Raw genomic sequence first — 57,671 nt, forward strand, 5'->3', positions numbered from 1 at the left:
AAGCAATACCGGACAAAGTGGATGGCACGAACGTGTTCCAAGCTTGAGACCCGTCTTCTTTATGCAAGACCCTACTCCCCTGAATCAAAAGGTAATGAGAAGTCCGATGTAATGAGAAGCCAATTTGCAATTGCTGCAGTTTAACGGCAATCTATGCAAATTAACTTCTCATTATTCTGCCATTCATCTACCCAGGTTTTTAAGCCAGTTCCTCAACCCGGCATTGCTTTGCCATTCCGGAAGTTTGCCCGAGACGACGTTATTCGTGCTTTTCTCCAGCGCTTTTCTTTTCATTTCTCCATCAATGCGTGCATAAATTTCGGTGGTCTGGATATCCACATGACCAAGAAAATCGCGGATGTAGATCAGATTCACACCAGACTGCAACAAATGAACGGCCTTACTGTGCCGGAGACAATGAGGGGACAACGGATTCGGAAACAATGCGGGAGTGCGTGCTCTGGCAGCTTCCGCATATTTTTTCACAATGTAAGCTATCCCTTCGCGAGTAAGTTTGTTTTTTGAGCGGTTTTGAAATAATGGATACGCTTGCGCATGCGGCTCTTTCCAATTATTTTCGTCCAGATACTGGTTTAAAAGCACTGCCATCGGCTTCATGAGGGGAACCATTCTGCTTTTTAAAGATGTGGGCACAGGTTGAAGCGACTTGACGAATCAGTTCAGGGTAAGCTTCTACAGTGAGCCGCAGATAATGCTGAGTAGCAGCGACGGAGGTATGCCCGAGATAAGTGGATAGAATCGGAAGTGCGCAATAAATGTCGATGCCGTTTTGGGTTTGGCTGGCTAGCGTATGCACACAGAACGTATGACGCAGGTCATGCAATCGAGGTCCGTTTCCTTTGCCGCCATGGGAGATCCCGGCTTTCCATAAAAGTGTCCTGAACGTTTTGTAAACCTGGTCGCGCGACAAGGGAGTGCCTCGTTTGTTTCGGAAAAAATAATCGTTTGGCGACGTATTGTTGTTAAACCGGGCATCATAATCGGCAAACATTTGCCAAAGGCGCTCCGACAGGGGAATCAAGCGATCCTGGTTGAATTTGGAGGCACGAATAAATACCACGCCGGCAAGCAGATCCACATCGGATTTTTTGAGATGGATCGCCTCTGAAATCCGCAGTCCACAACTGTACAACAGGCGCAGCAACAAAGGGAAGACCTCTTTTTTACTCGAAAGACGATGTGCCGACATACCATCGCATGCATGAAAGAGACGGTTGATTTCGTCGTGAGTAAAGATATAGGGAATAAAGTCGCCGCGGCTCACTTTACGCTTTCCCGGTGGAATAAACGCATCATATCCGTTATCTTGCATATACAAAGCAAATTGACGAAGGTCACTGGCGCGATGCTCCCATGTTCGTACACTCTCATTCTTTCTTCTTTCCGTCCAATCCAGCACTAATCGTTTGGTCAGGGATGGCGTCTTCATCGCATACGGTATCGAAAATTCTGAAAACCTGCGGAGATTTTCGCTGGTTGTCTCGTATTTGTAGCCCAAGCTCATTTTAAGCCGGACAAAATCCTGTAGAAGCGCTGCAAACGGGCCGGAAAATCGGGCTTCTTTCTTCACGATCAGAACACCTCCTCGCCCTTGTTCCAATCGAACGGTGGCGGAGTCAAGGCACAGTTTCTGAGTTGTTGAATATCTATTTGCAAATACACGGAAGTGGAGGCGGTTCGGGTATGTCCCAGTATCTCTGAAATGACGGGCAGCGGCGTCTTTTCTTCCAATAAAGCACTGGCCAAACTGTGGCGTAGGGCATGAGGCCCGTGCCGCTTGCCATCCACAATCTTGATCCCGGCTTTCCTTAAATAATGGGTCACAATGCTGTGCAGCGTAGGCGCTTCTAATTTCCCTATAGGTGGAATAAGGCGAAGAAAAATCGCATTCGTTGTTGTGCAGTCCGGTCTTGCGTATTTGAGATAATCAATGAGCGCCAGTCCGATGTCCTCCAGCAAGGGAAGAATCATTGGCTTTTCGGTTTTGGCCTGAATGATTTCAATCGTGTTCTTCTCCCACTTCACGTGTTCAAACGTGAGGTCACAAATGTCCTGAGCTCGCAGCCCTAGCCTGGCCGCAAGCAGCAGGATAGCATAATCACGTTTGCCCTTTGGATTTCCGCGATCAACACACTGCAATAACTTTTGTACATCTTCTTTGGGATAGGCAGAGGGCACTTTGGTTCTGCTTCTGTAACCGTCCCGCGGGACGATATAGGCGTAATCCTTTGGCGTAAGCCTCTGTTGAAACAGATAATGAAAAAATGTCCGCAGAGCGCAGAGCGTACAGTGGATCACGGCGGGAGAATAATTCGTGAATGTCTGGATGAAGCCGAGAACCAGATTATCATGTAAGTCTTGTATTCGCTGTATGCCGCGGCTATGGAGATAGTCGGAGAAACGATCCAGATAGATGGCAGCGGACTGGATTGTATCGGCAGCAAACCCTTCTGCCTGTCGCTGATCCAGATAGTTTTGAAACACCGTCTGAAATTGAGGATGAAAAACGTGTACTTTTCGCTTTGCTTTCGCGAGGATGATGCCGTGCTGCTGGTAGTCTGTCAGTACATTCACGGCTCGGGCGCAAATGGCCAAATTGCGGGGCAAGTTGCGAAAGGCCGTAATCTCGTAGACTTCTTCCAAAAAATCAAGTCCCATTTTGGCGTTGAGGAATTCTGATGGAGCGATCGATGAAATACATCGTTTTTCTGGAGGAGCCGCAAGGCTGATTAACAAGCTGTGCACGCACTGTTTACTTTATGGAGCACAGAACGGGCATCGCATCATAGATGACCATATGGTCAAACGGGTGGTTGAGGGAGAATTGTCATGATTCTCCCTTTCTTTCAAATAAGATTTGGACAAGATTTCCGTCAAAGCTCGGACAACAAACGCCGTCAAGTTATGGACAATATAGTATGTCATTAACACTTGAATCCGATCCTTTGTCACACCAGGAACCATGCGTGCAAAGTGAATTAAATTTTTATACCCGCTCAAAAATTTATACATTTCTGGATTTTCAACAATTGCTCCGACCTGGACGATAGCCTTCTCATAATTTTCTTTTATGCTTTGTCCGCCAATTAAAACATCTCCTTCAGTAATACTCATTAAGCCAACCATCATTCGGATGGTTGTTGTTTTTCCCGCTCCGTTCGGACCTAACAATCCGAATACCTCACCTTTTGGCACTTCAAAACTTAAATGATTAATTATTACTTTATTTCCAATACGTTTAGTCAGATTACGAACTTGCAGAATCGGCGTCGACATGTGTTCTCCTCCTTTATATATCCAAATCATCATACACACGATTTATTATAAAAACGAAAACTCTTTCTTAACTTTTTCTTAACTTTATACAAGTCCTCCTGTTTTAAATACTGTTTTAAAAGTTAATTTATTACAATTAAGGAAAATGAACCAATTAATCCTCAATCAAATAACTCGATAGGTCAAAACTGAGTAATCTAGAGAGGAGGCTAACGCATTCTTCAGGTGGTATCTACCCTCTAGCAACCCAGCGCTTTTTTCTCATCGGCTTCCACTTCCGTGCGTCCTATAATTGGAAATACACCAGACATGATCATGTATGTTTTTATGCATTTAATTTTACCTCAATCGGTATGGCTTTACTCTCCACTGAGGACCACTGTATAAAAGCGAATACTTCCCTATGTAAGTTAATGGGTTATACGGAATGTTAATATTGCCCAAACAAAAAGAAAAAAAGACACTAACGATTATGTTAATGCCTGATTATACTTTGTAACTACAATGTGTAAAAACCTAATTTGTAGTCCACAAAGATGAATTTAATATTCTTGAAAATTACAGCTCATCTTAACCAATCTCAATTAGCTCTAATTTAAAATCACCAACTGAGTTTTCCTTATAAAGGTTTGTAAAAGAAGTCGAATAGTTATTTATTGTTCCTCTAAATTTCAGGTTACTCTCAGGAACTTTAACATCAAAAGTGTTCTCATATAATAGCGTTGTTATCATATGATACTCTTCACCACTTCTTACTTTAAAATCAAAGGCGATTTTATGTAATTCCTTGCCGGTTTTTCCATCATTTATAACTCCCTCTTGATATCCAGTTACTTTTATATTAACATCATTCAAAATTACCTCAGTGACCATATCAACACCTCCTCTAATGCCTCATACAGCAAATCATAGCAGTAATTTTTATTATTCACAAATAGGGCGTCCAATTTTTTTAGAAGGCGATGCGTTCTAAAATAAATGATACTGTATTGAAATTACCTTTATTTTTATACACCTATTTGGGAGTGAACAAAAATAAGATACTCGTTGTATTAATATATCGGAAATTATCGATATAATAAATTTTGTGGTACAAAAGTGAACTTTTATAGCATTGTTATTGATGGCCGTTGAACTGACAGACGAATTCGACATTTGAATACCCCTGCTACATCCATGCCGAGCTTCCGCGCACAAACTGCGACTCATGCAACCGAATCATGCGGGTGCATGTACCATGGGCATTGAATAAACCGAAGCATTATTTTACGCTTCACTTTGACGCGCTGATCATGCTTTTGTCTAAAGATGTGACGATCTTTATGGATCCTGAGCAGAAGAACGTCATATGCGTGACCAAAGAGAAACACTCCAGTACCTGGAACGAATGCAGAAAACAGCTAGAAGCGCACGGAGACAAGGCCGAGCAAGTAACGGAAGTATGCATGGATATGTCGCCTGCCTTCATCAAAGGTGCTGGGGAGCATTTCCTGAATGCGGCGACACGTTTGACAAGTTCCACGTCATTCAGGCGGCCAACGAAGCCGTCGATGAGGTACGGCGGTCCGAGAGTAAAAGTAGCACTGAACTCAAGAATACACGCTATATGTGACTATTCGGTGTGCCTTGTTGGGTGTTGCCCTCTGCTTCCCATTGTTTCAGCTTCCGATCCGACGGCAAGAAAATCGTGAGTATTCCTATAACGGGTAAAAAACTGCATAGCATCATCGTAAAATTCAGGCCATAAACATCAGCCAGTTTTCCGAGAAGGACGGAACCGATAGCTCCCATTCCAAACGCCAAACCAACAATCAACCCTGAAACGGTGCCAATCTTGCCCGGTATCAATTCTTGAGCATAAACGACTGTAACAGAGAAGCTCGACAAAATAATAAAACCTAGAATAAGAAAAATTGGATAAACCCAAAACAAACTAACATGCGGAAGTAAAAGCGCGAAGGGCGCTGCACCAAGCATAGAAAATAAAATCATAGTCCTTTTTCCGAAACGGTCCGCCAACGGTCCCCCTAAGAAGGTACCAAGTACCCCGGAAGCCAAAAATACAAAAATATAATATTGCGCATTTTTAATGGATAATCCATAGTGATTAATTAAATAAAATTGATAATAGTTTGAAATTCCAGCGGAGTACCATGATCGGGCAAATACGAGAAAAATAAGGAGAAGAATAGCAAAGGTGATTTTCTTTTGTTTCTCCCCATTAAATTCTTTTGTTTGTTTTGTTTTGCTTACTTTTGGAAAGTAAACAAGCTGTTGACTATACCAAGCAGAAACATATAGCAGCACAAGGACAGCCAAAGCAGCGACAAAGGTAAACCAGATGGAACCGAATTGCCCCAATGGAACGAAAATTAAGGCTGTCATAATTGGTGCTAAGGACTGTCCGGCGTTTCCCCCCACTTGATAAATCGATTGCGCAAGTCCTCTCTTTACGCCTGCCGCCATATAAGCAACCCGGGATCCCTCCGGATGAAAAGACGCAGATCCTAAACCAATAAAAACTACTGATAATAAAACAGAAGGAAAGCTAGGGGCATAGGCTAAGCCTAGCATTCCGATCAAGGATAATCCCATTCCAAATGGCAGCATATAAGGCGAGCTCCGCTTATCAGTATACCAGCCAACAACCGGCTGCATGATGGAAGACGTCATACTTAAGGCAAAAGCAATCCACCCAAGTTGGACATAAGATAAATGCATGCTTTTCGCTAAAATTGGGAAAATAGCCGGTACAACCGATTGCATTGAATCGTTTAATAAATGAACGAAACTAATTGCAAATAAAATTCGATATACAGTAGATTGAACCATCGAACTTGATTTTACAACCACTTGCATATTTAATTCACCTCTCCAAAATGATTTCTGTCTACAATTTCAATTCCCATGCAACTTTTTCTCAATTAAATTAAAATTACAATATTTATTATTGTACTCTACTTTGATCCCCAAATAAAACCGGTTATCTACGTAGGAGTTATTTTACTGGCGGAACGTTATCGGACATCGCCTTAGTTTTATGCATCAAGACAATAAAGAAGCTTTCCCAGGTTGAACTAGGTCGGCTGCCTCCGTTTGGTTTTCATAATTTCAATTAGAGTCCGTTTCCCCATCAGAGATGAATACGGATAAAAATTCTTAATGCTTTTTATTGGATACTCATCTTTCACAAAAGATGGGATATACCCATGCATCGCAGCAATGCCTTTAATGGAATCGCCCAGCACTAATACTCGACCGACTCGTTTATATCCATGACTCTAAGTTCAGCTCTTCCAATCCGCATGATTCCCATTAAGATCACCCTCTTAGTTAATTTATAACCGTATACATATCATAAAATATTTTAAATTCTGAATCTATCATCTATCATGCTGTATTTTCTGTTCGATTTTTCCTTATTTTCGTATGGATAATATCAAACATGTAAATAATGTTAATATAATCGCTTAAAACGATGAGAATAAATGAGAAAAACTCGCGGGCGTTGCCGCTCGTCCTTTTTCTGCAGGGAAGCGAAACGGCCGCTTAGTGACCGGAAGGTCGGACCGACAAAACATCCGGGTATCTCAAGGATGGACAATTGTCGGTCTGATCGCCCTTCCGGCCACACGCTCCACATCGAAAAAGCAACGTTCGGCACACTCCCGCGAGTTTTTCTCAGGTGACCAATGGAAGAAAGTATATGTTGCTTTAACACTGTAAAGCAACATATACTTTCTTTAACGGCAAAAAAATATGGGCTACTGAAAAGACAATAGCCCATACTATTTCCATCAAAAAGATGTCTGATTTATCATTATCCTTGTAAGCGTCGAATGCGATCCTCGAGATCAGGGTGACTGGCAAATAATCCAAGCCATCCTTTTTTTCCATTAATTTTAAAAGCGGCAATAGATTTCTGAGCAGTGTCCACCGGCTCAGTCGTTTGTTTAAGAGATTGCAAGGCGTGGATCATCTTCTCTTTTCCAGCCAGGTGAGCACCACCATCATCTGCACGATATTCGCGATAACGGGAGTAAGCCATTACAACGATGCTTCCCAGAATCGAGAACAAAATGTCAAACACAACCACCGCGATGAACTGAACAAGAGGTGCGACATCTTCTTTTACAAATCGTGAAGCAATAAACGCACAAATTCGCGACAAGAAAACGACAAAGGTGTTGATAACTCCCTGCACAAGGGTCATCGTAACCATATCCCCATTTGCAATATGGGCTACTTCATGAGCTAATACCCCTGTAATAGCCACACTATCCGTTCGTTCCAATAAACCTCGTGATACTGCAACCATGGAACGGTTTTTTGTTGGTCCTGTCGCAAAGGCATTAACTTCGGGTGAATCATAAATTCCTACCTCAGGCATTACCTTTAACCCTGCTTTATTAGACAAGCGGTATACTTCATCTAGCAGCGCACGCTCATACGGATGTATAGCACCGTTTGGATCAATGACGTGAATACCCATTACCCATTTTGCCATTAATCGTGAAAGAGCAAGAGAGATTATCGCTCCTGAGAAACCTACCACAGCACTAAAGACTAATAATGTATTAAAATTAATACCCTGGGCCGTAGCATATCTTTGCACACCCAGAATACTTGTCACAATGCTGATGGTTACAATGACAAGCACGTTGACCAATAAAAATAAACCAATTCGTTTAAACATCTCTTCTCCCTTTCTTTTATCTTTTTCTATCATGTTGTTTTATACTGTTTTTATACGTAAGAAACATACAAAGGGATTCACTTTTTATTAAAATTAAATCCCCGCCTATACACGCGGGGATAGCATCACTTTGCTCTTAGTTGTTCCTATGGAGAAGTTTTTCAATCTCTTCAGATGGAAGTGGTTTGCTGAATAAGAATCCCTGTCCCTCCTGGCAGCCTTCCTGGTGTAAAAAACTCCACTGTTTTTCCGTTTCTATTCCCTCGGCCAATACTTTAAGATTTAGAGCCTGTGCCATGGATATGATAGCTTTAACAATAGCTTCATCATTCGAATTAGGAAGTTCACTTACAAATGAGCGATCGATCTTTACAATATCTATTGGGAGATTCTTTATATGATTAAATGACGAATAGCCTGTTCCAAAATCATCAATGGAAATATGTACTCCCATAGCTTTTAGCTGATTTAGCTTATCGATCACTTCACTCCCGTAATTAATCAGTACACTTTCTGTAATTTCAATTTCAATCCATTTAGCGTCTAAATCTGATTCCCGTAAGGCATCTGCTACCATTTCCACAAGATTCTGTTGTTTAAATTGTAAAGTAGACAAGTTAATAGACATAATGAAAGGTGCGTAGCCTTCATTCTGCCATTCCTTATTTTGTTTGCACGCTGTTCGAATTACCCATTCACCAAGAGGAATTATAAATCCGGAGTTTTCAGCAATAGGAATGAATTTATCAGGCGGAATAAAGCCCCATTCAGGATGATTCCATCTAAGTAGTGCTTCAACCCCCACCATTTTTTTGTTTTGTATATTTATTTTAGGTTGGTAGTACAATTGTAGTTTATTTGACTTTAAAGCGATACGCAGTTCCTGTTCGAGCGTTGTCCGGTTAACAAAATCGTTTTCCATTTCTTCCGTATAAATTTCATAATGATTCTCGCCACTTTCTTTCGCATAGTACATAGCCGTATCAGCCCGGCGTAGCAAGCTCTCGGAATCCTCGCCATGAGTTGGATAAATAGAAACTCCCAGACTTGGAGTAATGGAAATTTGATAGCCCTTTATATCAAACGGTTCCTCAAATATGTGCAATATTTTAGCGGCAGTCGCTTTTACGTCCTCTATACTTTGTATGTTTGACCAAACGACCGTAAACTCATCTCCCCCAATTCTAAACATAGTAGTTAGTTTGGAGTCCAGGCGCTCATTCATACGACAGGCTATCGCTTCTAACAATCCATCCCCTACTTTATGACCCAGTGTATCATTTACCAGCTTAAAACGGTCCAGATCAATAAATATGGTTGCAAACATTGATTGCTCATGTCTGGCATTCTCAATTTCTTGTTCTATGTATTCATGAAAACCTCGACGATTACGTAAATGGGTTAGTGGATCATAATAGGCAAGTTCATATATTTGACGCTCGATTTCTTTTTGTTTGGTAATATCTCTCCGGATAGAAACATAACTGATTGGATTTGGGGAGCCTTTTGGAAACGGTACAATGATTGTATCTACCCAAAAGAAAGAACCATCTTTCGCCCGATTTCTAATACACCCTTCCCAAATGTCTCCTTTACGTATTGTCGTCCACATCTCCTTGAAAAAATCTTGTTTGTGATAACCGGAGTTTATCATCTGGTGTGTACTTCCCAGTAACTCTTCTTCCCTGTATTTAGATATCTCACAAAATTTTTCATTAGCATAGGTTATGACGCCTTTTTCATCTGTGATGACTAAAATTGAACTTTGATCAAGCGCATATTTAATGCTTTCAATGGCTTCCAAAAGCTTATGCTCAATTTGTAACATATGGCTCCCTTCCTTTTTGTTACTTAATACTGTGTTCCCTAGGCATTTTAGCGAGAATTTTTATACGACTAGTATTACATAAAAAGTAGAATCATGAAATTAATTTATTGATAGTGTATATTAAAAAGCCGATCACGTAAGAGATCGGCTTCACTCACCAGCGATAACATTAAAATTGATACGTCCAAAATCGTTCCTTAGTAAATCTCTCCCTTACTTTAGGATCTTTCTCAGCCTTTTTACTGATAGCGTGAAATTGAGATTGGTGTGAAGCAATGGCGGCAAGTTTTTGGTCCAGGTATTCGGCTACATCATTCGTTACATCCGGTTCTCCTAATACCTCAACCGAATTTTTCGCAACGGCCACGCAATACACGGTGGGGCGATTTTTCTGAGCTACGGTTTCTACTGCCCTGATCACGGCCGCTGCGCAAGCATTATGGTCCGGATGGACGCCGTAACCCGGGTAAAATGTGAGGATGAGCGATGGCTTAATTTCCTCTATCACATCTTTTATCCGAATCGCCAGTTCTTCTTCGTCTTCAAATTCAACCGTTTTATCACGAATGCCAAAAAGCCGTAAATCATTTATTCCCATGTGCTCACATGCGTTTTCAAGTTCTTTTTTTCGAATCGCCGGCAGCGTTTCCCGGTTTGCAAAAAAAGGATTTCCCATGTTTCTCCCCATCTCACCTAACGTGAGGCAGACATAGGTAACCGGAATCCCCCTGCTTGTATACGATGCAATCGTTCCTGAACAACCCAATGCCTCATCATCAGGATGCGGAAAAATAACCAATAAATGTTCCTTCATCATACATTCTCCTTTAGAACGGTTTAGTGCTCAGTTGAAGAGCTACGCCAAGCTTCCCATCATTGTCGTAGCCTGCTAACAGCAATCTGCCCTTCTCGTCCACTTCCCAATGTGTGAGCCCTTCCGCATAAATCCAACCCAACTCGATTTTTAACCCTGCACGATAAGGTCCATTTCCCGTAATTTTGCCACGTGTAATTTGCACCTGCCCATTTCGGATATACGCACCTGTTGAGAAAAAATTTTCATTTTGATGAGCCGCATAGGCTCCATTTGTCGTTTCTAAATGTATGTAAACCGCTTTGTTAAAAAAACCTTCTACCTGCTTTTGAACATCCTCAATGTGAATTGGCTTCAATTCGATATCCCCCATTTTTTCCAGTTACCTTTATATTTTAGCCAATTGATGCTGGATAAACCAGCTATTTTTTTAAAAAAGTAAGTTTATACCTATAGGTAAGTTAATAATCTCTACGGTTCTTCGAATACATTTCAATTGTTGTGATTAGAATCGAAAGAGGCAGTGGAAAAGGCATCTATCTAAAATGCATAAGAAAGGTGTTTTACAAATCATGTTGTGACCTGCGGAAATTTTTTAAAGGGAGAAGCGAATGAGAAAAAATCAACACTTTTCTTAAACAAAAAAAGCGCTTCCCCCCTTTGTCTACTGCAATCATTATAGTAAAAACAACAGTAATTTCCTCCACTTCTTTCTGTTTTTACGCGAAATCAGCAAAACAAAATTCGATTTTTAGGTTATAATAATCATGAAAAAGGTAAAAAAAGGAGCTGTTAAACATGTATGATATTGCTATTATAGGGGCTGGCCCTGCCGGCGCCAGTGCCGCTCTGTTTGCCGCAAAAGCCGGTAAAAAAACGTTGGTACTCGATAACGATAAAAGCATGACCAAACGGGCGTGGATGGAAAATCACTACAGTGTGATGGAAATTTCCGGTCCTGACATGCTGGAAACAGGAAAGAAACAGGCGAGTAAATTCGGGGCGGAAATCATTGAAGAAAAAGCTGTAAACATTGTGAAACTGGACACCGGCCTGCGGATTGAAACCGAAAATAGCTCGTATGAAGCAAAACATGTCATCCTCGCAACAGGAGCACTCGTTGACCTCGCGGAAAATGCTGGGTTGAAAACCAAGCCTGGAACTGAGCCGAGAATTAAAACAGTCATTGATGTAGACTCTAACGGGAAAACAAGTATTGATGGAATCTGGGCAGCAGGTACGGTAGCCGGGGTCAGTGTCCACACGATTGTCACAGCGGGAGACGGAGCGAAAGTGGCCATTAATGTCATCAGTGAGTTAAATGGTGAACGTTACGTTGACCACGATGTGCTGAAGGGATAAAAAAGAGCCTTGAAGTATAACGTCAGGTACTTTTAAAGTACATAAAAGGGGAGCCTTGAATGATCTTGAATGATTATCAAGGCTTTCTTTTTACTTAACCGGTTGTAGTTCTATAAATGAACTAACATAAAAAAGATGAGTGCCATTTCTCTTTATCCATAACGCACGTATACAACTCCTCAATCGCCGGCTGGCAATTTTCATTCAATGCCATCATAAATACATAGGAAACATGTACTTCATCTGTCCATTTAACAGGGTAATGGAGCTTTGCTATTGCAATAGCAGGTTTTAACGTCTGACTTAAATCGGCATGCGGGATGGCAAACATGTCATTTATATAGGTAGGCCCTAACTCTTCCCTTTCCCATACCTTTTGCAGAAACGTATCTTTTACATAACCTTGTTCGATAAGAAGAGCTCCAAGTTTTTCAATAATTTCTTTTTTAGTAAGACGAGCTTTTTCCTCAAGCATCAAAGAAGAAGAACATAAATCCGAGAGACCCAGCCCTTTGGCTTTTTTCTGTTCATACACCGAATATCCCCGGATTTTTAGCAACCTTTCAATAAAGGTAAATCCGGTCCCATCGATAACTTCCTTCATTGATATAAACGGGATACCCCCTAACAACGGATCGACTGTGCCGATTGTAGCAATAATATCGTACTTTTCATTCCATTCTTCAAATTGGCTGCGGATAGAGAGAGAAGTACCTAAAAGGTACGTAAGTCCTTCATCCTCAGAACCAAACCTCTCCTTCATTACTTTCTCAATATTCCTTGCTGCCCCTTCACCGGTAAGGCAAACAGAAATAACAGCCGGTCTTTTACTATTGTCTATGTAAGGGGAAGAAAGAGATGCTTCTTTTTGCCTTTTCATAGCCGCTGCAATTTGCTCCAAAGATAAATCGGTATATACGCATTTTCGTAACACCTCTACGACTAAAGGCGTGGAAACAGGAGCTAATATTGTAACCTTTATATTAAACTTTTCCAGCCAGTCTTTCTCCCGCAAAAATAATGTCCCCATATCTCCTAACAGGAGTACGCCGTTCCCTTCGTCAGCTTTCTGAAGAGCAGTACCTATCCGGCTAATTGCCTGCTCTATTTTGTCATCCCAGTGAAGTTCAACGGCAATTGCATGGTTAACATGCAAGAGACGGTTAGCAACATCGGCCATACTGCGTGCAATTTGCCCATAGGAAGCAATAACAACACCTATTTTCGTATGATTTATTGTATTAGCCGGAAATAGCGCTTGATTTATATACATTGCAATAAGCCCAACCTCTTCTTCCGGAAGTGTTATACTCCAGGTAGTTTCAATCACTTCGCACATTTCACGCGCTATTTTCGTCTCAAACAAATAGTGATTGTCATTTGAATTGTACATATTTTTTCTCCCAAACAGGTTTCCTTCCTCCAGGCGGCCAATAATTCCCTTAATATGAATCGCCAGCACATAAAAGATTTGATGATAGTTTAACTTAACGTATTTGTTAGCAATCCAAAGCATTTGCTCAACAACACTGACAATTTTCTCACCCACAATTTTTATTAATTGCTGATGACCGCCATCTGTTTTCCCATACGATTCTCCAAGAATGTCTTCCAATCTCGAATCGAGTTCTTTGCTTACAATTAGCTGAACGAGTTCCTTTTTCTTTTCCTGTTCCTGTAAATTCCGATATCTTTCTTTAATCCAATCATACAGTTGGGGAACTTTTTTTTCCCATTCCGTTATTTCTGTCTGCATATGATACTCTCCAGGTAAAAATGAGTAATAATCCTTTTTTAATAAGCTTGAAGAGGCTGCACTTTCCCTGAAAGGAAATAGAGCAGCAATGTGCGGAGGAAGATCATGCCTATTTATAACAACTTTATCTTCCTCATCCTGGCTCATGTATTGAAGAAATCCCTTTGCGAAAGATACACGTATATCACTGTGCAACTGTCCGGCATTTCCCGGACAATCATACGATAACAGAGCAGAAATGACTTCTCTGTCCACCTCCACCTCCTTACAAATGCGGTTTGTCTCCTCATGAAAAAAGTGAAAAATAAGATCCAGGCGTTCTTTCTCCTTCCATTCTGAAAGAGAAGGAAGTTCAATTGTCATCGGAATTCTTCTCCGAAGCGTTAACAGCAAACTAGATTCCGGGTGTTCTGTGGTTGCCCCAATAAGCAATATATTTGCTCTACGATCAAAGTCAGTCTCTCCCAACCTTCTGTATAACCCCTTATCAATCAAATAAAATAAATTTTCTTGCCCTTCCGGAGAAAGCCTATGGATTTCATCGAGAAAGAGAATGCCGTCGTTTGCCTTATCTACTAATCCTACTTTTTCATTCTCTGCTCCAGTGAAAGCCCCCTTAACATAACCAAACAATTGAGCCATGAGAAGATGAGAATTTTTAGCGTAATCGGCGCAGTTAAAAACGATAAACGGAGCATCATCCCCCAGTCTTTTTTTCTCCTTTGCAAAATGGTACATTGTTTCTGCCATTCTGCTTTTCCCAACGCCTGAGGGCCCAAATAAAAGAGTGTGAAGACCTCGCGGTGGATATAAAACAGCTGCTTGCGCCTGCAATATTGCATTTTTCAGGCTTTCCTGCACTCCAACAATCCCTGAAAAGGAAAGAGGATGATTTTTGTTCATATTTTTTCCCGGTATTTGACTATTGTTTATTTGTTTCGATGAGAACGCTTCCAATTCTTTTCTCAAATTAAGAATGGTAAATCGAGAAACATTAAAGCCTTTTTCCTGCAAACGATAGGTTACATCTCGATTTGATATGGAAGGATTGTTTTTCAAAAGGTATGCTAATTCTTTTTTTAATAGGGGAATACGCCTTTTTCTTGAATCAGGGATGTTAGCCTTCTTCCGCAACAAAGTCACTGCATCTCTTCTTACATTAAGCATATGGGAAATTTCCTCATCAGTAAGCGGATTCTTTTTGTCTTCTTTATCAATAATTTCTCGAATACGCAGCAGCACTTTTTCATCCACCACACTCACTCCCAACCCTTTATTTCGAAGTGTTTTTTGTGGACTAGTGTACCACATTTTTTGAATAGATACATTATTTTATTAAAACAAAATTTTTTTTGATGCAGCTGAATAGTTTACGCTCCACATTTTATGCCACATAAACTGTTTTCACAATTTTTGTTGTCTTAACACTCCTTGCTTCTTTTCTTTTTTCATTTCACACATTTACTGCCACACTGTTGGTATAATATTTGCATAATTTTTAATATAATCCAGACCATTTAATAAATTGGAGGTGAATTATCTTTGACAATAGTATTTACTTGTAGTTAGTTACTCACTTTACACCTTTGTAAAGAACGGAGGTAGAAAACTATGGAAACTATAGATCAGGATATCGTTATTAATGAAAACTTTGTTATTCTTAACATGGAAGAAAAAACAGTAGAAGGCGTGCTTTCTTTGATGGCCGCCACTCTGTTTGAGAGCGGTTATGTAAAAGATACTTTTAAAGATGCGCTTCTAGCCCGGGAAGAGATTTATCCTACGGGCCTTCCAGCTAGCTGCTGCGGTGTTGCCATTCCTCATACCGATGAACACCATGTAATAAATCCAGCTATATGTATTGGAACGATAAAGAACCCTGTTTCTTTTAAAATGATGGGAAGCCCGGATGTTAGTGTAAACGTACAGCTTGTATTCGTATTAGCTATAAAAGGTGCAAGCAACCAACTGAACTTACTGCAAAAATTAATGGGGATATTTTCCGACGAATCTCTACTCTCCGCATTTAAAGAAGCAACCAGTAAACAACAAATACTAGAACATTTACAAAAGATTCTTTCACTTGGAACTAACTAATCAAGAGAGGCGTGATAATGTATGAGTAAAAAAATTGCCGTTATCTGTGGTACAGGAGTAGCCACTTCTACTGTTGTTATGACAAAAATGAAAGCGTTTTTTCAAGAAAAAAATATCCCTGTTAATCTTGTACAGTCCAAAGTGTCAGATATTCTCAACCGTGCAGATGACTATGATTTAATCATCTCAACAACTACCGTTCCCGCCAGCCTGTCGGCAAAAGTAATCAATGCAGTACCACTACTTACTGGAATGGGGAAGGAAAAATTTTTCCAGGATATTGAAGCAGCTCTAAAAAAGTAAGCGCTTTATATTTAAAAATAAGAGGAGGTTTCATAAATGAACGTTCTCCAGTACTTTATCGATTTAGGTCCGTCAGTCGTATTGCCTATTATTATTTTTCTGTTTGCTATTATTCTTAAAACGAAGCCGAGCACCGCTTTTCGAGCAGGATTAACAGTTGGTATCGGCTTCATCGGTATCAATCTTGTAATTGGATTGCTAATGGACAGCCTCGGACCCGCTGCAAAGGATATGGTTACCAGGCTGGGCGTCCATTTGAGTGTAATTGATGTAGGTTGGCCCGCCACCTCTGCTATTGCTTTTGGTTCCACTGTGGGAGCGCTGGCTATCCCAATTGGTCTAATACTGAATGTTGTTTTCTTAATTTTCGGACTCACAAAAACGCTTAACGTCGATATATGGAATCTGTGGCACATCGCGTTCACAGGCGCTCTCGTCAATATTATAACAGGAAGTTTTACGCTGGGAATTTTGACTGTAATTATTCATGCTATGTCTCTCCTCGTCTTATCTGATCTGACGGCAAAGCATGTGGAAAAGTTTTACGGATACCCAAATATCACATTCCCTCATGGTACTTCCTGCGCCTATTACCTGTTTGCCTTACCGCTTGAAAAATTATTTAATATTTTACCTGGTATTAAAAATTGGAAAGCTGATTCCGAGTCTATCCAAAAACGCTTTGGTATACTCGGAGAATCAACAGTTTTAGGGTTAATTCTGGGAATTATTATTGGTTTTTTAGCCGGATGGAGTGTAAAAGATTCCCTTCAATTAGGTGTTAAAACAGCAGCTGTTATGCTTGTTCTTCCCCGTATGGTTGCAATTTTAATGGAAGGGTTAATGCCAATTTCAGAAGCTGCAGGAGAATTTGTAAGGAATAGATTTCCTGATCGCGATGTATATATTGGAATGGACTCTGCCCTTGCAGTTGGTCATCCTGCAGTCATCGCTTCTTCCCTCATTTTAGTCCCTATTGCACTGGGACTCGCTGTCCTGGTTCCCGGTAATCAGGTATTACCTTTCGGGGATTTGGCAACGATTCCTTTTATTATCTGCCTAATGGTCCCTATCTTCAGAGGAAATATTATTCGTACAGTGATAGCAGGTGCAATAGCCATCGGGTTTGGTCTGCTGCTTGCAACGTATATTTCTCCGCTCTTTACTCAGGCCGCAAAAAATGCAGGCTTCCATTTCCCACAGGGAGCAAACGCGATCTCCTCTCTCGTTGATGGGGCTGTGCCGACAACTGCAATTTTTGTATTCGCTGCTAAATTAGGATACATTGGAATACTGGCTATTGGCGGTCTATCCCTGGGAACAGCAATTTACCTGCGTAAAAGAAACAAATCAGATGGAAGAAATTCCAATATCGAATCAATTGAAAAGATAAGCGTGTAACAAAAAGCCGTGGAACAATTATAAGAAACTGTTCCACGGCTTTTTAGGCGTAAGGGAGGTTCCAATTATTCAAGAATTTTCTTCTCTGATAAAACGTCGAGTAGAGCCTGTACAAATTTAAATCCTTTCTGAACCGCGGGGTCTTTTAACAATTTCAGCATTCCAAAAATCGATACGTTGGTTTGGTTTCGTTCAGCCCTTGCTTTCGCTTCTTTCACGATGGATATTCCTTCCTGAACGCGTTCCGTCACTGGTTCGGTCACCAGTTTAGCGGTATCGGTAACAACGGCCAGAGAATTCTTGTCTGTAATGATCGGTTCAACAACGGAAGCAATCCGATTAAGAAGCAGCATCATATCCGCAATTCTCGGCAGGTTTTCTATGATTACGGCGAGCGATTCCAGATTTTTTTTGTTAAGGGCAAGTTCTGAGAACCGTTCAAAACGCTCGGCCAAATAATTGATCGACTCTGTATCTCTCGCAAAAGATGAAACGATCTCAACACCCTGTTCCACTTTGCCCATAGCTTCCTGAATTTGAGGCAGCTTTTGGATGAGTGCCGTTAAAGCTTCCTGAACTTGCGGATCAGATAGTTCATTCAGCCATGTCAAGTTCTGTTCCGGAATTTGCTGTTTTGTTTCTATTTCCATTTATCTTCGTCCTTTCATCGGCCGCATTTTACAAGTAAGCAAGTAAGCAGGTAAGTACATGGTTGCTGTAATACAAAATGGTAAAATTTATTTATTAGGGTGCTGCAAATTTTCACATTTCATTCATAGTTAGTGGTCAGATGATGAATCTTTTTCTACCACGGATGCTTATTGTAAAATAGCCTGCTTTCAGTTGCGTACAAATTACTTTATCTATTTAACTATATTAGAATTATGCTTATGTTGCAAGATATATACAGCAACAGCCACCCAGCTGAGCGGGTGGCTGCAACTTCGATAGATACGTTCCTATGCGCTGGTGTCTTCACGTAACGGCTGATTTTTTATCCGTCTCACTCGCAGAGTGGCAGCGACACTATAGATAAGCAGGAATAAAACCATAAATAATGCAGACGTCCGATACATGATGGTGTAACTCGTTTCCATAGCCACGCTGCCAAGCAGCATCGCACCGATGGCAACACCTAAATCAAGCGAATTAAAAAACATTCCATTCGCCATCCCACGCATTTCCGGAGAAACTTCCTTAATCATCCACGCCTGGATAGAAGGCTGGATCATTCCATACCCGAGCCCATAAAATACAGCGGAAACCATTAACGAGAGCGTTGTTGTCGAAAAAGACAGGTTAGTAAGACCTAGAACGACTAGTAACGCTCCTGGAATAAGTACAGCCATCGGTCCTTTACTGTCAAAAATCTTCCCGGAGAACGGACGAATGACAAAGATGGCAATCGCGTTGACCAAAAAAAAGTTTCCCACATGAGAAATGTGCATTTCTTTTCCAAACAAAGCCAAAAAGCTGAGCAGCCCGCCGTATGTCACGGAAAGAAGTAAGTTTAAAAAACAGGGCAAAAGCAGTTTTCTGTCCATGATTTTGGTTTTACTGCCCACGCCTTCGGCTTTTGCGGCATTTTTTGTTTGTGGGGCATTTGTGGTTTGGGCGGGACGATTCAAGATGGCTAACGGAAAAATACAGGCGATAATAATCGTAGCAACCGCTGACAGAGTGCCGAATCCATACCCGCTTAATAGCGACAGTCCGATCATCGGTCCCATGGACATGGAAAGGCTGGTCGATAGTCCGAAATAGCCTATCCCCTCTCCTATTCGTTTCGCCGGAATGATATCGGACACCATTGTAGGGAGGATCGTACTGACCATTCCAAATCCTATGCCGAATCCAATCCGCATCAAAAGAAGGGAAGAAATGGTTCCACACCAGTAATACCCGGCTGTGGAGAGAGTTGCGATACTTAACCCGATAAAAAGAAGGACATTCCGCTTTCCTTTTTGTAACGCTTCTGCCGTAAGAAAACGCGTAACAATCGCCGCCAGGGCAAATAAACTGGTCACCAGACTGACGGTGAAATCACTTGCATGGAATGCTTCCTTCACATAAGGGGAAAAGGAAGGGAGAAGCATTTGCAAATTTAAAAATAAAAACAAGTTACAAATCGTTAATAATAAAAAGCTTTTCGTCCATAATCTCTCTTGCTGCTGTCCCAATCTTCACACCAATCCTCTCATCATGTTGGTTATATTCTGATCTATTTGTGAAATGAGTGTTTTGAAGAGTTCCAGTTCAGCCGGTTCGATTCCACGAACGGCCTCTTCCAATGTACTCTTCTCGATCGGAATGGTCTGTTCCACCAGTGCCTTCCCTTTATCCGTTAGATAAACAAGGAATGCTCTTCGATCTGTCTCACTCATTTGTTTTTGAATCAAAGCTTTCTTATAAAGAACATCTAAGATACGGGTAGTGGTTGGCTGGTCCTTTGCTGTGCGAATTGCAATCTCCTTCTGATTAATTCCATCCTGCTGGCTGAGGCGATGGAGTATCACCCACTGCTCCGGAGTGATATCATATTCCTTAAAACGCTGAAATAATAAATGCGTTAACTTTCTGTATGTTCGACCCATAAAGAAGCCAATGGATTCATTAGACTGAGAACTATTCAACGAAGTATTCACAGAAGCATTCAAAGTAATTTTTTTCCTCCTGAAATTAATTTCTATAGCAATTATATGTTAGTCATATATTATCGTCAATGGGTGCAGCCGAGCAACGACGAAAGATGAGGGTCGTGCGCATCGGCTTAAAAACAGCAAACCAGCTGCGTAAAACAAAGAAAAAATCGGCTGTTGACTTCCGCTGCCTTTTTTGTTCTTCCTCCCCCTTGTTGGTGAGGAACCAGATACCATTGGAATCAAGCAGCCGAAAAGCGTGTTCCATTATTTTGAAGGGCTTGTATTCTCCCAAAGGAAGCCCCCGCTTAAGGAGCGGCCTCTCCCACAAAAAAAGGCAAAAACATGGTAATCATATTGATCTTCCTATTGTAGTAAAGAAAATTCATTGGAAAATAATCGGTATTTTTAAGCCCTTTCATGTATGCTTTCGCATAATCCAGCCGGCAATAAAAATCCGTATACCTTCGATAGGCATCAATCTCGATTCCGTGCAGGAACGTAACGGAACCCCTGGTCCATAAAAACTGATGCAAGGCTTCTCAAAAAACAGAAAACCGGATTCATACCTGCATAAAACCACTTTTCAAATCTATTCATATTTTCCCCTTTTGTTTTCACACACGTATCCTTTTTCCCTCTATTTAACACAGTACAATTTAGTTGGTAAACATTCAATCCTTTATCAGCAAATCTATTTTTTGAATTTTTCGTTAACTTAAAGCGGTAGGAAAATGGAACGATATTGGAACCATTAAGTAATACAAAAATGAAACATGCATAGGAATTAGAAAAGTTGCAACCGTTAACCATAAAAAATTTTCTTGCAACACGAAAGGAGAAATGATGAAATATTTTAAACGATTAACTTTACTTTTGCTAGGGATAACGTTAGTGCCATTATTGATTCCGGCAAAAAACACGGATACCTTGGGCTCAGAAGTTAATTCGAAATCTTCAAATGTTACGCATGCCTCTGCTCCGTCATCACCAAACGCTGCGCATCGTCCAACTGTCTATACATTAGCCGATGCTGTACATGCTCCGGTTGCCATTACACCAGTCGATTCCCTGCATGCTTCCCATACTTCTACATCTGAAATCAAGAAGAGCGCGCTCTTTACACATACATCCGCTGTTAAGGCGGTTCCACAAAAAATTGCCGGAAAGAAAACAACGTCCGGGAAAATAAGCCGCAAGAAAAAAGTCAACAGACCGCTTAAGAAGAAAACCCCTGTTCATGTAACGAAAGAAAAGAAACGTAACTTTAGGTATATTAAAAAATTCAGAGGAAACATATCAGCCTATACAGACCGTGAATCAGGATTGACGTCACGGGACGGTGATTATGGACTGACCGCTTCAGGCTATCGGACAAGAGCGGGCTGTACCGTCGCCGCTGACCGTTCGATTCCTTTTGGTACCATCCTTTATATCGAAGGCATCGGATATCGAACGGTACATGATCGGGGCGGGGCAATTCGGGGTAACAAACTCGATGTTTATATGCCTAGTTTAAAAGCAGTAAACAAATTTGGCCGCCAACACCTCGATGTCTATATCATCAAATGGGGGAATGGCAAGCGAGCCAGGCATGGAGTTTAAGTGCCGATCGTTTGTAAATGTTTTCCGAAACTGCGCATCACCCAAAGGTGAAACAGCGCCTGGGTTGAAAGATATAGGTACCACGGTAAAGCAGGAACAAAATCATGGATAGCGACGTGTATATATTTTTGATGTAAGATTTCACGGAATTCCAGGCGTCCGTTATGCGGACCACTCGTTTGGGCAAGCAACCCACCTGTGATAAAGTACAGCACTCGATTTTTTGAGCTGTGTTCAGGTGAAAACGTTAATTCCAATATTGGTTTGGGAAAGAATCGAACAAAAATATACAGGTTGTTCTGCGAATCCATATGTACTTTGATAAACGGATAAAGAAAATGAGGCAGCTACTTGGCATAATAGCGGGCTGCCCAATAAGCGGCCCGGTCAGGCGGCAAAGCTGTTTGCTTCAGAATTTACGACTTTTGGTTGGTCTCCATTTGTGTGATTGTCTTCATTTTTTTGTGTGTCTTCATGGTCTTTTGCCATAAGTTTCCCACGCTCTTCAAAAGAATCATGAAACGTATAAACTCTTCCTTTATAGTTAAAAGAGCCAAACCCGTGGAAATATGGATTTCGGCTCGCGTAGAAATACGTTAAGTTTTTGATATCTCAAAGCAACGAAAGCCCTGCCTCTCTTTCATCCTTACGGCTCCGATGACCGCGCCAGTGTGAATTGGGCTAACAAAAATATATAACGACGTAACCTTTCTTGCTCAATTTTCTGTGTTTTTACATGGAATAAACGAAGAAATAGAATCGAAAAAGGAAGGTATTTTTTATGGAGGAATGATTACTTCTGAAGCAACTAATTTATTGTATACCACTATGTTTATAAAAGCAATAGAACATTTTATAAACCCTGCACATTAATCGCTAAGGCTGATTTTCAATTAATTTTAGAACAAGAAAAAGGCTGCTGAAATGACTGAACAGCAGCCTGACATAGTACACGTTACTCGCCCCTGGCTTATCGCCCCATCCTCCCATTGTTCCCCGTGTACCTGGGGTTGAAAGTACGACCTTTTATTTCCGGAACACTCTATTACAGCCAAAATCGTTTTTGCGGGCATAGACAGCAAGTCTTCATAACGAAAAATGAGTGTTTTTTTACCCGGCCGCCAATTGGAAGAACAAATGCTTCCTCTGATAAAACCGGATAGGAGAAGTGATTCCTCTGATAAAACCGGATAGGAGAAGTGATTCCTGCGGTAAAAATAGCGGGCCGGAATGGTGGATTCGAGTAAGAAATGAATCGGAGTTTCTTGATTATCGGGAAAGAGCTTTCTGGTTAGTAGATAAGGCTTCACGATTTGATTTTTATCCATGTTTGGATATATCTCCTGAAGGCAGTCACCTGCACCCCTTCCTCTTGTTTCTGCTTCTACCAATCTTAATCGATGCTTAAAACAACCCGCCCGTTAATGGCGCCGTGCTCTAATCGTTCAAAAACATCGTTGACGTTTTCGAGCGGCTGGACTTCAATATTTGCTTTTACCTTTCCATCCGCTGCGAACTGTAACGCTTCTTTCAAATCGATGCGGGTTCCCACGATAGAACCGAGCACTTTTACTCCATTTAAAACCGTATCGAATATAGGAATAGGCAGCTCGGCATTCGGGAGGCCGACGACGACGCAAGTGCCACCGCGCTTAACGGAATAATACGCCTGCTTGAATGCTTTTTGGGTAACCGCCACACTGATGGAAGCTTTTACTCCGCCAAGCTCTTCCTGAATTTTTTGTGCCGGGTCTACTTTCATTCCGTTAATCGCCATATTCGCACCGAGCCGTTCGGCCAGCTCTAACTTGTCGTCCTGGATATCTACGGCAACGACTTTAAAGCCCATCGCTTTTGCATACTGCAAAGCAATATGTCCGAGGCCGCCGATACCGTAAATGGCGACCCAGTCCCCCGCCTTTGCTCCGGATACTTTGAGCGCTTTATACGTCGTTACACCGGCACAGAAGATCGGAGCAGCTTCCTCATATGTGAGATTGTCCGGTACTTTGGCTACATAGGCTGCCGGAGCCTTACAATATTGGGCAAATCCGCCATCAACCGAGTACCCTGCATTCAATTGCGCTTTACAAAGCGTCTCCCACCCAGACAGACAGTATTCACATTCGCCGCATGCAGAATAAAGCCACGGAACACCTACCCGGTCCCCCACTTTTAACGACGTAACGTCATCCGCTACTTCCTCAATAATGCCAACACCTTCATGGCCAGGGATCAGCGGCATTTTTGCTTTGACAGGCCAGTCGCCCTGAACGGCATGCAGGTCTGTATGGCAAACACCGCATGCTTTAATGCGAACAAGAATTTCTCCCGGGCCAATCTCAGGCTTATTTACCTCTTTAATCTCGAATGGTTGGTTAAAATCCGGTGACACAGCTGCCTTCATATAACCTGTTCCTGCCGCTCTTTTATCCGTTACTCTTGCTTCCATATAAAAACTCCTCCTCCATTTGGTTTGTCTGATTGTAACCGATATACTGGCGAATTGTACGGTTGACCGTTCGTCTGCCCATATTGCCTCTTGCGAATACAGAATAATTTACATACTATTAGAAATAAACAGTTTTTTCAACACCTCCCTTAGGAGTATGTAATCGCTTTCTAACTATCGGTAATGCAAACCGCATGCCAACATAAAAAACTGGAAGTATTTAACCGACTCGCTGGAGTTATCGTGCTTTTAAACGTCCCAGGCCGGTATTTTTTATACGAGATCAAGAAACACCGGCAATGTTTTGCCGTTTTCAGCCGATTTTTCGGCACACCTGGACAATAGATTGGAAGGAGAGCATGGAGGATGCACATTTCAAAATTTGTGACGCCGGAAATTATCTTTGGAAAAGGAGCATTGAGCCAGGTAGGGGAATGCTGTTTGCGCTTAGGAGCGAAAAAAGTATTTATTGTCAGTGATCCCGGGGTTATGGAAGCCGGCTGGGTTGACAAAGTGACCTCCGTCTGCCGCTCTTCTCACTTACCTTATGAAATTTTTTGCGAAATAACACCGAATCCTAAAGACTATGAGATTACAAAAGGAGTGAAAGTCTATCTAGCGTCCGAATGTGATGCCGTGATCGGAGTAGGTGGCGGCAGTGCGATCGACGCGGCTAAAGCGATTTCCATACTGGCTACCAATGGCGGAAACATTCATGATTATGAAGGCGTCGATAAAATTCAGTATCCTCTTCCACCGCTCGTTATGCTCCCCACTACAGCAGGGTCGGGAGCAGAAGTTTCACAGTTCTCCGTCATTGTCGATTCCGTACGCCAGGTAAAAATGACGATTGTCTCAAAATCACTCGTACCAGATATCGCCATCACCGATCCTTATACTCTAGTGACAAAAAATCGGGAATTAACTGCAGAAACCGGAATGGATGTATTGACCCATGCGATCGAAGCGTTCGTCAGTTTGGCCGCCACTCCCTTGACGGACGTTCAGGCAAAGAACGCTCTCACCCTGGTCGCGAAATATTTGCGTCCTTCCACCGCTTCCCATACGAATGAGGAAGCAAAAACAGCAATGGCGATGGCCAGCATACAGGCAGGCCTTGCCTTCTCTAACGCTATTCTCGGTGCCGTTCACGCGATGTCGCACGCTGTCGGCGGATATTTAGACATGCCTCATGGTAAATTAAATGCTATTTTATTGCCTTATGTAATGGAATTCAATCTTCTTGCGGCACCTGACAAATTCATGGAGATGGCTCAATTAATGGGAATCAACATTGCCGGTTTGACGAGTGCAGAAGCGGGAAGACTCGCCATTCTGCATGTGAAACAACTTGCACTGGATATTGAAATTCCACTGTGCCTTTCTGAAATTGGGCTAAAAGAAGAATACATCCCCAGGATGAGTCAGGCGGCCCTAGAAGATGTTTGTATTCTTACTAATCCGCGTGATGTGACGGTAAGCGATTTGGATCGAATATTTCGCAAAGCATTGTAGGTGACAGGCCATGATAGAAAATAAAGAAGAAATGATACAGCTTCTTACGGGAGTTAAATCCTCCCGGCGCAATTATTACAATGAATTGAAAAAAAATATCCTTGAAATTCAGAAGAAAAATATGCAGCTTGAAATTATTAATGAAGTCGTTAAAAGCTTTAACGTTGATATGTCGTTAGATGATATGCTGCAAAACGTTGCTCATAAATTAAGGCGAATTTTATCGTTTACCCGTCTTTCTTTATCTACGCTGGAAAAAGGCGAACTCGTGATAAGCAATGTCTACCCTCAGAAATTAACCGCCCTGCCGCCCGGAACCGTGCTTGAAAAAGAAAATTCGCTTTATTGGAAAGCCATTCAAGGAAAAAAAGCGGTAATTTATCATATTTCGACTACCCCGGAAACGGACAGCATGTACACGGAAGAGAAGGTACTGCGGAATTTTTCTATCTCGCAGCTCCTGCTCATCCCACTCTTTAGTAAGCGACAGGCAATTGGTGTAGTAAGCCTGGGATGCAGCATTCCGTTTACGTATGACGAGTCTGACTTAGCTTTTCTTCAACAATTAGCCGATCAGCTGGCTGTCTGTATTGAAAACGCCCGTTTATATAATGAAGTGCTCCAGGGGAAAAAAGAGTGGGAAAAAACATTTAGCGCCGTCACCGATCTACTCCTGTATATAGACATGGACTATACCATTCTGCGTTTTAACCAGGCTGTGAGCACATTCTTGCGTATACCGGAGGAAGACATCTACGGGCAAAAATATTATAAACTGTTGTATGGCAGCGATTTCTCCTACCCTATCTGTCCGTTGACGGAAAGCTACCAATCACAACAAACCGTTTACTGCCAGTTAACTCTTGTGGGGAACCGGATATGCGATATATTTGTCTACCCTGTGCTTGACGAAGAAAACCGGATGTATGGAGCCATTCTGTACATTAAGGACGTTACAAAAAAGTTACATATTGAAGCCCAGCTTATTCAATCTGGAAAACTGGCGGCCATTGGTGAGATGGCAGCAGGTATAGCCCATGAATTAAACAATCCGTTAACGGCCATTCTCGGCAATACCCAGCTTCTTCTGAGGGATAAGGAAACGAATAGCCCTGAACAGCAGTTGCTGCACAGTATATTCAACTGCGGAAAGCGATGCAAAAGCATCATCCAGAATCTCCTCACTTTTTCACGGCAGGATGATTATTTATTTCATGAATGTTCCCTTAACCTAGCTGTTGAGCAAGTGCTAAGCCTGGTAAGTTATCAAATTGAAAAAAATAATATTCGGATTATTACCGAATTCGAGCCTGACTTACATTCAATTGAAGGAAACCAACAGCAAATTGAACAAATCATTCTTAATCTCCTGTTAAACGCGAAAGATGCGCTTAGTGAAACGAGGGAGGAAAATAAAATCATTGTCATCCGAACCGGCAATAAAAAAACTGAGCAGGGAGATCTGGTTTTTTTACAAGTGCAGGATAACGGCTGCGGGATAAAAGAAAGAGAGATGGGTGAAATTTTTCATCCTTTTTTTACCACGAAGGAACTACAAAAAGGAACAGGGCTCGGTTTATCTGTGAGTCTGGGGATCGCAAAATCACACGGAGGAACGATTGAAGTCGAAAGCAAAGCGGGGAATGGGAGCACGTTTACTCTCCTCCTCCCCATCTCCGGTAAAGAAGACGCGTAGCCTGACCTGCTAAAAATGACGAGTAGAAAAGAGGGGTTCAATTGGCACGTATTTTAATCGTCGATGATGATAACGAAGTGCAAAACTTTTTTTCCTATCTGTTAAGCCGCAAAAAAGACTTCCACATTTTCTTTGCTTCCACTGGGGAGGAGGTACACACTTCAATAGCCAGTGAATCATATCAGTTGGCCATCGTAGATTTAAAGTTGCCCGATACGAATGGAATTGAGATTCTTAAGATTTTAAAACAAAAAAACCCGGCTTGCAAAGTTATCATCATGACAGGGTACAGCACGGTAAAATCGGCTTTAGACGCCATTCGGCTTGGCGCCGACGACTATATTGAAAAACCCTTTGACGACATTGGAGAACTCGAAAAAACCATTGATAAAATGCTGGCGCCGGAAATAAATTCCGAGCAGGATGAGCCTGTTGATTTAGCCGAACAAACGGGTTTTGTTATCGGAACAAGCATCGGGATGCGTAATCTTTTTACCCTTGCCTATAAAATAGCCAGAAAAAATGTGAACGTTCTGATTGAAGGAGAGACCGGTACCGGAAAAGAAGTCCTTGCCCGTTTTATACATCAAGCCAGCCTTCGCCTTAATCATCCTTTTATTGGTGTCAACTGCGGGGCACTGACGGAAACCTTATTAGAGAGCGAGTTGTTCGGGCATGAGAAAGGAGCCTTCACAGGGGCCACGCAGCTTCGGAAAGGGCTGTTTGAAATTGCAAGCAAAGGAACGCTGTTTCTTGATGAGATCGGTGATGCCTCCCCTTCCATTCAGGTAAAATTATTACGTGTTCTGGAAACGCGGGAATTTATGCGTGTTGGCAGCGAAAAGCATATCCACACCGATGCTCGCATTATTGCAGCATCCCATATAAATTTAAGCGAAGCAGTAAGGCTTGGAAAATTCCGTGAAGATTTATTATACCGGTTGGATGTGGTGAAGCTGCACATCCCGCCCCTCCGCCAACGAAAAGAGGATATCCCTTATCTAATCAACCATTTTTTAAAACGACATACAGGGAATGAGCTTACCTTTTCCCAGGATGCAATGGAGGCGATGCAGCGCTACGAGTGGCCGGGCAACGTACGCGAACTATCGAACGTGATTACCCGGGCAATTACATTGGCAGACGGAGAAACAAAAATCATCACAGCGGACTATTTGCCACTTTCGCTTACAAAATCAGACGCTCTTCCTCACCGTTCAAGTAACGCGCAAAACAGCGAAAAAATTGAATTGCAGAGTTCTCCCCATCTCGATCAATTTCTTGACGACTGGAAAGAAAATATTATCTTTCAGTGGAACAGCAAGCATATTATCGATTATCCAACCATTGTGGAACAAACCAGTAAACTGGAACAGGTTGTACACGATGCTTTTGTCAAAAAGGCACTTCGCGAAACGTTCGGCAATCGCCAGGAAGCTTCCCGAATGCTCAATATCAGTCCCCGCACTCTTCGCTACCTGCTAAATGAAAAGGGCAAAGGTCATACGTAACCGCCTAACCTCTATACAAAACAGGCTTACGCTAAAAAAAGGGGTATTTTTGTCCCCATTTTTTGCATAATCGGGCGCGGATCTTTTTGCTTAGCTTTTTGTTCCACGTGCCACCCCGTTTGTCTCCCGACGAAAAATTGCCCACATAATTTTAGCAAGCTGTGCAAACCCTTTTACTAAGATTAATGTTTAGCAGGTGATGAGATGGAAAATACAAATACTGAGCGTTTACATACTCTTTTACAGGAACTTCAGCAGTCTCTTCAATCCTTGACTCCCGCAGAAATGAACGCAAATAACCAGGCTGTTTTTCAAACCTTTCCGGCGCTTCAACAGGCCATCGGGCCTTTAACCGTTGAAGTGAACCAGATGCAGTCGAACGGAAATCTAACGAGTGAACAGGTGGATCAGGCTAGACAAAACATAACGACTATACGAACAGCGATTCAAACGATCACCGGACAAATCGAACAAGCTGAGGGTGCCGTTGTTACCAATTATCGTTCTGCTCTGGGCCCGCACAAGGAACAGTTTGAGTCTGTTTCAGATTCCGAACAACAAACGATGAATGCGGGCGCTTACTATTCCGTGCAAGCGTATAGAGAATATGAAAACATCATCCAATTGCTCCATGAAATCAACGCCGAATTGATGGATATGAGCCAGAGTTTAGAACATCAACTGCTTGATGAACAGCCTGACCCGCCGGTCATTCTTGATCAAAATTTTGAAAGCGACCCGGCTCCGTCCCGCCTGTCGCCCTGATTCGCCTGACTCAACAACCTCTTGTTCTGCATTATTTCCGTAGGCGCACTCAGAACTGAAATTAACGACACGTTTCACGTTCGATAACCGGCAGGCTTCAAATACATGAGTGGTTCCTACCGCATTCGTCATAACAGTCTGGTAAGGAATCTCCCGGGAAAAATACGGATGTGAAATAGCAGCCGTATGAATCACAGTATGAATTTGATTTTTGCGGATCGTCTCTACTAGAAGCGGTAAATCTGCTAAATCCCCCTGGACATACGATACTCTCTCATTTTCATTATTATTTCCTGTCCGCCTATCGTAGCTCACCACGGTGTGGCCTTCACTGCTAAGTATTCTCACAAGCGTGCGACCAAGAAATCCCATACCGCCTGTTACCAGAACCCTCATTGTTGTCCACCATCCCTTTTTGCTACCGCAAGGAGGCTGAGAAATTCAAATACAACGGTTGCGGCAGTAAGAGCGGTAACTTCCGATGGATCAAGGGCTGGAAGAACCTCCACAAGATCAAAGCCAACGAACTGCAAACCGGCAAGTTTCCGTAGCATATATTGCGCTTCCGTGCTGGAAAAACCGGCAATTTCAGGCGTGCCGGTTCCCGGGGCGTATACCGGGTCAAGAAAATCAATATCGAATGTAAGGAAAACTTTCGACTGTCCAACACGCTGACAGACCTGCTGCATGGTTTCCGGCAACCCAATTTCCCTTACCTCGTCTGCTGTAATAACCTGCAGACCCAGTGTGCGCGCCTCCTCAATATCGTCCGGATGATACACGGTTCCCCTCATCCCAATCTGAATGGAACGGTACGGATCGATCAGCCCTTCTTCAATAGCCCGCCGGAACGGAGTACCGTGCGTGTATTTTTCACCCCAGTACTCATCCCATGTGTCTCCATGCGCATCAAAATGAATGAGTGACAGAGGACCGTGAACAGCAGAAATAGCCCTTAACTCCGGCAAGGAAACAGAATGGTCACCTCCCAGCACAATAGGAACGGTTCCCTTCTCAGCCCACGCTTTAACATGTTCCGTTATGTTTAAATGACTGCTCTTGGTATTACCGGGAATAATCATAATATCTCCACCGTCTACCCCGTTCAGGTAATCAACTGGTCGAATATGGTGAAAAACATTTGCCGGACGAAGCAGGGCAGACGTTCTGCGAATCGCTTCCGGGCCGAATCTCGCTCCGGAACGGTAGCTTGCTGCCGTATCAAACGGGGCCCCAAGGATAACAAACGTTAATCTAATGTCTAATTCGAAACAAACGAATGTGATTAATTGAATATATGCGATACCGCATCAGTTGATGTAATTTTGCATCAGGTTAAATCAAAAAATAGCCCGAAATCACTATAAACAGTGGCGCGGACTATTTCGATTCATTTGTATTTTGCCAAAGAAGGTCTCGAAATTTCTAACCAAGACTTACGTCAGCCTAATTACCTTTTCGCTCGTACTGCGTAGGCGTCATGAATATTTCCAAATACGGTAAACGCGGCTCCACAGTTGAGGCATTCAGGCTTTTCATCTATTTTAGCTCCACAAAATGGGCATATATATATTAGTAAAACTCTCATCGGCTGTATTTCTCTATGCTGAGCACATAGATTGGGCTCATCACTTCCGCCTTGGAATTCCTCTCCGCACACTTCACATATGCCATACAGTTTAGGTGATTGATATCCGCGCTCTGTTGTTCTCGCAGGAACATAGCGGACTACATCCATTTTTTATCAAACCTTTCGCTTATTTATACTCTTATTATACTTGGATGAAAAAGTAAATTGTATCGGCAATCGTCGAATTTTGTCCACACGCGGGATGAAAACGAAAATCCGATCGGAAGAAAAACAATAAAAGAGCCCCTAGAGGAGCTCTTTTATTATTTACTCTTACAATTTATTTTGCAACAATTTGGTTAGCGATTTTAAATTGCTTCCCTGAATGTTGTATTTCTTTATATAGTAAAAAATGCGATCTTCTTTTTCCTTGTCAATGGATATATTCGCAATGGCACCTAATTGGCGAATTAACTGACGAACTTTCTGCTCGTCATTCAAATCGCCCTGTTTTAGTGTCCCGGCCAGACGTTCGAGTTTAGACGGATCTACATTTTTGTCCTGCAATTTATCAATAATTTTTTTTGGGATTTTATTATCCATTCCTGTCACCCCCCATCATGCAGTCGGTCATCTCTCTGCTGTCCTCCTCTTCACTTATATGTTGACATAGTATGTAAAAGGATAAGATCTTGTATAGGCGGCTGCCGTAATCCCTACAAATAAGGCGGGGAAGTACGGACACCGCCGCTTCCCCTTTGCACCTTCATCCTCCGCTATCTATTAAACGCCTCCTCCTGCCGCAAAACCATAGCAGGAACATGCAATGACTGCGATTAAAATGAAGAGTACCAGAATGACCCCGATTTCATTTCCCGGACCAAAAAAACTTCCAAAGCCTGACATGTATAACGCCTCCTTTCTCTTGTTCCTTAGTATGGTATGCTGCCCCACTCTTTTCTGTATGGGCTACAGCCTGATTATAGTGATATATACAATCTCGTGCCTAAGCGATCCCGGCTGAAACAGCGTGAAGTTATAAAATTAGGTGAACCAACCATATCGGGAGTTTCTCTTGACCCATATACTGTATAGCAAGCTGAAAAAAGCTTAGGGAAAGGAGGATAAAAAATGAATACTAATCTAATGCAATCTGCCCAAAAGAATATTGGCAACTGGATGTTAATCAACACCAAATCCGGTACGTACCACGGTAAAATTGAAAGTGTTGATGGTCAGGGAATAACCGTTTTATTGCCCTCTCACTACAGCCCTTCAGGACCTATCAAGGTGATTGAGAAAAGCGTAAAATCACAAGAAAACCTTACGGCCGCACAATATTACTACGGATATCCCTATAGATATCCATACTACGGTGGTGGGTATTATCCCGGCTACGCCAGATGGTGGTTACCCTTCTGGTGGCTCCTCGCACTCGGACTGCTCCTCTGGTGGTAACCTATCATAGTACCGGAACCGCAGTCTTATCCCCATGGATTTCACAAGTCCATGGGTTTTTCTTTCATTCGCGGAATGACATAGGAAGGAGGCTGTAGCATGCGTCTTATTGCTTCGAAATATACTGAAAATGATTTTCCTTATATCCTCCGTTTAACCCAGAATGAAATCGGGGCCTATTTTTCAAGGAGAATCTACGATCAGGAAGTCAGACATAAAATCAAAATCAATCAAACCTATATGATTTATAATGGTACTGAACGAATCGGATTTGTCTCCTTTCGCCCCCGTAACGATTTTCTGTATATTGATTCACTTGCCCTTGATCCCGCCATGCAGAACAAAGGAATCAGCGGAAAAATTTTTAAATGGCTGCAGAAGAAAGTGCAGGAAAACAACCTCAATGGTCTCACCCTTCATGTTTACAAAACAAATAAGCAAGCGATTAGGGCTTATCATAAAAACGGATTTTCAATTGTCGGTGAGGTCCCCAGCCATTATGCTATGAAGAAAACGATTAAATAAATAAGCAGCAGAAGAAACCAAGAAAAAAGACGACCCATTGTATAAGCCGTCTTTTTTCTTTACGATAAATATTTGAAAAATGTAGAGGTAGATACTGGTGATCTCTATGAATGAAAGAACGCACTAAAAGCAAAAACGAGAATTAAAATAATCAGTACCGCTACGACAATATTCTGTACGGTCAGTTCTTCAAAAAAATTAAACCCCATACCTCATTTTCTCCTCTCTCATCTGCTAAAACAAAATATGCGAATCTCAGCGAAAGTGTATAGTCACCCGCCCTGTCTGGGTGAAAGTCTGCTCCATCTATCCGCACGTATCCCCTTACAACAGAGTTATTTATCATTTTTGCTGCGGAAATCCGCTTCTGTTACCTCTCGAATCTCCGTTTCTTTTCATATGCTGTAAGTAACATTTATAGAAAGGAGACTGGTGCATGATTAAGCGATACCTCATTCATACCAAGACTTCCATCGATCAGGCCCGTGAAACATGTATTAAGCACGGTGGTGTTCATATTCTTCATTGCCATAAATATTTTCCTTTCATTGTTGCGGAAATCGAAAATATGAAAAACTTAAAAAATCATCCTTGTATTTCTCATATTGAGGAAGATGTCCATATTCGTGTTCATAAAACTCATACACATGCAGGAAATCAGGTGGCTTTGAATGTTCCATGGAATATTGAAGTAATCAAAGCCCCTTTAGTGTGGCCAAAAAGCCAGGGAAGCGGAATCAGGGTAGGCGTATTGGACACAGGAATTGATTATACCCACCCGGCACTGCGCGGGCGGGTCGCCGGGGGATACAATATTATCGCGCAAAACCGTAATTTTAGAGATGATAACGGGCACGGAACCCACATTGCAGGAACAATTGCTTCAGCCAACGCAAGAGCCGGCTTATTTGGTGTCGCCCCCCTCGCATCACTATACGGAATTAAAGTAATGGATCATAATGGAAGCGGAAGAGTCAGTGATACCATTAAAGGAATTGAATGGGCGATCGATAATAAAATTCAAGTGCTGAATATGAGCCTTGGCAGTAGTAAATATAGCCAGGCTTTTGAACAGGCTACACGGATGGCCTTCCAGCGAGGGGTTATCATGGTGGCTTCCGCTGGAAATGAAGGAAAGCGGGACCGCATCGTAAACAACATTGACTACCCGGCGCGATTCCCCTGGGTAATTTCCGTCGGAGCTGTCGACCGCAACATGAAGAGGGCTTCTTTCTCAAGCACAGGCAACCGACTCGATATCATGGCCCCCGGTGTGGACATTCGAAGTACATGGTTAGGAGGCGGCTATAAAACGGAGAGCGGAACGTCTATGTCAGCAGCTCATGTTAGCGGTAGCGCCGCTCTTCTCATGAGTCTTCATCCAAACATGCAGTCATCCATGGCCAAAAGATATTTTATGCAATTACAAAGTAGGATGGGGGCATTGCGCGAATATGGTCATGGAGTGCTTAATCTTACCCCTCTCTCTAGAGGAAGGTGAGAGATTGTAATGACTAGTAATTATTTGAAATTGTTGACCAGATTAGGGAAAGGTTCCTTCCACCCGGGCGGATTCGCCTACACCCAGAAGGTTCTGGCATCGCTGGCATTGCCTCCTGGAACAAGGGTACTGGATGCGGGATGCGGCTATGGGGAGACGAGTACGTATCTAGCCTCCAAGTACAAATGTATGGTAACCGGCATTGATTTTCAGCACGCGATGATTCATTCCGCAAAAAATTTAGCCGCAAAAAAACAGGTCACGAAAGAAACTCAGTTTTTGGTCGCCGATATTACGCAGATTCCCTTCAACCACTATTCCTTCGATATGGTTCTATCCGAATCGGTCCTTTTTTTCGTCCCAATAAAAGCCACGCTAAAAGAGGTTAACCGGGTGTTGCGCCCAGGCGGAAAATTTATTGCGATTGAAACGGTAACTTCGAACAGGATGCCCACATCCCTTCGGAAAGAAGTTCAGGATTTTTACGGAATTAAATCGCTTCATTCTGCACGGGAAATGGCTACCTATCTGTACAGCGCAGGATTTTCCAAGGTTACCCACTCGACGGTCCGTTCTTTTGTACCCACTTCAACAATGGATCCGCTATCCAAACAAATCTATTTAACACCGCAAGAGTGGAAACTGCTTATGGACAATAACCAGCTGCTGCTAAAAAGTTCACCCTACCTCGGCTTTACATGTTTTGAGGCTACAAAATAAACAGCAAAAGAGCTCGTAATTGAGCTCTTTTGCCGTTATTCTACCGTGACAAACCGGCGAACATGCCGCTTCACTTCAGGCCGCTTCACTTCTCCTGCTTTCCGCTTGGGGATTTGGATGGTGAGAATTCCATCCTTATAAGCGGCTTTCATGTCTTGTTCTTTCACATCTGTCGGGTACGGAATAATGCGTTCCATATACTTTTCATCCCGTTCCAGATGGTAGTGGATCTCTGTTTTCTTTTCTACTTCTACTCTGCGTTTAGCTGCTATACGTAAAGCTTTATCTAGAATTTCAACCTCTATTTCTTCCCGCTTAAAACCGGGCAGCTTCGCTGCTATCAATACCTCTGATTCCTGGACATCAATTTTAACGACGAGCGAATCTAAATTATCAAACAAGTTTATCACCCCTCCCCTTTGATGACTCTACACCTACAATATGTATATCTGTACATTCGTGTATGGGCAAAAGCCCTGTTTATGTATTTTGGGCAAAAATTGTAAAGAAAATTTGGCTAGCGCAGGCCAAAGGCGCAGGCGTTAGCCTTAGTTGTACTCACATTTTCTTTTTGATTTCACTTTTGCTTACACCGAATTTTTCGGCTACGGAAGACACTGCGTTTTCTTTCGTAAAGCCGGCTTTAATTAATCTAAAAACATAGGCGATAATTTGAATCCAATTGATCCCCAATTAAATCCCCTCCTCCCAACATCACTGTTGCTTCTATTGATAGATTTTTTCGTGAGAGCGTGAAATGTCTTTATGTCCTATATCAGTTGGATGCGGGTCCCGAATCTTCTCACTGAAGTGAGTTTTTACACAAACTTTCCAGGTTCCGTGTTTGACTCTTCCTTTAAAATCGTTGTATACATCTGCAATCTTATAGTTGTAGTTCGCTATGAGTGTTTGGTCCCGTATTTCTGCATTAATCTGGTGAATATAGTTATTGGCTACTTTATAATTTTCGTCGTCACCTTTAAACGGATTATAAATCGTCATGGTATAAATTTTTGCGTTTGATTTTATCCCCTGCCGAATCTCATGGAGGATTTTCAACCAATCCTTTTTAAAGTTCACCACTCCGGTATTTGCACGGGAATCAGAGATGGAATAATAATTTGCCCGCGCACCGACGAGCAGATTGTTTCCACCGATACTAATCGTTATGACTTCAGCATTTTTTACGGCATATCGGGTAATCGGGTCAAATTTCAGCTGAGCGAGCAAAACTGAACTTTTTATACCTGAAATAGCCCGGTTGCTCAGATGAATATCCCCATGTTTTTTTTGCAGAAAATCACGAAAAAAATATACATATCCATACTGTTTCGTTGCCCCTATTCCCCGTGCAATGGAGTCGCCCAAGGCTGTATACCTTAGCTTACGACCGGGCATGAAACCGCCTCCTCCTTCACCTCTCTATACCAAAATATTCAAGCTTTTCACACGTTGTATAAACACCGGCCTTTGAAAATAAAAAAACGCGAATACCTACGTATGTCATGTTATAGCTGTGCACCAATATGAAAAGAAGCAGCAGGACGAATCCTGCTGCTTCTACTTTTTAATCCAGTTTGTGAAATAGCGGAATGGCTATGATTCTGTGTGATTTAGAACGGGAGTGCATCGTCAGACACAGTGAGTCGCTGCTTTCGTTCGATTTTTTCGAGCACATCCTGCATCTGGTCGGGCCGCAATAGTTCAACTGGGGATACCCCCTTCTCAAACTGAAAATGGTCTCCCTCAATCAGCAGCACATACCGGTCCCCCAACCTGGCAATGTGAATGCATTCCCCGAAATCGGCAAGCAGGCCTTTAACCGAAACATGGTCGAGCTTTAACTTCATCTCTAAATCCGGCTTCTGTTCAACAAGGACCGCATTCGCTTCCATCACTTGCTCGGTCCCCCACTTCTCCTGCAAATTACGCTGGGGACTGGCCGCCCAGATCTCCATTTCTTCCTCTTCTTTCGTGCGGATGTCGCTGTTTTCCTCGGTCGTTGCCACAATATGCTCCTGTACCATAGTTAACACCTGACGGTTCATAATTTCAGGGACTGATTTTTCATAGGTGACAAACTTGAGAAAGTCTTCGAAATAGCGGGCATGGGAAGACTGGTGAATTTTTAATTCCCACTCTTCAACCATTCCCTCCTCAGGCATATACGGATACTGGATGGACTTTATGTTTTTCGCATTGATGGCCATTTCAACCTGGCGTATCAAGCGCCGTTCATCGGCAATCGTGGCGATTTTTTGTTCAAAGTCGCACTTTAATACAAATAAAAAGGGGTCGTCGAAATACTGATTTAACTTGGCCCGGATCACAATGAGCGCCCCACCCCGTATCGCGTTCGTGTCCATGTAAGCTCTGACTAATTCTTCACTGTTTGACTGGAAGTCCGCTTTGTCGGTGGATCGTAAAATCCTGCTGAACAGGTTATAGTTTGGATTGCTTTCGAGTCCAAATCCTGGTTCTGCCATAAAGCGGCCAATCTTTGTCGGCACCTGTTCGGTTTTTGGGTGCCGTTCTACTTTTCTCTTCGCAATCCGCATAAGTTCTCCTTCGAGGAAGGAATGAATCTCACTGTCGGGGTAACTCACTTCATCGAGTGTCTGGTAATGCTTATACGATTTCTCGGGGTTGGCCCCCTGGCCTTCTACCCGAATCACAAAAAAGGATAAATATTGAATGATAAAATCCATAACGGTTATAACAGCTCCTCTAATTCACTGTTATACCCTGACCGGTACAAAAAACTCATCATACAGCGCTGCCACCGCTTTTTCTGCATTAACCGCTTTAACGCCGAACATCATGCTCACTTCGGATGAACCCTGGTTAATCATTTCAATGTTTACCCGCGCCTTTGCCAGGGCTCCGGTTGCGCGCGCCGTCGTTCCCACATTATGGCGCATTCCTTCTCCTACGACCATAATCATAGCCAGATTATGCTCCACCACAACATCTTCCGCGGCAAGCTCATCTCTAATCCTTGCTATAATGCGGGCTTCCTTTTCCACATCCAATTGGTCCTGCCGGAGAATAATCGTCACATCGTCGATCCCGGACGGCATATGTTCATAAGAAATGCCTTCGTCTTCCAAAATGTGAAGCATTCTTCTGCCAAACCCAACTTCGCGATTCATTAAATATTTCCGTACATAAATACTGCAAAACCCGCTATCGCTCGCGATGCCTACCACAGGATTGGCTGAACTTCTTCTCTCAAACACGATCATCGTCCCGGGAGCCATTGGATTATTCGTATTTTTAACGCAGACAGGTATACCCGCGCTGAAAGCAGGATACAGTGCTTCATCGTGAAACACAGAAAAACCGGCGTAGGAAAGTTCCCGCATCTCCCGGTACGTTAACTCCTTAATTTCCTGCGGATGGTCAACCACATTGGGGTTGGCGGAAAATACCGAGTCCACATCGGTAAAATTCTCATACAGCTCGGCTTTGATGGCAGCAGCGAGAATCGACCCGGTAATATCCGACCCGCCGCGTGGCAGTGTAACGAGTGTGCCGTCAGGTGAGTAGCCAAAAAATCCCGGGAAAATCAAAATTCCCGACCTGTCACGCAAGCTTTTAAGATTGTCATACGATTGCGGAAGAACCTGGGCGTTACCGTACTCGTCGCTCAGCATAAGCCCGGCGTCTTTCGGGTTTATGTAATGAGCGTCCACCCCTTTGCTTGCCAGAAAACGGGCCACCAGTTTTGCGTTGTTATCTTCCCCGCTTGCTTTAATGGCATCCATAAAACGTTCAGGATTGCTTGTGTTAGCGCTCAGTCTTTCTCTTATATCCGATTCAATTAAGCTTACGATTGCAGAATTAAGCTCAAGACCTTGGGCAATCTCCCGGTAGCGGTTGACCACAGCTTCGAGCTCCTTCGCGGTGTCCTCATTTTTGAGGTGGCATTCTGCCAAAGCAATTAACAGGTCGGTTACTTTCGTGTCATCTTTGGATCGCTTGCCCGGAGCCGAGACGACGATCAACCGGCGCTCTGGGTCCGCCAGAATAATATCACAAACTTTACGGATTTGTTCAGCGCTTGCTAAAGACGTTCCCCCAAATTTTGCAACTTTCATCGTGTTATACCCTCCAACCGTGGTGCGTGTTCCACTCATAATTTCCCCAGGTTTCCTTAGGCTGTGCAGTAAAGAAACCCTCTCGATTTTATATATAGTGGAAGCATACCATAAAATCGTTCGATTGAATGCACCGGATCGGTTATTTTTATAAATATCTTACAGCTGAATGCGGCCAGATATCGCTTCGCCCTTTAACGCCTGGTTCGCCAGCTGGTGCGCTTCCTTGTTTTCGTTGCGGGAAATTGCTTCGTAGTGCGGAACTATTCCAAGTTCCTTTATTTTTTGTTCGATGCGGTCAACCCAGCGGCTCACCTCGCCAAAGCTGGGCCACTCCCCGCTTAGCTGATTGATAACAACCTGGGAATCCCCACGGAACGTAACAGGTATATGGTGAACACCCAACTCCTCCAGTTCACGAATAATGAGCCAGAAAGCAGCGAATTCAGCTTCATTGTTAGACCCGATTTGTTCAAAATACGCGTTTTTCCGGATGCGGTACGACTTACCGTCCTGTTCAAAATATATGACTGCGCCAAGTCCTGCCGTCTGATCTTCTTTGTGAAATCCTCCGTCAAAATATGCCACCACGTTATGCGGCTCGGTTTCCACTGATTTTATATATTTTTCAAGTTCTTTTTTCGTCCAGCCGATTCCGGACTCATCGATAAAAGTCAGGGACGTGACCCGGCCCGTTTTTTCCATATCCCGAACCAGCAGCAACGCTTCTTCTGCCGAAAGCATTTCTGACGTCATCTGGACGCTTTTTCCTTTATTCGCACAGTATGTCCACTCAATAAGTACATTCATCCGGCGTTCACCTTCTCTCAAGATTGGCAAGTTATAGTTACCATTCAGTATAAACGATTCTTTCCCATTTTACCTCCTGAGTTGATGTTTGCTCTGTATAACTTGATTGTTATATTCGCTTGCACTAAACAATCATTTCCGATAATCCGCTTATGTTTAATCAACCATTAAATATTGTATAATAAAGTGTGGAGTGTAAAATCTCAGTCCGGTTGGTAGTCCGGACGCATGCGTTGGCGAAAAATCCCGGTGCGTGTAAGTAGCCTTCCCCCCTCGGGATGTCCGTCACTCTTATGTTTTTAGAGGGGGGACTAGCAACAACGAGATGATGCTGCCACTAAGTGTAAAAAACATAAAAACCCCGATTTCGGCTGAAAAAGATCGAAATCGGGGTTTTATCATTGGTTTTGCGTCTCCTGATCCGGCGGTGGCGATGCCGCAGTATTAACAGCAGCATTCGTGGTTGTATCGGTTACGTTCGACGTCACACCGGTAGTTCCTTCATCCAAAACCTGGTTCAAAAAAAAATTTCAACAAGTATCATAAAAAATCAAAAACGGCGAACAATAATTTACGGTATCAAAAACAAAAATTTGTCTAGGAGGAATTTTCATGCCAAACAGCGCTCTTTACCAACAATTGAACCAATGCATACAAATTGTGAGTCAGCTGATGCAAAGGGAGCAACAATCCGCTCAAATGTTCCAGCAGTCTCTACAACAAGAGCAGCAAAATGCAGTCACTCTGCAGCAGCTCGTCCAAAGAGAACGTGAAGCAGCGCAAATTGCCCAAACTGCGCTTCGCGACAGTCAAATGTTTATGCAAGAACTGCAGCGTGTTCTGCAGACGTGTCAACAGATGGAAGTGAATATGCGTGCAATGGAACAGGTGGTAGCCAGTGCGGCTGCCGTCAATCCACAGGGATTCCAGTATCGTCAACACTAATAGTTACCTCCCTCCCGTTGTTTATCGGGAGGCCTTTCCCGTTTTTCATTTTTCAGTGGTGCCGTCTCGCGGCATGGTTGTCTTTGTCTTTATACGCACAGCTAAAGCTATCGCTTGCGCCTTTGGCCGGGCGTTAGGCATGAACACGTGAACTGACCAGGTTATTGTTGGTCGCGGCCAAGAGTTCCATGAACAGGTAAGCAAGTACATGATGGACAAAGGTTTCTACCACGCTAATGATATATCGGAACAGATAAAACTCGACCTGCAAAATTCAAATATAGCGTTAAATCTCCCGGATAAAAACACGTCCCTGTTTTAGATGAACTGAGGCCGTGCGACCAACACGACCTCCCATCCGGCTTTCAATCTGCTTTCCAGCCTACTGTCTTATCGGTGAAAACAGAACTTTCCCAGATATCGGCGGGACGGTAATGGTCAGCCGCCCGTTCGAGGTAAAGACCGAGTGTCCCATCGGGGTGGATTCGGCGAGGTCGAGGGCGTCGTAAAATTTACCTGTATGCCAGTTCCCGACGTTGATCGTAACCGTGCGTCCCGCTTCTTTATGGCGATTAAACACCAAGATAGCGAGGTTATTTTCCCGCTCCCTGCCAAAACGGTCTCTTCCTTCTGCAATCCACCGGATATATCCGTATACGTCTTCCCCAGAATAAAAGGAACGCCACTCGCCTGTTTTTAACACGTCGTTCGCATGGCGCAGCGCGATCGTTTTTTTGTACCAGGCAAGGAGTTCCTGGTTCTCCTTTCCCCACGGGTATGTCCGGCGGTTTAGCGGGTCTTCCCCGCCTTCCAATCCGGCTTCGTCGCCATAATAAATGCATGGAACACCAGGAAATGTCATCTGCCACAACACCAGAAGTTTCAATTGGTTTATGCTGACATTTATTTTGTCCTCAACAGGCCAATCGGGCGGCAGCGAATCTCGCAGAACAGTCAGAACGCGGGTTACATCATGGCTTCCGAGCAGATTCATCGCTGTATAAAAATGATGCGGCGGATAGTTCTCGTACAGGCTCATCAGTGTGGCGCAGATGGCACGGGCATCCTGCTTGCCGGTAATAAAATCAAGCAGGGCACTGCGAAACGGGTAGTTCATGACGGAATCCAGCTCATCCCCCATGAGATAGGCGCGCCGTCTGCCATAGCTGATTTTATTCGTGGCGTCTTCCCACACTTCCCCGATCAATACCGACTCCGGATCCTCCCTCTTCATCGTGCTGCGGAATTGCTGAATGAATTCATCCGGCAGCTCATCAGCCACGTCCAGGCGCCACCCCCGCGCTCCAGCGCGCTGCCATGTTTTTAGCACGCTGTTGTGACCCGTAACGATAAAATCCAGGTAACCGGGTTCCATCTCGTTTACATTCGGCAGGATATGGATGTCCCACCAGCATTCATACGAATCGGGGTAGCGGGTAAAGAGATACCATGAATAATAGGGAGATTCTTTCGATTGGTACGCCCCTACAGACGGGTACGTTCCCTTCTTATTAAAATACACACTGTCGCTTCCGGTATGGCTGAATACACCGTCCAGAATCACCGAAATGCCCATCTTTTCCGCCTTTTCACACAGTTCCCGGAACAATTCGTTGTCACCAAACATGGGGTCAATCGCGAGGTAATCGCCTGTATCATATTTATGATTGCTCGGAGATTCAAAGAGAGGGTTAAAATAAATCACCGTTACCCCGAGCTCTTTTAAATATTTTAACTTCTTTTTTACACCTGCCAGATTACCGCCGAAGAAATCCCAGCAAATCACCTCCCGCGTTTCCGGGTTGCGAATATACAGCGGGTCATCATCCCAATGCGCGTGCAGAACGCTCCCCTTCTTCGGGTGGCTTACCTTTCCCCCGGGATTTCCATTATAAAAACGATCGACAAATATCTGGTACATGACGCTGTCTTTAAACCAGTTAGGGGTTCTTGCTTCCCCACGGTAAACGGTAATTTGATAATCAGAGAGAGGCAAGCCGGATATGCCGCCATGCCCGCCCTTCCCGGTGACATTGCTGTAGTAAAAGCTGTCGCCGCCTTTGCGCACGATAAAGCTGTACCATAGGAGCATCGACGTCTGTGGGGCAAGCACCACCGCTTCATACCATTCCCCGCTCCCGCCTTTCGCTCCCCTGTTTTCCAATTCTTCCGGCAAAAAAGCTGCCGGCTTCATGACAATCTCGTCTACCGGCTGCCCGTCCTGATGCAGGAGCAGACTGGCCGAATCAATAGGCTGCTTGACCTGCAGCCGGAGAGTGATTGCAGTTCCGCACGGTACGCTTCCGAACGGCTCGCGAAAGATGGGGTGGTGCGAGTCGTGAATGATCCACTCAAGCATTCGGCATCCCCTCTCTGTATTTAAGAAATAATGACCGGGTTGATGTTCCAGATGCCTGCCGCGTACTCGGAAATCGTTCGGTCGCTTGCAAATTTTCCGGAATGCGCAATATTAGTAATCGCCATCTCCTGCCATTTCTGTTTGCTGCGAAACGCAGCATCGACCTGTTCATGCGCCTGTGCGTATGAAGCAAAATCCTTCAAGACAAAAAACTCATCATTACTCGTTAGCAGAGAGTAATAAATATGGGTAAACTCCATCTCTTCTTCCCCGAGAAATCCGTTTACAAGCTGGTCAAGCACCCGGCCAATCCGGTGGTTGCTGTTGTAAATATCTTTCGCCCTGTAGCCGCCATGCCTGTTATAAGCAAAAACTTCGTCCGCCGTCAGACCGAATATAAAAATATTGTCGTCTCCAACCTCTTCCTTAATTTCAACATTCGCCCCGTCGAGTGTGCCAATGGTAACCGCACCGTTCATCATCAACTTCATGTTGCCTGTCCCGGAGGCTTCTTTGCTGGCGGTAGAAATTTGCTCGCTCACATCCGCAGCGGGGATAATTTTTTCAGCAAGTGACACCCGGTAATTTTCGAGAAATACCACCTTGATTTTATCCTGAATGGTTTTGTCGTGATTGACAACGGACGCCACCGTATTAATCAGCTTAATCACCCTTTTCGCCAGAAAATAGCTGGGTGCCGCTTTTGCGCCAAAAATAAACGTTCTCGGTATGATATCCAAATCCGGATTTTCCCGCAGCCGGTTGTATACATACATGATATGGAGCACATTAAGAATTTGACGTTTATATGCGTGCAATCGTTTGATTTGCACATCAAAAATAGAATGGACATCTACGTCAATGTTCGTTTTTTCCTTAATAAATTTCGCGAGCAATAATTTATTTTGCTGCTTAACGTCCCGCACTCTTTCCTGAAACGAAGCGTCTCGCTTGTAGTCGGTTAACTTCAGTAAGTCAGACGGATTCATGATCCATTTCTCACCGATCACATCCGTAATTAAGTGTGCGAGCGCGGGGTTCGCCTTGAGCAGCCAGCGGCGGTGCGTTATCCCATTCGTTTTATTATTAAATTTTTCCGGTGTAAACGCATAAAAATTTTTCATTTCCCGCTTTTTCAGGATTTCCGTATGAATTTTAGCCACACCGTTTACGCTATGGCTGCCGACGATTGCTAGATGGGCCATCCTCACCTGGCCATCCCCGATAATGGCCATCTCGCTGATACGATCCCAGTCTCCCGGGTATTGGTTCCACAAATCGCGGCAAAACCGTTCGTTTATTTCCTCCATAATCATGTAGATGCGCGGCAGGAGGGGCTTGATGATATCGATTGGCCATTTCTCCAGCGCTTCCACCAGCGTTGTATGGTTGGTATAAGAAACGGTGTTTGTCGTGACCTGCCAGGCTTCGTCCCAACCCATGCCTTCTTCATCCATAAAAATGCGCATCAGTTCCGGAATCGCCAGAACCGGATGAGTATCATTAATATGAATCGCCACTTTTTCGTGGAAGCGGCAGAGCGAACCGCCGAGCGTTTTTTTATAGCTGCGGATAATGCTCTGCAGGCCGGCGGAGACGAGAAAATACTGCTGCTTTAAGCGTAAAATCTTTCCCTCGTAGAAGGAGTCATCCGGATACAGAAATTCAGAAATTTGTTCTACAGATCGCTTGTAGGCAAGCATTTTATGATAGTCGCGGCCATTCAATGTTTGAAAATCAAAGTCCTTGATTGTCGATTCGGCGCTCCAGAGCCGGAGCGTATTGACCGTTTTATTTTGATAGCCGATAACCGGTATATCATAGGGGACCGCCAGTACAGGCTCATAGTTTTCATGTTCAAACACCATACGCCCGTTTATGTTCCCGATCCGCACATTTCCGCCGAAACGGACTTCCACCGCCCGGTCGGAACGGCAGATTTCCCATACATTCCCTTCTTTTAACCAGTATTCCGGCAGTTCCACCTGATAGCCGTCAACGATTTTTTGTTCGAACAGGCCGTATTTATAACGAATGCCACACCCGTGCCCGGGCAGATAGGAAGAGGCGAGAGAATCGAGGAAACAGGCGGCGAGCCGTCCAAGGCCGCCATTTCCCAGCCCTGCATCAGGTTCGAGCGCTTCCAGTTCTTCCAGATGAATTCCCAGTTCTGCAAGACCTTCTTTACATAAATCCCTAAGACCAAGGTTAATAAGATTGCTCACGAGAAATTTACCGGGCAAAAACTCCATTGAAAAGTAATACAGTTGCTTTTCCCCTTTTTCCAGGTAACTGGAGTTGGTCGCAATCCAATTCTTGCTTATATGTTCGCGTATCATGCTCCCAAGCGCGGTATACCTGTCCATAGGTGCGGCGGACTCCACTGGTTCCCCATGCATGCTTTCTACACGTTTAATGAAGATTTTCTTAAAGCTTTCCTTATTTGAAAACATACATTTACTCCTTTCAGTTTTGCCCCCACTCATAGAGCTTTTGATACTGTTTCGCTGACTCATTCCAGCTATAATCAGTATTTTGGCCATTTTTTACAATGCCGAACCACACGGTTTTGTCGTGATAATAATGGACCGCCTGCCTTATCGTATCTAACATGTCGTGTGCATTATAATGGGCGAAGCTAAAACCATTCCCTTCCCCGGTATACCGGTTATACGCCTGTATGGTATCCTTTAACCCGCCTGTTTCGCGGACGATCGGTACGGTTTGATACCGAAGCGCAATCAGTTGTCCGATCCCGCACGGTTCAAACAATGACGGCATTAAAAACATGTCTGCCCCTGCATAGATTTGGCTGGCCAGCCCTTCATCAAACAGAAAATGGGCAGATACTTTGTTCGGCCAGCGGTGCATCACGTGCCGGAAAAGATCTTCATATTTTTCTTCTCCTGTCCCAAGTACAACGAGCTGCAGGTCAATTTCCAGTATTTCTTCCAGCACATGAGCGATTAAATCGAGCCCTTTCTGCTGAACAAGCCGTGATACAAGTGCAACGACCGGTATGTCCGGATTAACGGGAAGCCCCAACTCATCCTGAAGTGCTGTTTTATTCATCTGCTTCCCGGCAGCGTCCGTGTAATTTACGTACAGATTCGGATCGGTAGCTGGATTGTATACGTCGTAATCAACCCCATTGACGATGCCGAACAGGGAATTCCTTTTTGCGCGCAGCAGGCCGTCAAGCCTTTCCCCGTAATACGGAGTTTGTATTTCCTGCGCATACGTCTCGCTCACGGTCGTCAACAAGTCCGAATACACTAGCCCTGCTTTCATATAATTGACATCTCCGTAGAACTCCACCTTATCGTACGTAAAATACGAGTCACCGAGCCCAAACAAATTTCCAAGAATGCTATACGGGAAGATCCCTTGATACTTCAAATTATGTATCGTAAAGGCGGTGCGAATGGTTTGATAGAACGGGAGATGCCGGTACTGGGCGTTAAGCAGCACGCTAACCATACCCGCGTGCCAGTCGTGGCAGTGCAGCACATCGGGCACAAAATCCAGATGAGGGAGAACGTCGAGAATGGCCCGGCAGAAAAATGCGTACCGTTCCGCCTCATCATAGAATCCATAAATACCTGGACGCTTAAAGTAATATTCGTTGTCGATAAAGTAATAGTGAACCCCGTCATGTACGAGTTCCTCGACGCCGCAGTACTGTTGCCGCCAGCCGACGCTTACCGTATATGCCCCTTTTACCGCCATCTTCTCTTTAAACGCCGCGGGGATGTCTCCATATTTGGGCATGATGACCCGCGTCTCGGTTCCCCGCTTCGTTAGTTCTTTCGGCAAAGAACCTATGACATCGGCTAACCCACCTGTCTTAATAAAGGGGGCACACTCAGACGCAACAAAAAGCACCTGCATACCATTTCTACCTTCTCTCATATAAATGTTGGACGGCAGACACTAAACCCGCCTGCTGTGTAAGCTATACAACCATTCGCTTTGCGACAACGAGCGGGTGGTCGAGTGTTCCGGCCAGCATCCGTCCCCCGGTAAGCGAAGCGTCTTTATCCATAATGGCATGCTCAATCCGGGCATTTGGTTCGATGTCACAATGCTGCAGAATAATACTATTTTTTATTCGGGCCCCTTTACGCACCTTCACACCGCGAAACAGTATGCTGTTTTCCACTTCTCCTTCAATCACGCAGCCGTTCGCAACAAGCGAATTCTCCACCCGGGCTCCTTCCAGGTATTCTACGGGCGGCTCATCCTTCACTTTCGTGTAAATAAGTCTACGGCGCAGGAATAACTCATTCCATATCCCGGGATCAAGCAGATTCATGCTATTCCGGTAGTAGTCCTGAACGGAATAAACCGGCGCCATATACCCCTGGTACTCATATCCATATACGCCGAGCTTATTTAAATAATTGCTAATCCCATCCTTTAAAAAGTCGTATTTTCCCTGAGAAACGCAAGTTTGAATAATATCGACCAGCAATGATTTTTCGATAAGGAACATATCCATAAAAACATTGCTGATATCCGCCTTTCCGCTATCCGTCATGCCGTCGGCAGTCTCCATCGCCGTTATCCGGCCTCCCTCACCGATTTCCAGCCGTTTGCAGTGCTCATACCCCGCAGCACCCGGGTCAATTTTTTTGTAAAGTACGGTAATATCCGCACCAACATTTTGATGGAACAGGAAAGGTTGGCAGTAATCAATGTTGCATATAATCTGGCTTCCCGCTATCAATACATATTTCTGGGACCCACGGCGGAAAAAATCAAGATGGGCTAAAAAATTCTGCAAGTCTCCTTTATAGACCCCCGATGTCACGTCAAACGCCGGGGGCAGGATGAACAATCCTCCGCGTTTTCGCGCAAGGTCCCATTCCTTACCGGTCCCCAAATGATCCATTAAAGAACGGTATTTATGGAGTGTTAAAACGGCCGCATCACGTATGCCGGAATTCACCATATTTGAAAGTGTGAAATCTATCATCCGATAGCGCCCGCCAAAGGGTACGGATGCGGGACAGCGAAAATACGTCAACTCATTTAACCTATCAAATTCATTTCCGAGGTTAATCACACCCATTACTTGTTCCAACGGTATGTCCCTCCCCTGGTTTTTATTTCGAGCTAACCGCCCGGCCGTCAAATACGGATCGGTTTCGCACGGTCTGTTTTTCGCCGATAACCGTAATTTCCGCAGCCTCATCGCCGCTGCCGACGGTCACCCCATCCTCAATCACCGTTCCCTCGCCAATAATGGCTCGTTCTACGATAGCATTTGCGCCTATTCGTACGTTAGGCATGATTACGGAATCTTTGATTACGCTTCCCTCGCCGACGCGGACACCGTAAAAAAGAACAGAGTGATCCACCGCGCCGAAAACGGAGCAGCCTTCATTGATAAGTGAGCGGTGGACGCGAGCCCCACTAGCGATATACTGCGGCGGCTGGTTCGGGTTCACCGAATAAATGCGCCAATCATCGTCATTGAGGTCAAGGCGGGAACGGTCATCAAGCAGATCCATATTGGCTTTCCACAGGCTATCTATAGTACCGACATCCTTCCAGTAACCAGAAAACGGATACGCATACAATTTGCGGCCTTCTCCCAGCATCAGCGGAATGATATCTTTACCGAAATCATTGCTGGATGCCGCGTTCTCCTCGTCTTTGGTTAAGTATTTTTTTAGAAACTCCCAATTAAAAATATAAATCCCCATAGACGCCAGGTTGCTACCGGGTAGTTCCGGTTTTTCAACAAATTCTATGATTTTATCCTCTTCATTCGTACTCATAATGCCAAACCGACCCGCCTCTTCCCATGGCACTTCGATAACCGAGATGGTTGCTTCCGCCTTTTTTTCTTTATGATATTTCAGCATCTGCCCATAGTTCATTTTGTAAATATGGTCGCCTGAGATGATGAGCACATACTTTGGATCGTATTGTTCGATAAAGCCTATATTCTGATAGATAGCGTTTGCCGTGCCTTTATACCAGCATCCGCCTTTTTGCTCAATAAACGGCGGGAGCACGCTGACTCCTCCACTGCTGCGATCCAGATCCCAGGCACTTCCAATGCCGATATAGGAATGTAAGAGAAGCGGGCGATACTGGGTGAGCACGCCAACCGTATCGAGCCCTGAATTGGTGCAATTGCTCAATGTAAAGTCAATAATCCGGTATTTCCCGCCGAACAGCACCGCCGGCTTGGCAATCTTTTCCGTTAGTACCCCCAGTCTTCTTCCTTCCCCACCGGCCAACAGCATTGCCACACATTCCTTTTTTCTCATCTGCTATCCTTCCTTTTCTTCATCTTGTTTAAATAAGACCATCGCCAATGGAGGAATTTTGATATGTATGCTGCTGGGCTGGTTGTGCCATTCTATGTTATCCGCCTGAATCAAGCCCCCGTTTACCACCCCGGATCCCCCATATTTTCCCGCGTCACTGTTGAAAACTTCCCGGTAGAGGCCGGGGCCGGGAACTCCGAGGCGGTATCCTTCGTATACCACGGGTGTAAAATTGCAGGCAGCGATGATATTTTCGCCTGTGCTTGTTTTTCGCATAAAGCTCACGATACTCTGGGTGTAATCGTGCGGGTCAATCCATGCAAAACCTTCCGGCTCGTGGTCGAGTTCCCACAATGCCGGTTCCTCCCGGTAAAATAAAAACAGTTCCTTCACATACGTCTGGAGTTTGGCATGCATCTCAAAACCGAGCAAATCCCAATCAAGCTGTTGTTCATCCTTCCATTCATCGTACTGGCCGAACTCCCCACCCATAAACAGGAGCTTTTTGCCCGGATGTACCATCATATATCCATACAGCACACGGGTGTTCGCAAACTTCTGCCAGTAATCCCCCGGCATTTTATTTAACATCGACTTCTTACCATAAACCACTTCATCATGGGAAAATGGCAGGATAAAGTTTTCTGAGAATGCGTAAAACAACGAAAAGGTAAGAAGATGGTGGTGCCATTTTCGGTGGACGGGATCGAGTTCCATATAGCGCAGCATGTCGTTCATCCAACCCATATTCCACTTAAAGTTAAATCCGAGTCCCCCGAGATAGGTCGGAGCGCTGACAAGCGGCCATGCCGTTGACTCTTCCGCCATCATAAGAGCATTCGGGTAACGTTTAAATACCGCTTCGTTTAGCTTCTTTAAAAATTCAATCGCCTCTAGATTTTCGCGACCGCCATAACGGTTGGGAACCCACTCACCCGGCCCTTTGCTAAAATCAAGGTACAGCATGCTTGCTACCGCATCCACCCGCAGGCCGTCAATGTGATACATTTCCATCCAGAACAAGGCATTGGAAATAAGAAAACTGACAACCTCGGGGCGGCCAAAATCGAAGCTTAGCGTACCCCACTCCCCTTTTTCCGCTTTTCGCATGTCCGCATACTCATAAAGTGATGTACCGTCAAACCGTCGCAGTCCGTGCGAATCTTTGCAAAAATGGCCGGGAACCCAGTCCAGGATAACGCCCACATTGGCATTGTGGAAGCGATCCACAAAATACATAAAGTCTTCCGGTTTCCCATAACGGCTTGTGACGGAATAGTAGCCTGTAGCCTGGTACCCCCACGAGCGGTCATACGGATATTCTGCGAGCGGCATCAATTCAACATGGGTATAGCCCATATCTACGACATACTCCACCAGTTCATCCGCCAGTTCCCGATAGGTATAAAAAGTACCATCCTCTTTTTTTTTCCACGAACCCGGATGGATCTCATAGATGATCATCGGTTTATGATAAGGGTCCTTCGTTCGTGCGTGCCATTCTTCGTCATGCCAGTCATAGCTGCCGAGCTGATAGACGATTGAAGCCGTGTTCGGCCGCTGCTCCGAATAAAAAGCGAACGGGTCCGATTTAAGCAGAACCTCACCGTCTTCGGTATGTATTTCATATTTATACAAATCGCCAGCCTTGCAATGTGGAATAAACACGGTCCAAACACCGGAAGTTCCAGTTTTTTTCATCTGATGGTGCTGGCCATTCCACTCATTGAAATCGCCCGCAACATGGACTCGTTTCGCATGAGGAGCCCATACAGCAAACCGTACTCCGCTCACTCCGCTTTTACTGATGATATGCGCCCCGAGCATCCGATACGCATATAGTAAATTTCCTTCATGAAATAAATAGAGGTCATGTTCTGTTGGAAGCAAGCGGGCCATGTATACACTCCTTTTTAAGAAAATAAGTGGTTATCGGTAAAGAAAACTTGGTTAGCGTCAAGCTAAGAGCGCAAGCGATAGCCTTATGTAACCCTACTATTAATAAAGGGAGCACTCGCTCTAAATACAAGAGACAAAAAACTATCGCTGAAAAAGAGGAAAAAACAGAGGAGATACATTGATACTATTCATATTCATGACCATTTATGAAAAGAAGAAGAAAAAGGCCGGTTCTTCCGGCATTATGGAGCACGGTCTAACAATGATGTTTTCCGCCGCTTAGCTTCCTATTGTTTGTTTTTCATATACGATGACTTGATTTCGCCCTAGTTGTTTTGCCCGATAGAGGGCCTGGTCCGCCGCCTCCATTAAATCTTTGGAGGTAGCATACACTGTTGGAATAAAGGTGGCAGTGCCCACGCTGCAAGTAACGGTTTGATAGACAGGAGAACCGACGTGCGGGATGGCCAGCGCTTCGATATGGGTGCGGATGGTTTCCGCTACATGGAGAGCTCCGCTCGATTCCGTTTCCGGCAGAATGATCACGAATTCTTCTCCCCCGTAACGGGCAGCCATGTCACCCGGGCGATTCAATTGTTCATCTATTGTTTTTGCTACCCTTCTAAGACAGGCATCCCCCCCGATATGCCCATACGTGTCGTTGTATGTTTTAAAAAAGTCAATATCCAGCATAATCAAGGATAGCGGTTTTCCATTGCGCACAGCCCGCTTCCATTCCCGTTCCAAATACTCGTCAAAATAGCGGCGGTTGCCGATCCCCGTAAGTCCGTCCATATTGGATAGGCGGTGCAGAATATGATTGGCTTCCTGCAGCTTTTTTTCCGTGATTTTGCGTTCGGTTATATCCCTGAAAATGACGAGGGTAGCGGGCTTCCCGTTAAAAATAATGAACGCGGATGAAGTTTCCACAATTACAACACTCCCATCAAAACAAACATACTTTTTCTCTGTTGGCGGAAGCATTCCTTTGTTCATATAAAGTTGCTCCGTATGCTGAATCACTTTAATATGGGAGTCAGGGTGGACCACATCCAGAATCATTCTGCCAAGCAAATCATCCGGTTGTTGTGCTTTAAAAAAATTTACCGCCTTGCCATTTACCAGCACGATTTTCCCTTCTGAGTAAACCAGTATCGCGTCGGGTGAAAGCTCGACTAGACGCCGGTATCTTTCCTCGCTGTCCCGAAGCGTGGATTCTGCTTTTTTTCGTTCAGTGATATCGGTCAACGTACCGGAGACACCGATAATTGTACCATCTGCCTGAAAGGTCGGCCTTGCGAATACCTCCACCCACTTGAATTCGTTATTTTTGGTTACAAAGCGGATTTCACGGCAGCAGGACTCTTTTTTCCTGTCCATGAGCGCTTCAAAATCATCGATGGTAAATTGATGGTCACCCGGAAATATGTAGTGTAAGAAGGGGGTTCCAAGACTTTGATTTAAGGAAAACCCGGTAATTTCCGTCCATGCCGGATTAAGGAACGTCCAAATCCCTTTGGCATTTGCTTGAAAAATGACGTCTTTACTATGGTTGACGACGGAGCGGTAGCAGTCTTCACTTTCCTGTACTTTTCGAAAAAGGGTATTGGCCATCGAAATATACCGGGCAATAAAAAAAGCAAAAAAACAACGCTAATAGAAATGGACCAATGGTATAGATAGACGGACAAAAGTAAACTTTTTTGCCCTATATTCAAATATAAACAAAGCGATAACAGAAGCAGGCAAAATACGTTCATGATTTGAGACTTTTTCCAGTACAAAATTCTCGCCCGTGAAAGAAACCCGCAGCCAATCCCGATTGCCAGCATAAAGATGGCTGCGGTTACAGAAGCGGGGTGGAATCCGAATAAAGCAATTCTTCCAGCGGCAATCATCGCAGCGGAGACCAGGGCCGCCGCCATTCCTCCGTATAAGGCAGCGATAATGACAGTAATGTGCCTGAGATCAACAATCACAGTTGGAGTAAGACGAATGCTAAACAGCATCAAAACGATTCCCAGTAAGCCAAAAACAATGCCGAGGTTTATCCTCATCGCAAGCGGGGATGTTATACGAACAGGTTTATTTTTATAATAGTGACCGATGATAAAAAAAGAAGCTATTAAAACCGAAGCGTTCGTTATAAAATCCTTAAGCAATTTGCTCCCCTCCTTTCTTCTTGTCTATTTTCTTACCTATCTTTCGTTACATTTCTACTATTTGCAATCATCAAATAATACAAAATATAAAAAAATAAAGAAAAAGGCACTCTATGTAACATTTTACAAAAAAAAGCTGCCTTTTGCAAAAGTTTTTCGGCAACATATTCCAATTTGGTCAATGAAGGTAAAAATTTTCCAAGAAGTTCAATCAAATCGTCGGTAGCTTGACAGCATTCTTTTAGATTTTGTGGCACCAATGAGAGGATTCAGTGCGCATCCGTACTAGGAAATGGAGATTGTATCGATCGTGCTCAAAGGGTTTCTAAAACACACCGATAGTTCGGGCGGCACAGCGACAACAACGTTTGGCGGCATGCAAAGAATGTCAGCCGGTACAGGGGTAATACATTCTGAAGTGAATCCATCGCAGGATGAGCCGGTAAATTTCCTGCAGCTCTGGTTTTTGCCTGAAGAAAATGGACTGAAACATCCCGGTGCAAGGAATGGAATGTTTCATTTTTATTTTTGTGCAGTCTTTCCGTTGCATGGAAGTGTAAACTGTCCATGTTCCACCAAAAGGGAAGACCCTGTCCGAACATCTGGGCAGTTCAATGATGGAGAGTCGGAAGGAAAGACGTCTCCCTTTTTAGCGGAACACTGGGTAACGAAAGAAAACAAAAAATAAGAAACGAACCACTCCATTGCACACTGCTCCGAGGTGTAAGTTCGGCTACGACCATTCGTTTCAGTAAGAGCTACAAACAACTAGAACAATTGTCTGCAATCAAATCGACTGTGGATGCAAGGTGAAGAAATGAAGCATTCACAGGACGCATCGCCTTATGGCATTATACCATTGGAGTTATCTCCATTCCCATTACCGGATGTGTCGTTGCTTTGTATCGTGGATAGAGCGGTGAGTTTTACCGGCAGCGTTTGTTTCTTGCCATCGGTCGTGTAGACATCTACTTTCACTGTGTCTCCTACTTTGTATTTAAAAAGTTCAGAATGCAAACCGGAGGAATCTGTGATTTTGACGCCGTTTACCCCGACTATGACATCCCCTCTCTGCAGTCCACTCGCGCTCGCTTCAGAGGATTGTACGTTTGTAATAAAAACGCCGTAATTGACCGGTATATTCGGTAAATATTGATTCGGAACTTGCTGTAAATCAATCGCGCTGACCCCTAATGCCGGATAATTCACATGCCCTGACTTTAGAATTTGCGTGATGATTTGACGCGCTTCATTAATTGGAATCGCAAACCCCATCCCTTCAACCCCCGTACTGGAGATTTTGGAACTGTTAATGCCGATGACCTGCCCTTCGACATTACATAAAGCGCCACCGCTATTGCCCGGATTGATGGCAGCGTCTGTCTGTAGAACAGCTTGCTGGTTAAGTGTCTGGCCGCTCGCTTCATCCGTCACCGGCATCATTCGGTTGGTCGCACTAATTACGCCCTCTGTAACGGTTTGATTAAATTCCTGCCCCAGTGGATTGCCGATGGCAATGGCCGGTTCACCGACCTGCAGCGTATCTGAGTTTCCTAATACTGCGGTTCCGGTTACATCCGACGAAGGGATTTGCAATACCGCCAGGTCGCTGTATTTATCCGTACCAATCACGGATGCGTTCGTTCTCTTTCCATTTGGCAGTAACACTTCCACTTTTGCCGCACCTTCAACAACATGATTATTCGTTACAATATGTCCTTGATTATCCAAAATAATTCCCGAACCCTCACCCTGTTCCTGAACGCCTGAATTCCGGTTAAAGAAATCGGACGTACTGCTATAATTCACCACCCCAACAATGGCTGGCTTTATCTTTTTAACAGCCCCTACAATCCCGTCATTTATATTTACGGAAACATTGCTTACCGGAACTGTATGAGCGGGGACTTCGGCGCCTGCACTTACAGTAGACTGCGAAACAGGGAGTATATCTGATTTTATCATAAAAGATATTGTCGCAGCAGTAGAGGCAGAACCAATTAACGCCGATAAAACAACGGTAGAAATCCATTTCGTTTTACCAGAACCCGCAGGTTTCTTATTGAATTCATCATTATAAAAACCCATAGCATTTCCTCCATAATTTTTTTAGGTTACCCTTGATTCCAATTATGAAGGCGTAATCTGAAATGAACATGAACCTAAGCTTAAAGAATGCTGAATCTTTTTAGTGTGTCTTAAATAATGTTATGGCAAACAGAAAGAAAGCGCATAAAATGCGAATCTAGTCAAGAACACACTCCGCACGTCTTCCGCCAGGCAAAATCTCATTGATAACATTTTCAATTTAATATCATCGAAAGGTTATTCAGGAGTAAATATTGATTTCGAACTCCTAACCTCCGAAGATCGCGATTATTTTTCTGATTTCTTACGCCGGCTTAGAGACCGACTGAAACCGGCCGGTTATCTAATAACAGCCGATGTTCCTGCAAAGGCCCGGGAAGATGTACCTTGGCTGCTGGGCTATGACTACGGCGCAATAGGTTCTGTGGTCGACCTTATGTTTATTATGGCCTACGATTTTCATGAAGCAGGAAGTGCACCCGGCCCTGTAGCGCCTTGCTAACGCAGCACCAACAGATGATGAAATAAAGTTATTTCAAGATAGATCCAACGGATGGATAAGCCGTAGCGTGATTTTTACGCTAATCCTTATTTTTAATCCAATAAACCAACCATTTTATTTGGCAAACTCCATTTCCCAACTAAAATAATCATTATCAGGGTTCTTCTTATATCGCAGGTTGGCATCAAACTTATTTCCTTTTTTACTGGTTAATCCTTTTACAGTAACCACTCCGTTTTTAAGGAGCGATTTTATCATGGTTTTCGTTGGTTTTTTCTTCATAGCCGAGAGAAATTTATCATTTTTCCATATCACAAATTTGCAGCCGTTTTTCCAATTGCTGCATCCAAATCCTTTCTGCCCTTCAATGATGGCGTGCCCGCATAACGGACATTTCCCGAGTACCTCCGTTTGTTTTTTCTTAGTGGTTACTTCATTTATAACTACTTCTTGTTCTTCTTTTATTTTAGCGACGGAATTCACAGTAAAATCGTAAATCAATTGTAAAAACGCATCTTTTGTAAATTTTTGTTTTTCAATGTCCGCTAATGTTTTTTCCAATCGCCCGGTAAATTCCAGGTCAAAGAGTTCGTGAATGGGAAAGGTCTCAACTAATCTCCTGCCTAATTCGGTACACAATAAATTTTTGTTCTCGGTACTAATGTAGCCAACATCTTTTAATTTTTTGATCGTTTCCGCTCTTGTAGCCGGTGTCCCTATACTGAATCCACTTAAAATCGCGTCCATCATATCTTCACTTTCTTCATCATCGTGACGCTTGCCGCACGTTTCCATTACCCGTAAAAGTGTTTTTTCCGTATGGTGTTTTGGGGGCTTGGTTATATGAGAAGAAATCGTATGGTCCGCGATGATTACTGTCTGATTCTTATGAACGAGAGGGAGCACGGTATCCTTCGACTCGATCTGTTCTACTTTTTTCCACCCTTCAACGAGTTGAACCTTTCCTTTAGAAATGAACACTCCGTCTATCTCATGATGGTTTATTTTCGT

General features: G+C 43.7%; 53 protein-coding genes and 3 pseudogenes (1 of these 56 running past the window's edge). 19 read left to right on the top strand and 37 right to left on the bottom strand.

All coding sequences use genetic code 11. The features are described 5' to 3' along the window. Positions 1-183: 183 nt before the first annotated feature. The 5 genes from H525_RS23120 to H525_RS0107150 all read right to left on the bottom strand — a co-directional run bounded on the left by H525_RS23120 (position 184) and on the right by H525_RS0107150 (position 4,170). Positions 184-609 (bottom strand): tyrosine-type recombinase/integrase, encoded by a 426-nt coding sequence (locus H525_RS23120; RefSeq protein WP_211236985.1) that lies wholly within the window; start codon positions 607-609, stop codon positions 184-186. Continuing rightward, positions 572-1,591 (bottom strand): tyrosine-type recombinase/integrase, encoded by a 1,020-nt coding sequence (locus H525_RS23125; RefSeq protein ID WP_051330866.1) that lies wholly within the window; start codon positions 1,589-1,591, stop codon positions 572-574. The genes H525_RS23120 and H525_RS23125 overlap by 38 nt, the downstream gene beginning before the upstream one ends. Positions 1,592-1,593: 2 nt before the next feature. Beyond that, positions 1,594-2,766: a tyrosine-type recombinase/integrase gene (locus H525_RS23130; RefSeq protein WP_245590420.1), complete on the bottom strand. Its 1,173-nt coding sequence runs from the start codon at positions 2,764-2,766 to the stop codon at positions 1,594-1,596. 12 nt (positions 2,767-2,778) lie between these two features. Then, positions 2,779-3,297, bottom strand: a complete 519-nt coding sequence (locus tag H525_RS23135) for an ATP-binding cassette domain-containing protein (protein WP_051330867.1) — start codon at positions 3,295-3,297, stop codon at positions 2,779-2,781. 570 nt (positions 3,298-3,867) lie between these two features. After that, the gene (locus tag H525_RS0107150) at positions 3,868-4,170 is read right to left on the bottom strand and encodes a DUF3219 family protein (protein ID WP_027415653.1); all 303 of its coding nucleotides are present in this window, start codon (positions 4,168-4,170) and stop codon (positions 3,868-3,870) included. A gap of 281 nt (positions 4,171-4,451) precedes the next feature. On the opposite strand from H525_RS0107150, the pseudogene H525_RS29390 reads away from it, so the two are divergent. Then, positions 4,452-4,906: pseudogene (locus H525_RS29390) on the top strand (transposase); the annotation flags it as partial. Here the strand turns inward: H525_RS29390 and H525_RS23145 are convergent. Then, positions 4,900-6,156, bottom strand: a complete 1,257-nt coding sequence (locus tag H525_RS23145) for an MFS transporter (protein ID WP_051330868.1) — start codon at positions 6,154-6,156, stop codon at positions 4,900-4,902. The pseudogene H525_RS29390 and the gene H525_RS23145 overlap by 7 nt on opposite strands. Before the next feature lie 693 nt (positions 6,157-6,849). On the opposite strand from H525_RS23145, the gene H525_RS27110 reads away from it, so the two are divergent. Then, positions 6,850-7,023: a hypothetical protein gene (locus H525_RS27110; RefSeq protein ID WP_155837179.1), complete on the top strand. Its 174-nt coding sequence runs from the start codon at positions 6,850-6,852 to the stop codon at positions 7,021-7,023. A gap of 94 nt (positions 7,024-7,117) precedes the next feature. On the opposite strand, the gene htpX is transcribed toward H525_RS27110, so the two are convergent. From htpX to H525_RS0107185, 4 genes are all read right to left on the bottom strand, one after another. Then, a complete protein-coding gene (gene htpX / locus H525_RS0107170) occupies positions 7,118-7,993 on the bottom strand; it encodes a protease HtpX (RefSeq protein ID WP_027415655.1) in 876 nt (291 codons plus the stop codon). A 136-nt stretch (positions 7,994-8,129) separates the two neighbouring features. Beyond that, the gene (locus H525_RS23150; protein WP_035100300.1) at positions 8,130-9,821 is read right to left on the bottom strand and encodes a sensor domain-containing protein; all 1,692 of its coding nucleotides are present in this window, start codon (positions 9,819-9,821) and stop codon (positions 8,130-8,132) included. 169 nt (positions 9,822-9,990) lie between these two features. Then, complete coding sequence (gene bshB2, locus H525_RS0107180) at positions 9,991-10,638, bottom strand: bacillithiol biosynthesis deacetylase BshB2 (RefSeq protein ID WP_027415656.1); 648 nt, start codon at positions 10,636-10,638, stop codon at positions 9,991-9,993. A 10-nt stretch (positions 10,639-10,648) separates the two neighbouring features. Then, positions 10,649-10,993, bottom strand: coding sequence for a YojF family protein (locus H525_RS0107185; RefSeq protein WP_027415657.1), 345 nt, complete (start codon positions 10,991-10,993; stop codon positions 10,649-10,651). A gap of 440 nt (positions 10,994-11,433) precedes the next feature. Here H525_RS0107185 and H525_RS0107190 point away from each other — a divergent pair, with 440 nt between their 5' ends. Continuing rightward, entirely contained in the window at positions 11,434-11,997 is a 564-nt protein-coding gene (locus tag H525_RS0107190; RefSeq protein ID WP_027415658.1) for an FAD-dependent oxidoreductase, read from the top strand. A gap of 121 nt (positions 11,998-12,118) precedes the next feature. Here the strand turns inward: H525_RS0107190 and H525_RS28935 are convergent, their stop codons facing one another. Beyond that, positions 12,119-15,007, bottom strand: coding sequence for a sigma 54-interacting transcriptional regulator (locus tag H525_RS28935; protein WP_051330869.1), 2,889 nt, complete (start codon positions 15,005-15,007; stop codon positions 12,119-12,121). 357 nt (positions 15,008-15,364) lie between these two features. Here H525_RS28935 and H525_RS0107200 point away from each other — a divergent pair, with 357 nt between their 5' ends. From H525_RS0107200 to H525_RS0107210, 3 genes are read left to right on the top strand one after another with little or no spacing between them, the layout of a single operon-like run. Beyond that, a complete protein-coding gene (locus H525_RS0107200) occupies positions 15,365-15,850 on the top strand; it encodes a PTS sugar transporter subunit IIA (protein WP_035100302.1) in 486 nt (161 codons plus the stop codon). A gap of 21 nt (positions 15,851-15,871) precedes the next feature. Then, positions 15,872-16,153 carry a PTS sugar transporter subunit IIB gene (locus tag H525_RS0107205; RefSeq protein WP_027415660.1) on the top strand — a complete coding sequence of 94 codons (282 nt, stop codon included), beginning with the start codon at positions 15,872-15,874 and terminating at the stop codon, positions 16,151-16,153. Positions 16,154-16,189: 36 nt separating this feature from the next. Then, positions 16,190-17,554 carry a PTS galactitol transporter subunit IIC gene (locus tag H525_RS0107210; RefSeq protein ID WP_027415661.1) on the top strand — a complete coding sequence of 455 codons (1,365 nt, stop codon included), beginning with the start codon at positions 16,190-16,192 and terminating at the stop codon, positions 17,552-17,554. Between the two features lie 65 nt (positions 17,555-17,619). On the opposite strand, the gene H525_RS0107215 is transcribed toward H525_RS0107210, so the two are convergent. The 4 genes from H525_RS0107215 to H525_RS25435 all read right to left on the bottom strand — a co-directional run bounded on the left by H525_RS0107215 (position 17,620) and on the right by H525_RS25435 (position 20,461). Beyond that, a complete protein-coding gene (locus H525_RS0107215; protein ID WP_027415662.1) occupies positions 17,620-18,204 on the bottom strand; it encodes a DUF1641 domain-containing protein in 585 nt (194 codons plus the stop codon). A gap of 309 nt (positions 18,205-18,513) precedes the next feature. Beyond that, entirely contained in the window at positions 18,514-19,734 is a 1,221-nt protein-coding gene (locus H525_RS0107220; protein ID WP_027415663.1) for an MFS transporter, read from the bottom strand. A gap of 3 nt (positions 19,735-19,737) precedes the next feature. Then, complete coding sequence (locus H525_RS0107225; RefSeq protein ID WP_245590421.1) at positions 19,738-20,211, bottom strand: MarR family winged helix-turn-helix transcriptional regulator; 474 nt, start codon at positions 20,209-20,211, stop codon at positions 19,738-19,740. Between the two features lie 49 nt (positions 20,212-20,260). Beyond that, complete coding sequence (locus H525_RS25435) at positions 20,261-20,461, bottom strand: hypothetical protein (RefSeq protein ID WP_155837180.1); 201 nt, start codon at positions 20,459-20,461, stop codon at positions 20,261-20,263. Positions 20,462-21,036: 575 nt separating this feature from the next. Here H525_RS25435 and H525_RS25445 point away from each other — a divergent pair. Further along, a complete protein-coding gene (locus tag H525_RS25445) occupies positions 21,037-21,798 on the top strand; it encodes a 3D domain-containing protein (RefSeq protein WP_081413279.1) in 762 nt (253 codons plus the stop codon). A gap of 899 nt (positions 21,799-22,697) precedes the next feature. Here H525_RS25445 and H525_RS0107255 read toward each other — a convergent pair. Together H525_RS0107255 and adhP are read right to left on the bottom strand one after the other, a co-directional pair. After that, on the bottom strand, positions 22,698-23,126 hold the full coding sequence (locus H525_RS0107255) for a molybdopterin-dependent oxidoreductase (protein WP_027415668.1): 429 nt from the start codon (positions 23,124-23,126) through the stop codon (positions 22,698-22,700). 65 nt (positions 23,127-23,191) lie between these two features. After that, positions 23,192-24,205, bottom strand: a complete 1,014-nt coding sequence (adhP, locus tag H525_RS0107260) for an alcohol dehydrogenase AdhP (protein ID WP_027415669.1) — start codon at positions 24,203-24,205, stop codon at positions 23,192-23,194. A 411-nt stretch (positions 24,206-24,616) separates the two neighbouring features. Here adhP and H525_RS0107270 point away from each other — a divergent pair, with 411 nt between their 5' ends. From H525_RS0107270 to H525_RS0107285, 4 genes are all read left to right on the top strand, one after another. Continuing rightward, positions 24,617-25,765 carry an iron-containing alcohol dehydrogenase gene (locus tag H525_RS0107270; protein WP_027415670.1) on the top strand — a complete coding sequence of 383 codons (1,149 nt, stop codon included), beginning with the start codon at positions 24,617-24,619 and terminating at the stop codon, positions 25,763-25,765. 10 nt (positions 25,766-25,775) lie between these two features. Continuing rightward, positions 25,776-27,461: a sensor histidine kinase gene (locus tag H525_RS0107275; RefSeq protein ID WP_035100305.1), complete on the top strand. Its 1,686-nt coding sequence runs from the start codon at positions 25,776-25,778 to the stop codon at positions 27,459-27,461. A 41-nt stretch (positions 27,462-27,502) separates the two neighbouring features. After that, the gene (locus H525_RS0107280) at positions 27,503-28,972 is read left to right on the top strand and encodes a sigma-54-dependent transcriptional regulator (RefSeq protein WP_027415672.1); all 1,470 of its coding nucleotides are present in this window, start codon (positions 27,503-27,505) and stop codon (positions 28,970-28,972) included. Between the two features lie 204 nt (positions 28,973-29,176). Further along, positions 29,177-29,737 carry a hypothetical protein gene (locus tag H525_RS0107285; RefSeq protein ID WP_027415673.1) on the top strand — a complete coding sequence of 187 codons (561 nt, stop codon included), beginning with the start codon at positions 29,177-29,179 and terminating at the stop codon, positions 29,735-29,737. Here H525_RS0107285 and H525_RS26095 read toward each other — a convergent pair. From H525_RS26095 to H525_RS27115, 4 genes are all read right to left on the bottom strand, one after another. After that, positions 29,642-30,133: an NAD-dependent epimerase/dehydratase family protein gene (locus tag H525_RS26095; protein WP_081413280.1), complete on the bottom strand. Its 492-nt coding sequence runs from the start codon at positions 30,131-30,133 to the stop codon at positions 29,642-29,644. The two genes, H525_RS0107285 and H525_RS26095, sit on opposite strands and share 96 nt — an antisense overlap. Continuing rightward, on the bottom strand, positions 30,130-31,041 hold the full coding sequence (gene speB, locus H525_RS0107290) for an agmatinase (RefSeq protein WP_027415674.1): 912 nt from the start codon (positions 31,039-31,041) through the stop codon (positions 30,130-30,132). The genes H525_RS26095 and speB overlap by 4 nt, the downstream gene beginning before the upstream one ends. A 599-nt stretch (positions 31,042-31,640) precedes the next feature. After that, entirely contained in the window at positions 31,641-31,910 is a 270-nt protein-coding gene (locus H525_RS0107295; RefSeq protein ID WP_027415675.1) for a stage VI sporulation protein F, read from the bottom strand. A 180-nt stretch (positions 31,911-32,090) separates the two neighbouring features. Next, entirely contained in the window at positions 32,091-32,213 is a 123-nt protein-coding gene (locus H525_RS27115; protein WP_155837182.1) for a sporulation protein YjcZ, read from the bottom strand. Between the two features lie 225 nt (positions 32,214-32,438). On the opposite strand from H525_RS27115, the gene H525_RS0107305 reads away from it, so the two are divergent. The 4 genes from H525_RS0107305 to H525_RS23175 all read left to right on the top strand — a co-directional run bounded on the left by H525_RS0107305 (position 32,439) and on the right by H525_RS23175 (position 35,511). Continuing rightward, entirely contained in the window at positions 32,439-32,765 is a 327-nt protein-coding gene (locus H525_RS0107305) for a hypothetical protein (protein WP_027415676.1), read from the top strand. A gap of 99 nt (positions 32,766-32,864) precedes the next feature. Beyond that, entirely contained in the window at positions 32,865-33,290 is a 426-nt protein-coding gene (locus tag H525_RS0107310) for a GNAT family N-acetyltransferase (protein ID WP_027415677.1), read from the top strand. A 436-nt stretch (positions 33,291-33,726) separates the two neighbouring features. Next, positions 33,727-34,791, top strand: coding sequence for a S8 family peptidase (locus H525_RS23170; protein ID WP_051330871.1), 1,065 nt, complete (start codon positions 33,727-33,729; stop codon positions 34,789-34,791). A 9-nt stretch (positions 34,792-34,800) separates the two neighbouring features. Beyond that, the gene (locus H525_RS23175; RefSeq protein WP_051330872.1) at positions 34,801-35,511 is read left to right on the top strand and encodes a class I SAM-dependent methyltransferase; all 711 of its coding nucleotides are present in this window, start codon (positions 34,801-34,803) and stop codon (positions 35,509-35,511) included. A gap of 35 nt (positions 35,512-35,546) precedes the next feature. Here the strand turns inward: H525_RS23175 and H525_RS23180 are convergent, their stop codons facing one another. The 6 genes from H525_RS23180 to H525_RS0107355 form a co-directional block, all read right to left on the bottom strand. Next, a complete protein-coding gene (locus H525_RS23180) occupies positions 35,547-35,912 on the bottom strand; it encodes an Hsp20/alpha crystallin family protein (RefSeq protein WP_051330873.1) in 366 nt (121 codons plus the stop codon). 157 nt (positions 35,913-36,069) lie between these two features. After that, a complete protein-coding gene (locus tag H525_RS28940; RefSeq protein ID WP_281172584.1) occupies positions 36,070-36,204 on the bottom strand; it encodes a hypothetical protein in 135 nt (44 codons plus the stop codon). A 33-nt stretch (positions 36,205-36,237) separates the two neighbouring features. Further along, positions 36,238-36,909 (bottom strand): GDSL-type esterase/lipase family protein, encoded by a 672-nt coding sequence (locus H525_RS0107340; RefSeq protein WP_027415678.1) that lies wholly within the window; start codon positions 36,907-36,909, stop codon positions 36,238-36,240. A 215-nt stretch (positions 36,910-37,124) separates the two neighbouring features. After that, positions 37,125-38,219 carry a DUF3900 domain-containing protein gene (locus H525_RS0107345; protein WP_027415679.1) on the bottom strand — a complete coding sequence of 365 codons (1,095 nt, stop codon included), beginning with the start codon at positions 38,217-38,219 and terminating at the stop codon, positions 37,125-37,127. A 30-nt stretch (positions 38,220-38,249) separates the two neighbouring features. Beyond that, positions 38,250-39,611, bottom strand: coding sequence for an aspartate kinase (locus H525_RS0107350; protein ID WP_027415680.1), 1,362 nt, complete (start codon positions 39,609-39,611; stop codon positions 38,250-38,252). Between the two features lie 159 nt (positions 39,612-39,770). Next, complete coding sequence (locus H525_RS0107355) at positions 39,771-40,421, bottom strand: ribonuclease H family protein (RefSeq protein WP_027415681.1); 651 nt, start codon at positions 40,419-40,421, stop codon at positions 39,771-39,773. 325 nt (positions 40,422-40,746) lie between these two features. Between H525_RS0107355 and H525_RS28945 the strand changes: the two genes are divergently transcribed. Both H525_RS28945 and H525_RS0107365 read left to right on the top strand, forming a co-directional pair. Then, positions 40,747-40,869, top strand: coding sequence for a hypothetical protein (locus tag H525_RS28945; RefSeq protein WP_281172585.1), 123 nt, complete (start codon positions 40,747-40,749; stop codon positions 40,867-40,869). A 164-nt stretch (positions 40,870-41,033) separates the two neighbouring features. Beyond that, positions 41,034-41,366 carry a hypothetical protein gene (locus H525_RS0107365; protein ID WP_027415682.1) on the top strand — a complete coding sequence of 111 codons (333 nt, stop codon included), beginning with the start codon at positions 41,034-41,036 and terminating at the stop codon, positions 41,364-41,366. A 382-nt stretch (positions 41,367-41,748) separates the two neighbouring features. Here the strand turns inward: H525_RS0107365 and H525_RS0107370 are convergent, their stop codons facing one another. From H525_RS0107370 to H525_RS28485, 8 genes are all read right to left on the bottom strand, one after another. Then, entirely contained in the window at positions 41,749-43,725 is a 1,977-nt protein-coding gene (locus H525_RS0107370) for a glycoside hydrolase family 13 protein (RefSeq protein WP_027415683.1), read from the bottom strand. Positions 43,726-43,745: 20 nt separating this feature from the next. Next, positions 43,746-46,178: a glycogen/starch/alpha-glucan phosphorylase gene (locus H525_RS0107375; RefSeq protein WP_027415684.1), complete on the bottom strand. Its 2,433-nt coding sequence runs from the start codon at positions 46,176-46,178 to the stop codon at positions 43,746-43,748. Between the two features lie 13 nt (positions 46,179-46,191). After that, the gene (glgA, locus tag H525_RS0107380; protein WP_027415685.1) at positions 46,192-47,616 is read right to left on the bottom strand and encodes a glycogen synthase GlgA; all 1,425 of its coding nucleotides are present in this window, start codon (positions 47,614-47,616) and stop codon (positions 46,192-46,194) included. 64 nt (positions 47,617-47,680) lie between these two features. Further along, positions 47,681-48,811 (bottom strand): glucose-1-phosphate adenylyltransferase subunit GlgD, encoded by a 1,131-nt coding sequence (gene glgD, locus H525_RS0107385; RefSeq protein WP_027415686.1) that lies wholly within the window; start codon positions 48,809-48,811, stop codon positions 47,681-47,683. 22 nt (positions 48,812-48,833) lie between these two features. Beyond that, on the bottom strand, positions 48,834-50,009 hold the full coding sequence (locus tag H525_RS23185; RefSeq protein WP_051330874.1) for a glucose-1-phosphate adenylyltransferase: 1,176 nt from the start codon (positions 50,007-50,009) through the stop codon (positions 48,834-48,836). A 3-nt stretch (positions 50,010-50,012) separates the two neighbouring features. Beyond that, on the bottom strand, positions 50,013-51,908 hold the full coding sequence (gene glgB, locus H525_RS0107395; protein WP_027415687.1) for a 1,4-alpha-glucan branching protein GlgB: 1,896 nt from the start codon (positions 51,906-51,908) through the stop codon (positions 50,013-50,015). 279 nt (positions 51,909-52,187) lie between these two features. Further along, positions 52,188-53,444 carry a sensor domain-containing diguanylate cyclase gene (locus H525_RS23190; RefSeq protein ID WP_245590424.1) on the bottom strand — a complete coding sequence of 419 codons (1,257 nt, stop codon included), beginning with the start codon at positions 53,442-53,444 and terminating at the stop codon, positions 52,188-52,190. Then, positions 53,369-54,070 carry a LytS/YhcK type 5TM receptor domain-containing protein gene (locus H525_RS28485; protein WP_027415688.1) on the bottom strand — a complete coding sequence of 234 codons (702 nt, stop codon included), beginning with the start codon at positions 54,068-54,070 and terminating at the stop codon, positions 53,369-53,371. The genes H525_RS23190 and H525_RS28485 overlap by 76 nt, the downstream gene beginning before the upstream one ends. Before the next feature lie 244 nt (positions 54,071-54,314). Between H525_RS28485 and H525_RS26100 the strand changes: the two are divergent. Further along, positions 54,315-54,557, top strand: a pseudogene (locus H525_RS26100) (pirin family protein); the annotation flags it as partial. A gap of 356 nt (positions 54,558-54,913) precedes the next feature. Here the strand turns inward: H525_RS26100 and H525_RS23200 are convergent. Further along, positions 54,914-56,158: a S1C family serine protease gene (locus H525_RS23200; RefSeq protein WP_081413283.1), complete on the bottom strand. Its 1,245-nt coding sequence runs from the start codon at positions 56,156-56,158 to the stop codon at positions 54,914-54,916. Between the two features lie 157 nt (positions 56,159-56,315). Between H525_RS23200 and H525_RS26105 the strand changes: the two are divergent. After that, positions 56,316-56,654 (top strand): annotated as a pseudogene (locus tag H525_RS26105) (glycosyl hydrolase family 18 protein); the annotation flags it as partial. Between the two features lie 120 nt (positions 56,655-56,774). Here H525_RS26105 and H525_RS0107425 read toward each other — a convergent pair. Continuing rightward, positions 56,775-57,671, bottom strand: partial view of a type IA DNA topoisomerase gene (locus H525_RS0107425; protein ID WP_027415690.1) — the end only. 1,257 nt of this gene lie beyond the right edge of the window; 897 of the gene's 2,154 nt are visible here — the last part of the coding sequence; the start codon falls outside the window, past its right edge; it ends in the stop codon at positions 56,775-56,777.

The sequence above is a fragment of the Aneurinibacillus terranovensis DSM 18919 genome (genome assembly GCF_000430625.1).
Taxonomy (GTDB): Bacteria; Bacillota; Bacilli; order Aneurinibacillales; family Aneurinibacillaceae; genus Aneurinibacillus_B; species Aneurinibacillus_B terranovensis.

Bases quoted from the DNA above. Each gene is read 5' to 3' on its own strand.
- H525_RS0107200 (WP_035100302.1), top strand. From the start codon at position 15,365: ATGGAAACTATAGATCAGGATATCGTTATTAATGAAAACTTTGTTATT.
- H525_RS0107375 (WP_027415684.1), bottom strand. From the start codon at position 46,178: ATGTTTTCAAATAAGGAAAGCTTTAAGAAAATCTTCATTAAACGTGTA.
- H525_RS0107190 (WP_027415658.1), top strand. From the start codon at position 11,434: ATGTATGATATTGCTATTATAGGGGCTGGCCCTGCCGGCGCCAGTGCC.
- H525_RS23145 (WP_051330868.1), bottom strand. From the start codon at position 6,156: ATGCAAGTGGTTGTAAAATCAAGTTCGATGGTTCAATCTACTGTATAT.
- bshB2 (WP_027415656.1), bottom strand. From the start codon at position 10,638: ATGATGAAGGAACATTTATTGGTTATTTTTCCGCATCCTGATGATGAG.
- H525_RS0107275 (WP_035100305.1), top strand. From the start codon at position 25,776: ATGATAGAAAATAAAGAAGAAATGATACAGCTTCTTACGGGAGTTAAA.
- H525_RS0107340 (WP_027415678.1), bottom strand. From the start codon at position 36,909: ATGCCCGGTCGTAAGCTAAGGTATACAGCCTTGGGCGACTCCATTGCA.
- glgA (WP_027415685.1), bottom strand. From the start codon at position 47,616: ATGCAGGTGCTTTTTGTTGCGTCTGAGTGTGCCCCCTTTATTAAGACA.
- H525_RS28945 (WP_281172585.1), top strand. From the start codon at position 40,747: ATGATGCTGCCACTAAGTGTAAAAAACATAAAAACCCCGATTTCGGCT.
- H525_RS23185 (WP_051330874.1), bottom strand. From the start codon at position 50,009: ATGAGAAAAAAGGAATGTGTGGCAATGCTGTTGGCCGGTGGGGAAGGA.
- H525_RS0107355 (WP_027415681.1), bottom strand. From the start codon at position 40,421: ATGAATGTACTTATTGAGTGGACATACTGTGCGAATAAAGGAAAAAGC.
- H525_RS0107350 (WP_027415680.1), bottom strand. From the start codon at position 39,611: ATGAAAGTTGCAAAATTTGGGGGAACGTCTTTAGCAAGCGCTGAACAA.
- H525_RS0107365 (WP_027415682.1), top strand. From the start codon at position 41,034: ATGCCAAACAGCGCTCTTTACCAACAATTGAACCAATGCATACAAATT.
- H525_RS0107150 (WP_027415653.1), bottom strand. From the start codon at position 4,170: ATGGTCACTGAGGTAATTTTGAATGATGTTAATATAAAAGTAACTGGA.
- H525_RS0107215 (WP_027415662.1), bottom strand. From the start codon at position 18,204: ATGGAAATAGAAACAAAACAGCAAATTCCGGAACAGAACTTGACATGG.
- H525_RS23150 (WP_035100300.1), bottom strand. From the start codon at position 9,821: ATGTTACAAATTGAGCATAAGCTTTTGGAAGCCATTGAAAGCATTAAA.
- H525_RS25445 (WP_081413279.1), top strand. From the start codon at position 21,037: ATGATGAAATATTTTAAACGATTAACTTTACTTTTGCTAGGGATAACG.
- htpX (WP_027415655.1), bottom strand. From the start codon at position 7,993: ATGTTTAAACGAATTGGTTTATTTTTATTGGTCAACGTGCTTGTCATT.
- H525_RS0107345 (WP_027415679.1), bottom strand. From the start codon at position 38,219: ATGGATTTTATCATTCAATATTTATCCTTTTTTGTGATTCGGGTAGAA.
- H525_RS0107310 (WP_027415677.1), top strand. From the start codon at position 32,865: ATGCGTCTTATTGCTTCGAAATATACTGAAAATGATTTTCCTTATATC.
- H525_RS0107270 (WP_027415670.1), top strand. From the start codon at position 24,617: ATGCACATTTCAAAATTTGTGACGCCGGAAATTATCTTTGGAAAAGGA.
- adhP (WP_027415669.1), bottom strand. From the start codon at position 24,205: ATGAAGGCAGCTGTGTCACCGGATTTTAACCAACCATTCGAGATTAAA.
- glgB (WP_027415687.1), bottom strand. From the start codon at position 51,908: ATGGCCCGCTTGCTTCCAACAGAACATGACCTCTATTTATTTCATGAA.
- H525_RS23170 (WP_051330871.1), top strand. From the start codon at position 33,727: ATGATTAAGCGATACCTCATTCATACCAAGACTTCCATCGATCAGGCC.
- H525_RS23135 (WP_051330867.1), bottom strand. From the start codon at position 3,297: ATGTCGACGCCGATTCTGCAAGTTCGTAATCTGACTAAACGTATTGGA.
- H525_RS23120 (WP_211236985.1), bottom strand. From the start codon at position 609: ATGGCAGTGCTTTTAAACCAGTATCTGGACGAAAATAATTGGAAAGAG.
- H525_RS26095 (WP_081413280.1), bottom strand. From the start codon at position 30,133: ATGAGGGTTCTGGTAACAGGCGGTATGGGATTTCTTGGTCGCACGCTT.
- H525_RS0107305 (WP_027415676.1), top strand. From the start codon at position 32,439: ATGAATACTAATCTAATGCAATCTGCCCAAAAGAATATTGGCAACTGG.
- H525_RS0107255 (WP_027415668.1), bottom strand. From the start codon at position 23,126: ATGGATAAAAATCAAATCGTGAAGCCTTATCTACTAACCAGAAAGCTC.
- H525_RS0107370 (WP_027415683.1), bottom strand. From the start codon at position 43,725: ATGCTTGAGTGGATCATTCACGACTCGCACCACCCCATCTTTCGCGAG.
- H525_RS0107210 (WP_027415661.1), top strand. From the start codon at position 16,190: ATGAACGTTCTCCAGTACTTTATCGATTTAGGTCCGTCAGTCGTATTG.
- H525_RS0107295 (WP_027415675.1), bottom strand. From the start codon at position 31,910: ATGGATAATAAAATCCCAAAAAAAATTATTGATAAATTGCAGGACAAA.
- H525_RS0107205 (WP_027415660.1), top strand. From the start codon at position 15,872: ATGAGTAAAAAAATTGCCGTTATCTGTGGTACAGGAGTAGCCACTTCT.
- H525_RS23200 (WP_081413283.1), bottom strand. From the start codon at position 56,158: ATGGGTTTTTATAATGATGAATTCAATAAGAAACCTGCGGGTTCTGGT.
- H525_RS27115 (WP_155837182.1), bottom strand. From the start codon at position 32,213: ATGTCAGGCTTTGGAAGTTTTTTTGGTCCGGGAAATGAAATCGGGGTC.
- H525_RS0107285 (WP_027415673.1), top strand. From the start codon at position 29,177: ATGGAAAATACAAATACTGAGCGTTTACATACTCTTTTACAGGAACTT.
- H525_RS25435 (WP_155837180.1), bottom strand. From the start codon at position 20,461: ATGGAACACGCTTTTCGGCTGCTTGATTCCAATGGTATCTGGTTCCTC.
- H525_RS23175 (WP_051330872.1), top strand. From the start codon at position 34,801: ATGACTAGTAATTATTTGAAATTGTTGACCAGATTAGGGAAAGGTTCC.